The sequence below is a fragment of the Sphingopyxis sp. genome (assembly GCF_965227415.1).
Classification (GTDB): Bacteria; Pseudomonadota; Alphaproteobacteria; order Sphingomonadales; family Sphingomonadaceae; genus Sphingopyxis.
Genome location: NZ_OZ245749.1, coordinates 510,653 through 567,943 on the forward strand (window position 1 = coordinate 510,653; position 57,291 = coordinate 567,943).

Consider the following 57,291-nt stretch of genomic DNA (forward strand, 5'->3'; position numbering starts at 1 on the left):
GAAGAGGCTCTCGGCGGGGCGCTCGAGGGCCTCGACATCGAAACGCTGCTCAGTCACCTGGCGTCGGCTGACGAGGACAGCGAACAGAATGCGCGCCAGCTCGCGGCTTTTCGTTCGCTGCGTGATCGGATCCCGGCGCGCCGCTACAGCCTCGCCAACAGCGCGGGGATTTGCCTCGGCGCCGATTACGCCTTCGACCTGACGCGCCCCGGCCTCGCGCTTTATGGCGGGGTGCCGAATGACGTAGCGCGCGGCGCGATCCGGCAGGTTGGCTTTCCCGAAGCCCGCGTGTTGCAGGTGCGCGGCGTACCGGCGGGCGAGACGGTCGGCTATGGCGCGACCTGGACGGCGCCGCGGGACAGCCGCATCGCGGTCGCCAACATGGGCTATGCCGATGGCTATCTGCGCTGCCAAGCCGGATCGGGCGGCGCTTCCTGGCAAGCGCGCGCGCTTCCTCTCGTCGGCCGCGTGTCGATGGACCTGACGGCGTTCGACGCGAGCGAAGCTGACGGGTTGGCCGAGGGCGACTGGATTGCGCTCGATTATGATTTGCCGAACGTCGCGGCGCGCAGCGGGCTGTCGCAATATGAACTGCTGACCGGACTAGGTGCGCGGTTCGAGCGCGTCTGGAGCTAACAGGCGTCAGCGCTTGGCAAGCGCGCCTTATCCGGTTGCCGGCCCACGGAAAAGCGCCGCCACTTCCTGCCGTTCCTGCTCGCTGAGCTCGGGACGCCAGATGTCGAAGATCAGCACGATGCGATCTTCGGCACTCTCGTTCCAGGCCTCATGCTCAATCGAATCGTCGAAGATGATCAGCTTTCCGACTTCCCACTCGCGCACATCGTTGCCGACCCGGAAACGACAGCCCGGCGGCACGATCAGCGGCAAGTGGCAGGTCAGCCGCGCATTGTGCATGCCCGTGTGGGGATTGATGCGCGCGCCAGCGCGCAGCAAAGAGAACATCGCCGTGGGCGAATTGACGATCCACGGCAGCGGTGCGGCCTGAACCGCGTCCCAGGTTGCCGGACAGCGCGCGATGATCTCGTCCGACAGACGGCCGTTCTCGCACAGGAAAAGCGCGCTCCAGTCCTTGCTGTCGAGCAGCGGATTCTTGTCGAGCCGGGGACGATTGACTTCACTTTGGATATAGGGCCGAAAATCGCCGGTCCCCGCCGTATCCAGCAGATCCTGAATTTCCTGGCGGATGGCGTGTGTGGCCGCTTCGACAGACGACACCCAGTCGAACGCGCCGGTATCGAAGAACTGGATTTGCGGAAGCTCCGGGAAATAATAGCCGGTCGGTTCCTGCACATAGATGCGCTTTGACCAGTTCAGGATGTCGAGCGACTGCTGAAAACGCGCGCTGCGGCTTTCGGGGGGAAACCCGGCCGAGGCGAGAGCGACTTCGCGCAAATCTTGAACACGGACCCGAAAGGCCGCGACCCAGGCGTCGACGCGCCGCACCTCGGCGATCAGGTCATCGGGCAGAGTCTGCCCCCCGGCTACCCTCAGCGCAATTTCATAGGCGGCCAGCGCAGCGCGCTCGTCGGTTGCCGCTTCGCGACAATCGCCCTTCAGGATCAGGCCGCGAACGGCGTGCGGTTCGATCGCGAGCAGCCGGTCGGCGGCCGCCTCGGTCGCGATCATGTCGCGCATGGCGTCGCATGCGACCGCGAGCAGCATCCATATCTGCGCATTGGCGCGGCCCGACCGGGTGACGCGCTCGAAGCGTTCGCGCGCTTCGGCGGGTTTGCCCCGTCCAAGCGCTTCAACGCCCTCACGGGCCAGGCGTTCGGCTTCCTGATCGCTGAGTTGCACTTCGATTGTTTCCATCGGCTTTCGAGGCTTGTCAAAAAGAAAGGGGCCGGAGCATGGCTCCGACCCCCGTCTTAGGTCGTTCCGTCGATCTTCGATCAGAAGCGGGCGCGGGCGCCAGCGTAGAAGTTACGACCACGGAAGGAGTAGATTGCGCTACCCGCACCGGTGGCGGTCGTCGCGCCGGCCGGAACGCCCTTGTTGAGGACGTTGTCGACACCGACGTAGAACTTGACGCCACCTGCCTTGTTGTCGACGTCGAAGTCGAGACGCAGATCGTGGTACATCACCGAGTTATACTTGATGTTCGGGAAGCCGTCGATATCGGTCGGGTTCTGGCCGTTCAGCGGGAACAGCGTTGCATAGGCGGCGTAATACATCGGTCCGATGTAACGCATACGGTAACCGAAGGTCACCGGGCCCACGCCGAAGTCGAAGTCCCAACGGAACTCGTCCTTCGGATCGCCCAACTGGCCCAGGATGCGCGTTTCGAACGTCGGGTTCGTCGGATCCTGGAAGTTGCTGATCTCGAAATTGTGCGTGTAGATCAGGTTGGTGTTGAACGCGACACCACCGAGATCCCGACGATATGCAAAGTTCACGTCGACACCGCGGCGGGTACGTGCCGCGAAGTTCAGCGGAGCGTTGATCAGCGAGTTGCCGAGAACCTGACCCGGAACTTCGCCGAGCGGGCCAAGGCCCGGACCCCGCCAACGCGTGAACTGACCGCAGAACACGTTATTGAGCGTCGGCGAGTCATAGCACTGGTTCACGATCGTCTGCGGCGAGACGGTCCCGATGATGCCCTTCACCTTGATGTCGTAATAGTCGACCGACAGGTTGAGGCCCGGAACGAAGCGAGGCTGGAGAACGACACCATAGGTGTAGCTGTCCGACGTTTCGACGGTCAGGTTCGGGTTCGACCCGCTGACGATCGGCAACGACTGCGCGATGTTCTGCAGATTGGGCAGCAACGCCGCGCCGATGTCCGCCGTACAGTTGGCGCCGCGCACGGGATTGCTCGCGATTGCGACGACGTTACAGGGGTCGGTGAAGTTGTTGAAGAAGTTCGGCACCAGCGGGAAGCCGGTTTCCGACACGTTCGGTGCACGCACCGCGCGGCTGTAGTTGGCGCGGAAGCGGACGTCCTCGACCGGCGCGTAATCGATGCCGGCGTTGTACGAATAGACCGTGCCGACATTGCCCTGATATTTGGCAACGCGACCGGCGCCGCTGACCGTCAGCTCGCTGGCGAAGGGCATGTCCTTCAGCAGCGGGATCTGGATTTCCGCATAGGCTTCCTTCACCTTGAACGGATCGGGCTCGAACGACGGGATCGACACACCGTTGGTGAAGCCGTTGGTGACGAACGGATCCTGTTCGTAGGAAGCCTTTTCCTCACGATATTCGGCGCCAACCGCGAAGCGAACCGGGCCGCCCGGCAGGTTGAAGAAGCCGCTCGTGTCGCCCGAGACAAAGCCCGATGCCACGAACTGCGACAGGCTCGACTTGGCGGTGAAGGTGCGCGCGAAATAGGCGACCGATGCCGAATTGTCAGGCGAACCGAACGGGTTGTAGGGGACGCAAGCCGCGATATCGGCGGCCAGACGCGCGGTGTTGCCGTTGGCGGGCGTCGGCGTGAAGCCCGAGAGGGCGACAGCCGAAGCCGGATCGAACTGCGAACGGCACTGGATAGCGCCCGTAACCGGGTTACGGCCGGCATCCATGGCGAGCGCGAAGCGCTGGCGATCGATGAAGCCATCGGTCGTCACGTCTTCCTTGAACTTGCCATAGTTGAGCGACAGCTCGTAGTTCCAATCCTCGTTGAACGATCCGCGGACGCCGCCGACGACGCGCCACGTGTCACGCTGGAACTTCTCGTCGCGCAGGCCGACGTCGAGCAGGTTGCGCGAAGCGACGAAGCGATAGCTGCCGTTCGCGATGTTCGCGATGTCGGTCGCGCTCAAGTTGCCGGCTGCGGGGCAGACGACGGTAAGCGACGTGTTACAACCCGAAGCCAGGATCAGGTTCGACAGCGTCGTGCGATCGGCGGCGTTGAGGAACGGGTTGTCGATACGCGGACGCTCGCGGAAGTCGGTCGTGCCGCCGGTGCCCTGGTTGAACGACGGGCCGGCGTTGTTGCCGAGCGCGTTCACGCGGTTCCACTTGCCTTCAAAGAAGACTTCGGCCGCTTCGCTGAACTCATAGCGCGACAGCAGGTTGAAGTTGTAGCGCTCGGTGAACGGCAGAACCGAAACGGTCTTGCCTTCGCGGCCCGTCTGGCCGTTGCCGCCGATGACCGAGCTGTTGATGCCGGTACCGAAACGCGCACCGGTCTGCTGGATCAGGCGGCCAGCGTCGGTGAAGATATAGGTACAGCTGAACGCCGGACCAGCCGAATTCGGGCCGCCGTTGTTCGCGGTCGTCGCGTTGCCGCAAAGGCCGGCATTGGCAACGTTGCGCTGGTTGATCGGCACCAGGCTGTTGAAATGGATCGTCGAGCTGCTGATCCCGGTGAAGAAGTTGCGATCGGGAACGCCGTCGCTGCCATTCGCTCCGGCGGGAAGGCCGCCGTCGGCGTCGACAACCAGGAAGTTGTCGTTGCGGCGGAAAGCCGGAACGTCCGAAGCGAACACGCGCTCGGTGCGGGCATATTCGCCATGCACCGTGATGTTGCCGCGGCCTTCGGAGAAATTCTTGCCGTACATGCCCGAGACATACTGGTTGCCGCCAAAGCCCTTTTCGGCGACGCCGGCCTGAACGCGCAGCTGCAGGCCGTCATAGTCGCGGCGAAGCACGAAGTTGACGACGCCGGCGATCGCGTCCGAACCGTAAATGGCCGAGTTGCCGCCGGTGACGATATCGACGCGTTCGATCAGGTCGTTCGGGATCGTGTTGACGTCGACCGAAACGGCGTTGTTCAGAATGTCGGCCGGAACGTGACGACGGCCGTTGACGAGAACCAGCGTGCGCTGCGTGCCGAGACCGCGAAGATCGAGCAGGTTGAGGCCGGCGATGCCGATGCCCAGGCCCGGGTTCTGCTGTGCGAAGGTGCTGCGGAGCTGCGGAAGGTCGTTCAGCGTGTCACCGATATTGGTCTGACCCTGCTGGAAAAAGCTCTCGCCCGTGATCGAAGTGATCGGCACCGTCGATTCAAGGTTCGGGCGACGAATGCGCGAACCGGTAACGACGATCGATCCTTCCGATGCTTCCTCGGCGGTATCGTCGCCGGCAACGGTGTCGGTTTGCGCGAACGCCGGCATGGCGCTGAACAACGCAAGAGTCAGGGCAGAGCCCCGCACTAGCAGGCTAGTCTTCTTCATGATGATATTCCCCGTTTGTCGCGTCCAAGACATTGAAAGCGATTGGGCACTAGAAAGACGGAAAATTCAGGCGGCACAAGCCCCACATGGCGAATTTCTTACAAGCAGGGGTCAAGGATGTGGCGCTGTGTCATTTTCGCAACAGATGCGCCGAAACGCGTCGCGCATCCCCTCGAACGATGATTGCTTGTCGGAGACATGATGGGATTCGTTGCGGCGAAATAGGAACCAAATGATGCTCGATGGTGGTTGCCATTGTAACGAAATTGCTTCGCGGGCCGCGGCGGCCCTCGCGCCGCGCAAGCGCTGACCGCGAAAATGATGTTTGCATTCAAGGGCGCGGCGCCACGGCGTCGTTCGATCCCGACCGGAATTTTCGTTCGCGCGATGGGCTTCGGCCGCGAATCGGGCACCGTGCGGCCGTCGGTCGGGACGCATGTTGCGATGCATCATAATTTGGTGCTAATGCCATGGCTCGCCCAGTATGGAGGTCGTGGCAGGCTCGCCTTCGCCATCGGGATAGAGGAGCTCGGGTCAGCATGGCCAAGTCAAAGACGGCAGCGGACGGCGACGTCGTCACCATCAAGAAATACGCCAACCGGCGGCTCTATGACACCGAACGCAGCTGCTATATCACGCTTGACGATCTGGGCATGATGGTGCGCGACGGGCGCGATTTTCGCGTCGTCGATGCGAAAAGCGGCGAGGACATCACGCACAACGTCCTGACGCAGATCATCATGGATACCGAGACCAAGGGCGAGACGCTGTTGCCGGTCAATTTCCTGCGCCACCTGATCGGTATGTATGGCGACAAGATGCAGTCGATGGTGCCACAGTATCTGGAAGCATCGATGACCGCCTTCCGCAAGAACCAGCACGACGTTCGCGCCGCGCTCGAGGGTGCGCTCGGATCGAACCCGCTTGCCGAAATGACGCGGCGGAACCTCGAGATGTTCCAGCAGGCGGCAGGCGCCTTCATTCCAGGCGCCGGCAACACCAAGGCCAAGGATAGCGAAATCGCCGCGCTCAAGGCCGAAATCGCCGACCTCAAGGCCGAGCTCGCCAAAAAGTAACGACGGGCCGCTCTTCCGCCCCCCAGGACAGAAATACCGAACCGATGATCAAGCATGCGCTCAGCGTAACCCGTCAGGCCGATTTCGCGGCCTGGTATCAGGACGTCATTGCCGAGGCCGACCTTGCCGAGGAATCGGGCGTCCGCGGCTGCATGGTGATCAAGCCGTGGGGCTATGGCATCTGGGAACGGATCCAGACGGTGATGGACGCCGCGATCAAGGATGCTGGCGTTCAGAATTGCTATTTCCCGCTGTTCATTCCCTTGAGCTTCTTTGAGAAGGAAGCCGATCATGTCGATGGTTTCGCAAAGGAAATGGCGGTCGTCACGCACCACCGCCTGATCGCGGACGGCAATGGCAAGCTCGTTCCCGATCCCGAAGCAAAGCTGGAGGAACCGCTGATCGTCCGTCCGACGTCGGAGACTGTCATCGGCGCCGCGATGAGCCGGTGGGTACAGAGCTGGCGCGACCTGCCGCTCAAGGTCAATCAATGGGCCAATGTCGTGCGCTGGGAGATGCGCACGCGCATGTTCCTGCGCACCAGCGAGTTTCTGTGGCAGGAAGGCCATACCGCGCACGCCGACAAGCAGGACGCGATGGCCGAAACGCTGCGCGCGCTCGAAATGTACCGCGCTTTTGCCGAGGATGTGCTGGCGATGCCGGTCATCGCAGGCGAAAAGCCCGAGAATGAGCGCTTTCCCGGTGCCGTCGCGACCTATTCGATCGAGGCGATGATGCAGGATGGCAAGGCGCTGCAAGCCGGAACGTCGCACTATCTCGGCACCGGCTTCGCTGAAGCGGCTGGCATTCGCTATCAGGACAAGGATGGCGGTCACAGCCTGTGTCACACGACAAGCTGGGGCACCTCGACCCGCATGATCGGCGGGGTCATCATGACGCATGGCGACGACGACGGGCTGCGTTGCCCGCCGCGTATCGCGCCGCACCAGATCGTCATCGTGCCGATGCTGCGCGACAATGAAGAGGATCAAGCGATCCTCGATTATTGCGCGGAACTTCAGGCCGCGTTGAAGGCGCTCGACGCTTTCCGCGAACCGCTGCGCGTCCATCTCGACGCCGGTGCCAACAAGGCCCAGACCAAGCGCTGGGGCTGGGTCAAGAAGGGCGCACCCGTCATCCTCGAAATCGGCCCGCGCGACGTCGCAGGCGGCAATGTCGCGGTGATCCGCCGCGACCGCTTGTACAAGGACGACGGCAAGCTCAACACGGCGTTCGTTGCCAGGAGCGATTTCGTCGCCGGAGCGGTCGCGACGCTGGAAGACATCCAGTCGAGCCTTCATGCCGAGGCGAAGGGCCGGCTCCACGCGAACATCCGCCGCGATGTGGCGGACCTCAAGGCGCATTTCGCCGGTGACGACAAATTCGTCGGCTGGGTCGAAGTGCAATGGTCGCGCCCGACCGGCGTGGCGCTCGACACGATCGTCGAGCAGCTCAAGGGGCTCAAACTGACGATGCGCAACACCCCGATCGATGCGGCGCCCGCCGACGGCGCCTGCTTCTTCACGGGCGAGCCTGCGGTCGAACGCGTGCTAATCGGACGGACCTATTGATTTTGTTCACGCGCAGACGCGAAGACGCGAAGAGGCCGCGCCGACCGCGAAGCGGCATTTCCTCTCTGTCGCTGCGCGATTCCTCTCTGTCGCTGCGCGATGCCGCACCGCGTGACGGGAGAGGGGGCCTCTCGGCCCGGAACGTCTTCTTCGCGCCTTCGCGTCTTCGCGCGAACCATTGGAACGGCCTGAGATGAAAAAGCCCAAGCCGCAACCCGGCCTGCCCACGTTCGATCAAATCCTGCGCTTTATCGAAGAGAGCAACGAAGCGGTCGGCAAGCGCGAGATTGCGAAACATTTTGCGTTGCATGGCAATGACAAGATCGCGCTCAAAGCCTTGCTCAAGGACATGACCGACGAGGGGCTGGTCGATCTTGCGCCCGGCCGGGCGTTCCACAAGCATGGCGGCTTGCCGCGCGTGACCGTGCTGCGCGTGACCTCGATCGACGGCAGCACAGTCTGGGCGGTGCCCGAGCATTGGGAAGCCGCGGGTCCGGCGCCGCGCCTTCGCGTGATGGAACAGGGCCGCAAAGGCGCATTCGGTGTCGGCGACCGCATTCTCGCGCGAACTGAGGAACGCGGCGGCGGCCATGTCGCGCATCCGATGAAGAAATTGCAGGCGGGCGGCGAGACGGTCATCGGCGTGCTGGTCGACGATATGGGCCCTGGCGGCAAACCGACGCTGTGGCTGCGCCCCGCCGACAAGCGCGCGCGCTATGACTTCGCCGTCGCCGACAAGGGCGACGCGAAGGTCGGCGACCTCGTGCGCGCCGAACTGACCGGCCGCGGTCCTGCGATCAGGGCGAAAGTCGTCGAGCGCTTGGGCGATCCGTTCGCGCCGCGTGCTTTGAGCATGATCGCCATCGCGCGCCACGAAATTCCGCACGTCTTCAGCGCCGAAACGCTGGCCGAAGCCGACATCGCGGCGAAGCTGCCGCTGACGCCCGAGGGTCGCGAGGATCTGCGCGATCTGCCGATCGTCGCGATCGACCCGATCGACGCGCGCGATCATGACGATGCGGTCTGGGCGGCGCCGGACGAGGATGCCGCCAACAAGGGCGGCTGGCGCGCGATCGTGGCGATCGCCGACGTCAGTTACTATGTCCGGCCCGACGGCGCGATCGACCGTGAGGCGCGGCGGCGCGGCAACAGCGTCTATTTCCCCGACCAGGTCGTGCCGATGCTGCCCGAAACGCTGTCGGCGGGCGTCTGCTCGCTGAAAGCGGGGCAGGACAGGGCGGCGATGGCGTGCCACCTCGTCATCGACAAGCATGGCAAGGTGACGTCATGGCGTTTCACGCGAGCGCTCGTTCGGCTGCGCGCCAACATCGCCTATGAGCATGCGCAGGCGGCCTTCGATGCCGATACGCCGCGCGACGAGTGGGATGCCGATGTCCTCGCGTCGCTCAGGAATCTGTGGGGCTGCTGGGCGCTGCTCGCCAAGGCGCGCGCCGCGCGCGCGCCGCTCGACCTCGACCTGCCCGAACGGCAGGTGATCCTCGACGAGAAGGGCGCCATTGCGGAGATCCGCGTCCGCGACCGGCTCGATTCGATGCGGCTGATCGAGGATTATATGATCGCGGCGAACGTCGCGGCGGCGAAAGCGCTTGAGGCGAAGAAGTCGCCGGTGATGTACCGCATCCACGAGCCGCCGAGCCGCGAAAAGCTGGTCAGCCTGAAAGACTATCTCGAAACCTTCGAGCGGGCCTTTGCGCTTGGGCAAGTGATCACGCCCGCGGTGTTCAACCGCCTGATCGACGGCTTTTCCGAAGACGACCGATTGCCCGAAATCATGCAGGCGATCCTGCGCAGCCAGACGCAGGCCTATTATGGTCCCGCGAACGCGGGCCATTTCGGCCTCGCGCTCGGCAGCTATGCGCATTTCACGTCGCCGATCCGCCGCTACGCCGATTTGATCGTCCACCGCGCGCTCGTCGACAGCTACAAGCTCGAAGTGCCCGGCAAGCCGAAGGGATTGCCCGAACGCACCGGGCTCGGCGAAGCCGACGCCAAGGGACTGTCGCGGATCGGCGAAGCGATCAGCGCGCTCGAACGGCGCGCGATGGAGGCCGAGCGCGAGACGGTCGATCGCTATGTCGCGGCCTATCTTGCGACCAAGACCGGCGAACTCGTGCTGGCGCGCATCACGGGCGTTCAGCCCTTCGGTTTCTTCGTGACCGTCGACGGGCTTGGCGGCGACGGGCTGGTGCCGGTGTCGACATTGGGCCGCGAACGCTTTTTCTATGACGAGGCGGCGCGCACGCTCGACAGCGAACATGGCCGGGTGAGCTATGGCATCGGCCAGAAGCTGGAGCTGCGGCTGATGGATGCCAACCCGATCAGCGGTGCGCTGCGCTTCGAATTGCCCGATGCGCCCGAAGGTGGCTTTCGCGGCCGCCCGCCGCGCCGCGACGGCATCAAGGACAAGGCCGGGAAGCACGCTGTCGGCAAGCGCGGCCGGCCAGCGAACATCAAGCATAAGGGGCGGCGGCGGTAAACTTTCGTCGCCATTGCGAGGAACCGAAGGCGACGCGGCAATCTCCAGCTATCGATCTTTCGCAAGGTCGATAGCTGGAGATTGCTTCGCTTTGCTGGCAATGACGCGGTTTATTGGCTCCCCGCAAGCCCCCGCAGCAACGCCGCACTTGCCGCATCGGCCGGAAAAAACGCTTCGATCGCAAGCTCCGACAGGGTGATGTCGACCGGCGTCCCAAAGATCGTCACCGTCGACACGAAGCTGATCCGACCGGCGATCGTGTCGAGCACCAGCGGCACCGCGATGCTGTTGACGGGCCCGCCGTCATTGTCGTTGGCCTCGACTGCATAGCCCGCCAATTCTTCGCGCAACGCAACCAGGCCGGCGTCGGCGCTCGCCTCGATCTGCAAATCGAGCCGGTGCAGGATATGCGCCCGCCACATCGCATAATTGACGATTTGCGGCGCAAGCCCGTCGGGATGCAGCGCGATCCGCAGCACATTGACGGGCGGCGTCAGCAACGCGGGCGATACCTGTTCGATCAGGATGGCGATCGCATCGTTCGCGGCGACCATGTTCCAGTGCCGGTCGACCGCGAGCGCCGGATAGGGCTCGTGTCCCTTCAGCACATGCTCGACGATCGCGCGCATCCCGTCCATTTCGGCGCTGTCGAGCGCGCGTTCCTGATAGTCGGGCGCATAGCCCGCCGCGAGAAGCAGCGCGTTGCGTGCGCGGTGCGGCACGTCGAGGCAATCGGCGAGCCGCTGAAGCATCGCGGCGCTCGGCCTCGACCGCCCGGTCTCGATAAAGCTCAGATGCCGCGTCGAAATCTCGGTGTCGAGCGCCAGGTCCATCTGGCTCATCCGGCGCCGCGTGCGCCATTCGCGGAGTTGTTCGCCGAGCGGTGCGACTTGCATGATATTCTCCTTCGCCCAAGGGCTAGCCGCCGGGCGTTCCGATTTCCATTACCTCCCGCGTAATCGACTGACGGCATTCGGGCGGCCAGACGGGACGGGTTCGAAAGGAGAACCGCCATGTCCCGTTTCAATCTCAAGAATATTCTCATCGTCGATGCCGTCACCTGCGTCGGCCTGTTCCTTCTCGGAGTATTCGCCACCGCGGCGGTCGCGTCGATTCTCGGTCTCCCCTCCGAAGTCGTGACCGTCGCCGGCTGGATCGGCCTGCCCAGTGCCTTGCTGATGCTGTTCACCGCGATGCAAAAGCCGCCGAGCCGGACGCTCGCGAACCTGATCGCAGTCGGCAATCTGGGCTGGGTCGCCGCGAGCTTCGCGGTGCTGGCGATGTTCGCCGGCCAAATGACGTGGGCCGGCATTGTCGTCGTCGCGGCGCAGGCTGTCGTCGTCCTCGACCTTGCGTTCCTCGAAGCCAGAGGCGCCGCGGCGCTTCCCCGCGCAGTGACGATCTAACTCAGCGCGGGCTAACTCAGCGCGTCGAGTCGGGCGATATCGATCCCGCCCGGCACCAGCATCACCGGGCAGGGCAGCGTTCCGGCATCCTGTCCGGTGAAATGCGCGACGAGCGGTCCCGGCGCGCCGGTTGCGGCGGTCGCGAGTACGAGCGCCGCCACTTCGTCATTCTCGCCGATGGCCTCGCGCACGACCTCGGCGGGTTTGCCCGACTTGATGATCGTCTGCGCGGTAATATTGGCTTCCTGCTGCACCGCGTCGGCGGCCGCTGACACCAGTTGCTCGGCATGTTCGCGGGCTTCGGCTTCGATCGTCGCCTGCACGCCGCCGAACGCGACGAAATCCTGCGGCGGGATGATCGCGAGCACTGCGACCCCGCCGCCGGTCCGCGCCGCACGCCGCGCCGCAAAGCGGATCGCGAGATTCGCCTCGGGGCTGTCGTCGATCACCACCAGATACGTCCGCATCGCCCGACCCCTCGCTATGCTTTTTGTGAGGCGAGAGTGCGTCACATTCGTATGAAAGGCAAGTTTGCCCCGATGGACGTCGGCGAATGATGGCCTTATGACGAGGGAACAAACCGTAGCGGCAGGCCCCGCCTGCAAGACTCACGAGGGACAAGACCGACCATGCCGATCGAACTCAAAATGCCCGCCCTTTCGCCGACCATGGAGGAAGGGACTCTCGCCAAATGGCTGGTCAAGGAAGGCGACGCCGTCAAATCGGGCGATCTGCTCGCCGAGATCGAGACCGACAAGGCGACGATGGAATATGAGGCGATCGACGACGGCGTGATCAGCCAGATCGTCGTTCCCGAAGGCACCGACAATGTGAAGGTCGGGACCGTCATTGCCGTCATCGCGGGCGAGGGCGAGGATGCCGGGAGCGCAAAGGCGGCCCCGGCGCCGACGCCTGCTCCCGCACCGGCCCCTGCCGCGAAGGAAGAAGCGGCGCCCGCTGCTGCACCGGCGCCGACACCCGCTCCCGCCGCCGCCCCGGCGCCGTCGGCCTCGGGCGACCGCGTCAAAGCCAGTCCGCTCGCCAAGCGCATCGCGGCCGAAAAGGGCATCGATCTTTCGACCATCAAGGGCACGGGCCCGGGTGGCCGCATCGTCAAGGACGACCTCGACGGCGCTCCGGCAGGCGCGGCGGCGCCCGTCGCATCAACCGCACCCGCTGCCCCCGCGCCTGCCGCCGCGGCGGCCGCTCCTGCCGCGGCTCCGGCGTCTGCAGCTGCCAGCTCGATCCCCGATTTCGGCATCCCGCACGACGACGAAAAGCTGTCGGGCATGCGCAAGACGATTGCGCGCCGCCTGACCCAGTCGATGCAGGAATCGCCGCACATCTACCTCACCGTCGACATCCGCCTCGACGCGCTGCTCAAGCTGCGCGGCGAGCTCAATGCCAGCCTCGAAGGCCGCGGCGTGAAGCTCAGCGTCAACGACATGCTGATCAAGGCGCTCGCTGTCGCGCTCGAACGCGTGCCCGCGTGCAATGTCAGCTTCGGCGGCGACGTGATGCGCCAGTACAAGCGCGCCGACATCTCGGTCGCGGTCAGCATCCCGGGCGGCCTGATCACCCCGATCATCACCGACGCCGGTGGCAAGTCGATGTCGAAAATCTCGACCGAAATGGCCGAACTCGCTGCGAAGGCGAAAGAAGGCAAGCTTCAGCCCGCCGAATATCAGGGCGGCACTGCCAGCATCTCGAACATGGGCATGATGGGGATCAAGCAGTTCACCGCAGTCATCAACCCGCCGCAGGGCATGATCATGGCGATCGGCGCCGGCGAGAAGCGGCCCTATGTGGTCGACGACGCGCTGGCGATCGCAACCGTCATGTCGGCGACCGGCAGCTTCGATCACCGCGCGATCGACGGTGCCGACGGCGCGCTGCTGATGAAGACCTTCAAGGATCTGGTGGAGAACCCGCTGGGGCTGGTGGCTTGATGAACCCCTCTCCCTTCAAGGGAGAGGGAGGGGCCCGCGCGCGAAAGCGCGTGGGAGGGTGAGGGTGTGACGGCAGGCTATTCGAAGCAGACGCTGGAACGCGCCAAGACTCTGCGCCGTTCGCTTACCGATCAGGAAAAGAAGCTGTGGGGCGCCCTGCGTGATCGGCGGTTGGGAGGGTTCAAATTTCGCAAACAACAGCCGATCGGGCCGTTTATTGCCGATTTTGTCTGCCAGGACCAGCGCCTGATCGTCGAGGCGGACGGATCTCAGCATGCTGAATCGCAAACGGACGCTGCGCGGGACGCTTTCCTCAAAGACAAGGGCTATCGCGTCCTCCGCGTCTGGAACAATGAAGTGATTGGAAATTTGTCTGGCGTGTTGACGGCAATCCTTGCCGCGCTGTCGGACCCTCACCCTCCCATTGCTACGCAATGGGCCCCTCCCTCTCCCTTAAAGGGAGAGGGGATTGAAAATGGAGCGAATCTTGGCTGACACCAACTACGACCTCATCGTCCTCGGCTCGGGCCCCGGCGGCTATGTCGCGGCGATCCGCGCGGCGCAGCTGGGGCTCAAGACCGCGATTGTCGAGCGAGAGAATCTGGGCGGCATCTGCCTCAACTGGGGCTGCATCCCGACCAAGGCGCTGCTGCGTTCGGCCGAAATCTATCATTATATGCAGCATGCGGGCGACTATGGCCTGATCGCGCAGCAGATCAGCGCGGACATCGACGCCGTGGTGAAGCGGTCGCGCGGCGTCGCAAAGCAGCTGAGTCAGGGCGTCGCCTTCCTGATGAAGAAGCACAAGATCACTGTCCATATGGGCGAGGGCAAGCTGACCGCTCCGGGCACGCTCGACGTGAAGGGCGAGAAAGGGACCGAGACCCTGACCGCCAGGAATATCATCGTCGCGACCGGCGCCCGCGCGCGCGACCTGCCGTTCGCGCCCGCCGACGGCAAACGCATCTGGACCTATCGCCACGCGCTCGTCCCGCCCGAAATGCCAAAGAAGCTGCTCGTCATCGGATCGGGCGCGATCGGGATCGAATTCGCGAGCTTCTACAGCGACATGGGCGCCGAGGTGACCGTCGTCGAAATGCTCGATCGCGTCGTTCCGGTGGAAGATGCCGACGTGTCGGCTTTCCTCGAAAAGGCGCTCAAGAAACAGGGCATGACGATCTTCACCGGCGCGGGTGTCGAGGAACTGAAGGCGACCGCAAGCGGCGTCACCGCGAAGATCAAGACCAGGGACGGCAAGGTTGAAAGCGCCGAATTCAGCCATGCGATCGTCGCGATCGGCATCGTCCCGAATACCGAGAATATCGGGCTCGAAGCGCTCGGCGTAAAGACGACCAAGGGCCATATCGACACCGATGCGCTGTGCCGCACCAACGTGCCCGGCCTGTGGGCGATCGGCGATGTCACCGCGCCGCCGTGGCTCGCACACAAGGCGATGCATGAATCGGTGATTTCGGTCGAAGCGATCGCGGGCAATCACCCGCACGCGATGGACCCGCGCAACATCCCCGGCTGCACCTATTGCCGCCCGCAGATCGCCAGCGTCGGGTTGACCGAAGCGAAGGCGAAGGAGCTCGGCTACGAGGTCAAGGCCGGCACCTTCCCATTCATCGGCAACGGCAAGGCGATCGCGCTCGGCGAGGCCGAGGGTTTCACCAAGACCGTGTTCGACGCAAAGACCGGCGAACTTCTCGGCGCGCACATGATCGGCGCCGAGGTTACCGAACTGATCCAGGGCTATACGATCGGCAAGACCGCCGAACTGGTCGAGGATGATTTCATCGGCACCGTCTTCCCGCATCCGACGCTCAGCGAAACGATGCACGAAGGCGTCCTCGCGGCGTTCGGGCGCGCGCTGCATATCTGATCCAGAACTTTCGTCATTCGCGCTTTCGCGCGAATGACGAAAGGGGGGACTGTGAAAGCGCAATCCAACCGATACCTCTTCGCTGCCGCCGCGCTGGTCGTCGCGGTCATCCTGCTCGGCCTGATCGCCGGCGCCGGATGGCTCGTCAGCGCCGATCTCTGCATCTCGAACGCGCTGTCGTTTCAAGTCGGACGGAGCGATCCCGCCTTCATCTCGTTCATGCAGGGAGCAAGCTGGATCGGCGGAGGAACGCCGCGCTGGATCATTGTCATCCTGCTCTCGGCGGTCGTGTGGCGCTGGTGCGGACAGCGGTGCGCGATTGCGCTTGCCGGCGCGTCGCTGCTCTCGAATCTCGCTTCGAACCTGCTGAAATTCGCGTTCGACCGCGCGCGGCCCGACGTCATCGAACATCTCGACCATGTGAACAGCGCGTCCTATCCCAGCGGCCATGCGACAAGCGCTGCCGCGGTCTATCTGCTGCTCGCCTGGTTCGCGCCGCCGCGCTGGCGTTCGCTCGCCTGGGCGCTCGCCACGGGGATGATTCTCCTCAACGGCTTTTCGCGTATCATGCTGGGTGTTCATTGGGCGAGCGACGTCGTCGGCGGCACGATGCTCGGCGCCGCCTTTGCACTGCTGGGGGCGTGCTGGGCATCGCGCGCGACCTCAAGATTATCGTAAACTTTCCGCGCTAGGCGTTTCGCATCGGCAGCGGAGGATCTGCGATGCGTTTGATTGGCGGTGCATTCAGCTGGGCCTTTGCGCTCGTTCCCACGGTCTATATCGGTGGGCTGATCTGGTATTTCATGGGCGTCGGCGGTAACAGTGCCGCGGGCATTGCCGATATCGGGCTTGGCCCGACGGTCATGGGCCTGGCCGTTGTCGGGCTGGTCCTGACGCTTCCCGTGATCATCAAACTGCTGCGCCTGATCAGCAGGACGGACAAGGTTCCCGGCGCGCGCGCCGAAGAGGCCGGCGATCTGTCGGCGGAGACGCAAGGCTTCGACGCCGATGCGGCGTTTGCCAACTATATGCGCAACCGCGACGCCGCACCGCCGCCCCCCATTGCCGCCGATGTGGTCGATGACAATCTGCGCCCCTTCACGCCGCGTCCCGGCGGGTTCGGACGCAAGGCCGTCTGACCTTTCGATCTGACCTCTCGACAGGCGCGCCGACGCGGCTAGTGTCGCGCCTATGGCTCAAGGCACGCACGACTTCGTCCCCGATCCGCGCAACGACGCGATCCTGATCAACGTCAACGGCGCGCTCGTACCGCGCGCGCAAGCGAGCGTGTCGGTGTTCGACAGCGGCTTCATGCTCGGCGACGGAGTATGGGAAGGGATTCGCGTCCACAAGGGGCGGATGGCGTTCCTCGATCAGCATCTCGACCGGCTGTTCGAGGGCGCGAAAGCCATTGCGATGGATATCGGCATCCCTCGAGAGGCGCTGATCCAGCGGCTCCATGACACAATTGCGGGCAACCGGATGGACGCGTGCCATATCCGCCTGATGGTGACGCGCGGTATCCGTTCGACGCCGTATCAGGACCCGCGCGTCGTGATCTCGCCGGCGACGATCGTGATCATCGCGGAGCATAAGGATCCTCTGCCATCGACGGTCGAAAAGGGTTTGTCGCTCTTCACCGTTCATGTTCGCCGCGGGGATCCCGCAGTGCAGGACCCCAAACTCAATTCGCACTCGAAGCTCAACTGCATCACGGCGTGCATCCAGGCGGCGCAGGCGGGCGCTGACGAAGCCCTGATGCTCGACCCGCACGGCTTTGTCGCGACATGCAATTCGACCCATTTCTTCATCGTACGCAAAGGCGAGGTTTGGACGTCGAGCGGCGATTATTGCCTGGGCGGGATTACCCGCGGCAATGTGATCCGCATCTGCCGCGACAACGGCATTCCGGTCCATGAGAAGAATTTCTCGCTCACCGACGTCTATGGCGCCGACGAGGCGTTCGTGACGGGCACTTTTGCAGGCGTCGTCCCGGCGCATACGATCGACGGGCGTGTGCTGACCGGGGGCCGGGGGCCAATGGTCGAGCGCTTGCAGGGATTGTACAAGCAATTGATCGAAAGCGATATTTCAGGGCGCGATCGCCCATGAAGGACTGCCTCCGCATTGCGATGTGGTCGGGTCCGCGTAACCTTTCGACCGCGATGATGCGCAGTTTCGGCAGCCGCGCCGACACCCATGTCATCGACGAACCTTTCTATGGCGCGTACCTTCAGGAAACCGGCGATCCGCAGCCGATGATGGACGACGTGATCGCGTCGATGGACTGCGACTGGCACGGCGTCGCGCGCAGCATGACCGGACCCAGCCCCGCGGCAAAGCCGATCTGGTACCAGAAACATATGGCGCACCATATGGTCGGCCCCATTGCGCATGACGACCTGCCGGGGCTGCGCCATGCTTTCCTGATCCGCGACCCGGCGCGCGTTGTCGCAAGCTACGCCGCAAAGCGCGTGATGGTGCGCCCCGACCATCTCGGCACCGACAAGCAGGTCGAGTTTTTCGACCGCGAAGCCGACCGGCTCGGTCACGCGCCGCCCGTGATCGACAGCGCCGACATCTTGCGCGATCCGGCTCCGATGCTGCGGAAATTATGTGCTGCGCTGGGCATTGATTGGGATCCGGCAATGCTGCGTTGGGAACCCGGCATTCACGCCACCGATGGCGTATGGGCGTCGCACTGGTATGACGCTGTCGTGTCGAGCACCGGCTTTGGCGTAGCCGACAAGCCGGTGCCCGCACTTTCTGCCGAGGGGCAGGCCGTGGCCGACGCGTGCCGGCCCGGCTACGACTATCTGGCTGGATTCAAACTGGCGATATGATCCCGAAACCTGCGTCGGTTCCGCGAAAGCGGGAGTGACGAACAGCGCGCGTTGCGGGCAACCGCATTTTCCGCTGTCCTAATTTCCCAGCCTTTGCCATCACGATGAAGGACACCGGAAACAGGGCGGATCAAACATGCAATCACGAGTAAAGTTCGGCAGTTTTCTGCGAGGAATCGCATGGGGCGCAACGGCTCTTTTTGCGGCGTCGGCCGCGTCCGCACAGGCGCCGGAAGCGACGGGACAGACTGTCATTACCGCCGCGCGCTACATCGACGTGCTGACCGGCAAGACGGTCGATTATCCCGCGATCTTCGTCGGCGCCGATGGCCGCATTACCGGCATCGCCGATGCGCGCACGGTGCGTTGGGGATCGAACGTCAAGCACATCGACCTTGGCGACAAGACGCTGCTGCCCGGCCTGATCGACATGCACGTCCATTTGACGTCGCTGGCCGAGGTCGGCGGCTATCAGGGGCTGCGCTATACCGACAGTTTCTGGACCGTCGTCGGCGTGGCCAACGCCAGGAAAACACTCGATGCGGGCTTCACCACCGTTCGCAACGTCGGTTCTGCCGACTTCGAGGACGTCGGCCTCAAACAGGCGATTGAGGGCGGATATATAGCCGGCCCGCGGATCATTCCCGCCGGCTGGGCGATCGGCGCAACGGGTGGCCATTGCGATGGCGGCGGATTGCCGCCGTCGATGGATCGCAAGGAACCCTCGGTTGTCGATAGCCCCGAAGAGGGCCGGGCGAAGGTCCGCTGGCTGCACAAATATGGTGCGCGAGTCATCAAGATCTGCGCGACCGGCGGCGTATTCTCGCTTGGCGACAGCGTCGGCGCGCAGCAGTTGACGCTCGAGGAAATGAAGGCGATTGCCGACGAGGCGCATATGCTGGGCATCAAGGTCGCAGCGCACGCGCACGGCGATGACGGCATCAAGACAGCGATCCTCGCCGGAATCGACACGATCGAACATTGCAGCCTTGCAAGCGACGAAACGATCAAGCTGGCCGTCGCGCACAAGACGTGGTTCGACATGGATATCTATAACGACGACTATATCCTCGCCACCGGCACGGCGAACGGAACCGAACAGGAAAGCCTCGACAAGGAAAAGGCAATCGGCCTTGCGCAGCGGCAGACCTTTCAGCGTGCGGTGAAGGGCGGCGTGCGGATGATCTTCGGCAGCGATGCTGGCGTCTATCCGCATGGAGACAATGGTCGGCAGTTCGCCAAGATGGTCGAATGGGGGATGACCCCGCTGCAGGCGATCCGCGCCGCGACGATGAACGGCGCCGAAGCTCTGGGCATGACCAGCGATGTCGGGGCGATCGCGGTTGGCCGTTACGCTGATATCATCGCGGTCGACGGCGACCCGCTGGCCGACGTGCGCCAGCTCGAAAGCGTCGATGCCGTCGTGAAGGGCGGCGTGCTGGTGAAGGGCAACTAAGCGTCCTTGCGAAGGGCCAAAGGCGAAGAAGCAATCTCATGCGAGCAGCCTTGTCTTGCCGATCGCACGGGATTGCTTCGCTTCGTTCGCGATGACGAAGAAGGCTAAATCACCAACCGGTCGATCATCGCCTCATGCATTTCGGGTGTCAGGTTCAGCACCGCCTCGGCATAGGTCGCGATGTCGCCATGATCGCGCCGCACCGTTGCGAGCGCGGCGTCGAGATAGGCGGGATTGACCGACATCAGCGCGCGGATCGCGTCATCGTGGATCTCCGCGCCGTGGCGCGCGCGGATATGCGCGGCGCCCTGCTCGATCCGCTCGTCGATCCTTCCGGCGGTGTTGGTGAGGAGATAGTCCTGCATCAAATCGTCTTCGTGGACGCCAAGCAACCGGTGAACGATCGCGACGGCAAATCCCGTCCGGTCCTTGCCCGCGACGCAATGGACCAGGCTCGGCGCATCATATTCGGCGAGCGCAGCGACATAGAGCCTCAGCGTTGCAACGAGCGCTGGGCGGTACGGCATGCCGGCGTAGGTATCGATCATCCGTTCGCGCGCGGTCTCGGCATCGATCGCGCCGCCCGCCGCCTGCAAATGCGGTGCGAGGCCGGCCGTGACGCCGCCCGCGAACAGCACGCGGGCCGAGAAATTGTCCGACCGCCGGCACGGGTGTATCTCGCGCTCGTCGTCGCCGCGCAGGTCGATCACCGTCTCGATCCGCAGCTGGTCGAGTGCCTCCAGATCCTCGTCGCTCGCCGTCTGGTGGTGAGCGGAGCGCCAGAGCGTCCGGTCGCGCAATCTTCCGCCGCCCTCGACCGCATAGCCGCCATAGTCGCGGAAATTGTGGATGCCCGACAGGGGCAGGACGCGCTCGGCGAGCATGATCAGTCTCCTGTAAACACCGGGTTCCGCTTTTCGACAAAAGCGTCGATCGCTTCCCGGTTGTCGGCGGTTTCGTGAACGATCGCCTGATAGGCGGCGCTGAGTTCGAGGATGTCGCTCATCCGGCTATGCTGTGCTTCGCGGAGCAGCCGCTTCGTGAGGCGCAGCGCGCGGGGCGGGTTGCAGACGATCCGCTCGGCAATGGCGACGGCGCGATCGAGAAGCTGGTCGTCCGGCACGACGTCGGTCACGAGCCCATAGTCCTTGGCGGTCGCCGCGTCGAAGCGGTCACCCGTCAGGAACAGCTCGGCAGCGCGCGGATAGCCGAGCACTTTCTGGAGCAACCACGCCCCGCCGTCGCCGGGAACAATGCCGACCTTGATGAAGCTGCACGCAAACTTCGCGCTCTCGGCGGCGATCCGGATGTCGCAGGTGCAGGCAAGGTCGCAGCCGAGTCCGATCGCATGGCCATTGACCGCGGCGATCATCGGCACTTCGCAGTCCATCAATGCACGGATCACCGCCTGCACGCCCTTGCGATAATTCGCGCGGGTCGAATCGGGCTGGTCGAGCACGCCGATGCCCTGCCGGTCCTTCATGCCTTTCAGGTTTCCGCCCGCGCTGAACGCCTTGCCGCTGCCGGTCAGGATGATCGCACTGACGCCGCGGTCGTCACCGAGCGCGCGCAGCGTCTCGATGATGTCCTGGCAATCCTCGTGTGTGCCGATCGCATTCATGCTCTCGGGCTTGATCATCGTCAGGATCGCGATCTTGCCACGCCGCTCGACACTCAGAAATTCGCCCATCATATTCTCCATTATCGGCGACCGCAGGCTACGCCTCGCAGTCGCCGCGTGCAAGTTCAGCGCACCGCTCCGCCGCTACGCAGCGCCGTGATTTTGTCGGTGTCGTAACCGAGGCCGGCGAGCACTGCGTCGCCGTCGCCGCCGACGGCAGGCGCAGGGCGGGGCCGGTCATTGACCGTCGCCGAATAGCGCGGCGCGGGGGCCGGATGCGGGACGCCCGCGACGGTCACGAAGGTCTCGCGCTCGACATTGTGCGGATGGTGCGGGGCCTCGGTCAGCGACAGCACCGGCGCGAAGCAGACGTCGGTCATCTCCATCAATGCGCACCATTCGTCGCGGGTCTTCGTCGCGAACAGCGCAGCGAGCCGGGCCTTTTTGGCGGGCCAATTCTCCTGATCGTCCTGCACGTCGAAATCGGGATCGGCATCCAGGCCGGTCTTGGCGCGAAGCAGCGCATAGAATTGCGGCTCGATCGACCCGATCGAGATGAATTTGCCGTCGCTGCAGGTGTAGGTGTCGTAATAGGGGGCGCCGCCGTCGAGGCGATTGACGCCGGCTTCGTCCTTGATCATCCCGGCGCCGTGGAACCACCAGCTCATCCCCGCGAGCAGCGCTGACCCGTCAGTCATCGCGCAGTCGATCACCTGACCCTCACCGGTCTTGCAGGCATGGAGCAGGGCGCTCGACATGCCGAACGCCAGCATCATCCCGCCACCGCCAAAATCGCCGACATAATTGACCGGCGGTACCGGCTTTTCGCCGGCCCGCCCGATGCCATGCAGGACGCCCGACAAGGAGATGTAGTTGATGTCGTGGCCCGCGGCCTGGGCATAGGGTCCGAACTGTCCCCAGCCGGTCATGCGACCATAGACGAGCTTCGGATTGTCGCCGAGCAGCACCTCGGGGCCGAGGCCCAGACGCTCCATGACTCCGGGACGATAGCCTTCGATAATCCCGTCGGCGCTTTTGCAAAGATCGCGCGCAATCTGCACCGCGTCCGGGTTTTTCATGTCGAGCGAGATGGACGTCCGATTGCGCGACAGCGGATCGCGCGGATCCATGAAACCGCCCGGGCGATCGATCCGGACCACCTCGGCGCCATGGTCGGCCAGCATCATCCCGCAGAAGGGGCCCGGGCCGATGCCTGCGAATTCGATAATCCTGATGCCTTGCAGTGGTCCAGCCATGTCTCTCGTCTCCCTTGCGGCCCTCGGGGCCTTCTCCAAATGTTGCACTAATGTGCCAAGCAACTTCAAAATGTCGCGAAACTGTCAGGCTTTTGCAGCCCGCATGTCACGCCACACCGGTATCGGGCCGACATGGAAGCACCGTCCATCGCCCTCGATCGCCGCGGTTTTGCCAAGGGCCTCATGGCTACTGCCTTTGCCGGGCTCGCGCTCCACAGCCGCCATGTCGCCGCCGCGATGCTCGCCGAAGAGCAGGGGTTCGGATTGCCGATCCCCGATCCTGCGGGCATCCTCGACCTGCCGCCCGGCTTTTCCTACAAGATTATTTCGCAATTCGGACAGGTGATGAGCGACGGGCGCCGGGTGCCCAACAGCGCCGACGGCATGGGTTGCACGATCTTGCCCGACGGGCGGCTGTGCCTGATGCGCAACCATGAGCTCGGCGCCGACGAATTGACGCAGGGCGCCTGTCCGATCGGCGCCAACGGCGATGCCGCAGCGTTCGACTGTGTCCGCGGCGGAAGCGGCGAGGCGCTGCCGGGCGGCGTGTCGGCGCTGATTCTCGATCCGGCGAGCCTCGCGATCGACGAGCAATATCTCGCTCTCGTCGGGACGATCCGCAACTGCGCCGGCGGTATGACGCCGTGGGGCAGCTGGCTGAGCTGCGAGGAAGATGTCTCGCGCGGCGGCGGAAAGATCGGACAGGATCATGGCTGGGTGTTCGAAATGCCCGTCGCGCCCGGCAGGCTTGTCACCGCCGAGCCGATCAAGGCGATGGGCCGCTTCAACCACGAAGCGGCGGTTTGCGACCCGAAGAGCGGCGCGATCTACATGACCGAGGACCGGCAGGACAGCCTCTTCTATCGCTTCCTTCCCGCCGAAGCGGGGCAGCTTCACAAGGGCGGGCGGTTGCAGGCGCTGTCCGTTCTCGATCGCGACGTGACCGACACGCGCAACTGGTCGGGCCCGACCTTTGCGAGCGGCGGCTGGAACGATGTCCGATGGGTCGACCTCGACGATGTCGAGAGCCCCAGGGACGATCTGCGCAAGCGCGGCGCGCGCGACGGCGCGACGATCTTTGCCCGCGGTGAAGGCATCCACGGCGGCGACGGCGAAATATACTTCACCTGCACCTCGGGCGGTCCGGCGCGGCGCGGACAGATCATGCGCTATCGTCCGTCGCCTGCCGAAGGAACGGCCGACGAAGCGACACGGCCGGGGCAGCTCCAGCTGTTTCTCGAATCGACCGACCCCGACCACTTCAGTTTCGGCGACAACCTGTGCGTTGCCCCGGGTGGTGACCTGATCGTCTGCGAGGACAGGCGCGGCAACAAGCCCGACAATTATCTCCGCGGCGTCACCCCGGAAGGGAAAGTCTATCCCTTCGCCCGGGTGACCGCCGCGACCAAATGCTCGGGCGTGTGTTTCGCGCCCGACGGCAAGACGATGTTCCTCAATCTTTACAGCCCGGCACGGACGATCGCCGTGCGCGGGCCGTTCTGAATGCGGCACATCAGATCCGTTCGATGATGATCGCCGGCGCCATGCCACCCGCGGCGCACATCGTGACGAGGCCATAGCGCCCGCCCGACCGTTCGAGCTCGTCCAGCGCCGTCCCGATCAGGATCGAACCCGTCGCGCCGATCGGATGGCCCAGCGCCATCGAACCGCCGTTGATGTTCACCTTCTCGCGATCGAGCTCGAGATCGCGGATGAACTTTTCGGCGACGACCGAGAAGGCCTCGTTGATTTCCCAGACGTCGATGTCGTCGGTCGTGAGACCGGCCTTTTCGAGCACTTTCTTCGCCGCCGGGACCGGGGCATTGAGCATCAGCGTCGGATCGTCGCCGATGTTGGCATAGGCGACGATGCGGGCGCGGGGCTTCAGCCCGTGCTTGTCGACATAATCCTTCGACGCCAGCAGCACCGCCGCGGCGCCGTCGACGACACCCGACGAATTGCCGGCATGGTGGAAATGCTGGATTTCGAGGTCGGGGTAGCGACGGTTGATCTGCTTGCGGAACGTGACCCCGCCGCCCAGGTCGAAGTCGGCGAGCGCGGCAAAGCTCGGCTTCAGCGACGCCAGACCTTCGGCAGTCGTTTCGGGCCGCGGGAATTCTTCGCGGTCAAGCGCGACGCTGCCGTCGGGATTGTGCACGGGAACGACCGACTTTGCGAAACGGCCTTCCTTGATGGCGCGGTCGGCGCGCTGCTGGCTGACCAGCGCGAGCGCGTCGAGATCCTCGCGGCTGATCCCTTCCATCGTTGCAATCGCGTCGCCGCAGACACCCTGATTCGATTGCGGGTGCAGCGCGTCGAGCGCTTCATGGCCCGATCCCATCATCCGTGGAGGAAGGCCGGCGTTGGCCTGCTCGGCGGCAAAAGCGGAAGTATAGCTCATCATTTCTGTGCCGCCGGCGATCACGCAGTCTTCCATCCCGCTCATCACGGTTGCGGCGGCGAAGTTCACCGCGCTGATGCCGCCGCCGCAGAAGCGGTCGAGCGTCGTCCCGCTCGCCTTGGTGTCATAGCCCGCCGATAGCGCTGCCATGCGGCCGAGGTCGCCGCCCTGCTTGCCATTCTGGCTTGAGGTCGACCAGACAATGTCGTCCACCGTCGCGGTGTCGAGGTTGTTGCGGTCGCGGATCGCCGCGAGCACGGTCGCGGCGAGGTGCTGGGGGTGGAGGTGCGACAGCGCGCCCTTGCCGGGCTTGCCAATCCCGCGCGGGGTGCGGACGGCGTCGATGATATAGGCTTCGGACATCGGAAATTCCTTTCGGTCGGGGAGGCGGGTTAACGCGGCGCCATGCGGATGGCGCCGTCGAGGCGAACCGCCTGGCCGTTGAAATAGGTATTGCGGACCATTTCCATTGCAAGGCTGGCATATTCCTCGGCCTTGCCGAGGCGTTTGGGGAAGGGCACCGAGGCTTCCAGGCTTTCCTTCACCTTCGGGTTCATATTGCCGAGAAGCGGCGTGCCGAAAACGCCCGGCATGATCGAATTGACGCGGATGCCGAGGTCCATCAGGTCGCGCGCCATCGGCAACACCAGGCCGTTCACGCCGGCCTTCGCCGAACCGTAGATGACTTGGCCGATCTGCGCATCCTGCGCCGCCACCGATGCGGTAAAGATGATCGCGCCGCGTTCTCCGTCTTCCATTTCGAGAAGCGTGGCCATGCCTTCGGCCGCGATCGATCCGATGCGATAGCTTGCGGTCAATATGCCCGCGACGCCATAGGCATAATCCTCGGTCGACGTGCGGCGGAATTTGCCCGTTTCCTTGTCGTAGGCGAGCGTCTTGCCGCGGCGCGAGGTCATCGCGCAATGGACGCAGATGCGTTCTTGGCCATGCGCGGCGCGCGCCTTGGCATAGCCGTCGAGAACCGACTGTTCATCGGTGATGTCGACGTGGACGAACAGTCCGCCGATCGCCGCAGCGACCTCCTCGCCGAGCGCATCATTGATGTCGAAAATCGTGACCTTCACGCCCGCTGCGGCAAGCGCTTCGGCGGTGGCGCGGCCAAGGCCGGAAGCTCCGCCGGTCACGACCGCGGCTGTGCTGGAATCGAACTTCATGGGGAGGCTCCTCAGATTTGGGGATAGTGGGAGGGAGGGATTATTTCGCGGCGATGATCTTGCGGCTGCGATGCGGCCATCAGCGGAGTCCGGCTTTCCAGTCGCGGCGAATTTTCTTCGCGAGGCTCCATTTGTGCACCTCGGTTGGTCCGTCATAAATGCGAAAGGCGCGAACTTCGCGGAACACCTGTTCGACGATCGTCTTGTCGGTCACTCCGGTGCCGCCCATCACCTGGACGCAGCGATCGGCGATGCGCATCAGCGCTTCCGACACCGCGACCTTGGCCATCGAGCTTTCGCCCGTCCCGAGCGATCCGGTGTCGAGAACGGCGGCGCACCAGTCGATCATCAGTTCGGCCTGCTTCAGGTCGATCATATTTTCGGCCAGCATGAATCCGACGCCTTCATGATCGATCAGCGGCTTGCCGAACGCCTCGCGGCGGTTGGCGTAGTCGGTCGCAATTTCATGCGCGCGGATGCACGCGCCAAGCCAGCGCATGCAATGCGACAGACGGGCAGGCGACAGGCGCACCTGCGCGTAGCGAAAGCCTTCGCCCGCTTCGCCCAGCATCTGGTCGGCGGGAATGCGAAGATTGTCGATCGTCAGCGTCGCATGCCCGCCGGGCATCGAGCTGTCGATCGTGTTTGGCACGTCGTCGATGCGGATTGCGGCGTCGGGCAGGTCGACAAGGAACATGCACGCCCCCTGCTCGGCCTTAGCCATGATGATTCCGACGCGGGCGCCCTGCGCGCCCGTGATGAACGTCTTGCGGCCATTGACCACCCAATGATTGCCATCAAGGTGGCAGGTCGTCTTCATCATCGACGGATCGGAGCCTGCGCCGCCTTCATCGGCTGGCTCGGTCATGAAAAAGGCCGATCGGACACGCCCCTCGACCATCGGCTTCAGGAAGCGCTCCTTGAGGTCGGCGCTCCCCTCTTTGCCGAGCAGATACATATTGCCTTCATCGGGCGCCATCGTGTTGCAGGCGAGCGGGCCGAGCGGCGACAAGCCGCTGTTGATGAGGACGATCGCGGTCTCGCGCTGGTTGAGATGGTCGCCGTCTTTCAGAATGTGCGGCGTCAGGACGCCGGCTGCGCGCGCATGCTCGCGCATTTCCATGACGAGCTCGTCGGTCGGCGCGCCATGATGGTCGCGGCGCGGGTCCTTTTCATAAGGAACGACCGTTTCGCGGACGAAGGTTTCGACCCGTTCCGCAATGGCGATGGCGCGATCCGAAATCGTCATCGTGGAGCCGCCGTCATCATTATCCGAGAATCCTCATTCCTGTGTTTGCTGCTTGCCAATCAACCGGACGTTGACGTAAGCGTCAAGTTAAATCGCCGTTGCAAGGCGGCGGTGCCGTAAGGGCAGCGGGCAAGAGGAAGGGAAATCATGGCTTTCAAGACGCGCATCACGGAAATGCTGGGTATCGAGCATCCGATCGTTCAGGGCGGCATGCAGAGCGTCGGCTATGCCGAACTGGCGAGCGCGGTATCGAACGCCGGGGGGCTCGGTATTATCACGGCGCTGACGCAACCGACGCCCGACGCGCTGCGCGACGAGATCGAGCGATGCCGGTCTATGACCGACAAGCCGTTCGGCGTGAACATGACCGTTTTTCCGACGATCAACGCCCCCGATTACAAGGCCTATGCGCAAGCGATCATCGACGGCGGCGTGAAGATCGTCGAGACGGCTGGAACCCAAGCTGTTCGCGAAATCTGGGAGATGCTGAAGCCGCATGGCGTCGTCATCCTGCATAAATGCACCGCGGTCCGCCATGCGCTGTCGGCCGAGAAGGCCGGCTGCGATATTATTTCGATCGACGGTTTTGAATGCGCGGGCCATCCCGGCGAAGACGATATTCCCGGGCTGATCCTGATCCCGGCCGCGGCCGACAAGGTGAAGATCCCGATGCTCGCGTCGGGTGGTTTCGGCGACGGGCGCGGCCTCGTCGCGGCGCTGACGCTCGGTGCCGAAGGGGTCAACATGGGCACGCGTTTCTGTGCGACGGTCGAGGCGCCGATCCATGACAATGTGAAACAGGCCTATATCGACAACGACGAACGTGGCAGTTTCCTGATCTTCCGGAGTTTCAAGAATACCGCGCGCGTCGGCCGCAGCCCTGTCAGCGAGGAAGTGGCGCGCCGCCTGTCGAACCCCGACGCGCAATTCAGCGACGTGCAGGAACTCGTCTCGGGTGCTGCGGGGCGCGAACTGCTCCAGACGGGCGACCTCAGCAAAGGCGTGTTCTGGGCCGGGATGGTGCAGGGGTTGATCCACGATATCCCGACCTGCCGCGAGCTGATCGACCGGATCATCGGTGACGCCGAATCGATCATCGACCAGCGGCTCGCCGGCTTCCGCAACTGATCGCGGGTGTTGGCGCCACAATGCCGAGGAATTGGTGTCGTTGATCCGATCTCGAACGACCCATCGACAACCCCATCCCGCGCTGTACGCCAAGAAACAAAGGCGCCTTCGTCCAACGGCTTGGCCGTCAGAGGGCGGGCAAGAAACCGAAGCTATATGGAAATGATATAGAAGGGCTCCGCAATATTATTTTTCATATAGGCGTTCCATTCGCACCTTCTGACTGGATCAGGTCGCATCATCGGACGTAGCGCCACCGATGCGGCCCAAGAATTCAAACATGAAGGGGGCGACCACATGAGAAAATTCACTGCCAGGAACCGAGCATTTCTTCTGTTGAGCGCAATGACCGCGCTGACGATGCCCGAGCTTGCGTTCGCGCAGGATGCCGGCACGAGTGACGGCCGCCTCGAGGAAATCGTGGTCACAGCCCGCAAGCGCGAGGAAAATCTGCAGTCGGCGCCGCTGTCCGTGGCCGCCTTCAGCGGCGATGCTCTGGAAAAATCCGGCATCGACGAATTCTCCGAGATTGCGAGCCGGGTTCCCGGCTTCACGCTCAACCCTGACAATATCTCCGAGCCCAATATCTTCCTGCGCGGGATCGGCACCGACATTGAAAGCGCGGCGTCTAATCCGGCGATCGGTTTCTTCCTCAATGATGTCTACCTTTCGCGTGCGCAGGGAACGGCGATCGAACTCTTCGACCTTGAACGCGTCGAGATCGTGCGCGGGCCGCAGGGAACGCTCTATGGCAAGAACGTCGTCGGCGGCGCGATCAACTTCATCACGCGCAAGCCGACCGACGAATTCCGGGCCGGCGCCGAGGCGGGTATCGGGAACTACGGCAGCTTCGACGTGAAGGCGAATGTGGCAGGCGGGCTCGGTGAAGGCCTGTCGGGGAGCATTGCGGCCAGCGCACGTCATCATGACGGTTATGCCTATAACAGCTTCACCGGAAACGATGTCGAAGACCTCGATTCCTACGGCGTGATGGCGCAGCTGCGCTATCAGCCCGATGACAAGCTCGATCTTTTGTTGACGGGCGACCTGACGCGCCGCCGCGGCGGCGGCAAATGGGTCGATATCCAGATCCCCTCGAGCCACAACGTACCGTTCGTGAATCCCGACCGGCGCCGCGGCCCGAACAACATCGACGGCAAGCAGGATGCCGACCTGGGCGGTGTGCACCTCAGCGCGAATTATGACACGGGATCGGGCACGATCACCTCGGTCACGGCGTACCGCGAAGCGAAGTTCGCCGCGCTCAACAACGACGCGGGAAGCTTCATCGATTTCACCAAGATGATCTATGGCCCCGACGGCCGGATCGACTTCGGGGCGATCGACCACTCGCTCTTCAACGACGATTATTACATCAACGACAAGGACGAGACGGCGAAGAGCTTTTCGCAGGATTTCCGCTTCCGCTCCGACTTCGATGGTCCGTTCAACCTGCTCGCCGGACTCTTCTACCAACACGAGAGCGTCGATCGCACCGAGACCGCCGACTATATCTTCGTCGAATTCTACGCGCAGGGCAAAGAGATCGCCGAGACGCGGCTGAAGAGCGACACCTGGGCGGCCTTTGCCGAGGGCACGTTCGACTTCACCGACACGCTCGGCGTGACCGCGGGCATTCGCTACACCAAGGACAGCAAGCGCTTCTCGGTCTACCGCGAGACGGTCGGCGACTTCCTCGGCGCCGAGTTCGAGGACGAAAACGGCAATTTCACGCGTGCTTTCACTGCGTCCGACAAGCAGAGCTGGGACGCGTGGACGCCGAGCATCAACCTCCACTGGCAGCCTGCGAAAGACATCTATGTCTATGGCCTCGTCTCGAAGGGCTATAAGTCGGGTGGCTGGAACGGCGAGAATGCAACGAACCCCGGCGAGGCGCGCGTTGCCTATGATCCGGAATATGCGATGAATTATGAAGTCGGCGCGAAGACGACGTGGCTCGACAATCGGCTCCGCTTCAACCTCACTGGCTTCTGGACCGAGTATAAGGATCTTCAGACGCAGCAGTTCGTGATCTTCGATCCCAATCTTCCTGCCGACAATGTCATCTCGAACGCCGGCAAGGCGCGCGTGAAAGGGATCGAGCTTGAAACCGCGCTGGTTCCCTTCGACGGCCTGACGCTGTTCGGCAATTATACCTATATGGACGCCAAGATCACCGGTGACCTGATCAGCACCGAGCTTCAATACGACCCGAGCTGTTTCTGTTCGGTTCCGGTGCCGACCAACCTCAAGGGCAATGTGCTCCGCCGTTCGCCGAAGAACAGCTTCAGCATTGGGGGCGACCTGACGCTGCCGGTGAGCAGCCGGATCAACGCCTTCGTGCGCGCCGACTATAACTGGACCGACGATTTCTTCTTTGACAACGAGAACAGCGCCCGCACGCGCCAGAAGTCGGTCGGCGTGCTCAACGGCTCGGTCGGAATCGCGACCGACGACGACAAATGGGAACTGCGCATCTGGGCAAAGAACCTCACCAACGAACTTTATGAATCGGGAAAGAGCGACGTCATCGGTTCGGTGCTCGTCTCTTATAATCCGCCGCGCACCTATGGCGCGACCCTGCGCTGGAAATATTGACGCCAAGGGGGCACGCGGCGATGCGGATCGGACTGGTCGGTTTCGGCTTTATCGGAGCCGGCCTCTACCGGCGCATCGTCGCGGACGGCGGGCCAGGCGAAATTGCCTTTGTCCACAACCGCTCGCCCGACAAGCTCGGGGAGGTGCCGAGGGCGCTGGTCTGCGAGAGGCTCGACGACGCGCACGCCTTCGCGCCGGACCTCATCGTCGAGGTCGCGGGCCCCGAGACGAGTCGGCTTCATGGCGAAGCCTTCCTGAAATTTGCCGATTATATGCCGCTGTCGCTGACCGCGCTTGCAGATGCCGCTCTTTACGAGCGGCTCACGCGCGCCGCGGCACGGTCGGGACATTCGCTTCTTGTCGCGCACGGCGCGCTTGTGGGACTCGACAGTCTCGCCGAGTGGGGCGAGATGTGGGACGAGGTCATCATCAGCTTTCGAAAGCCGCCAGCAAGCCTTGGTCTTCCAAACGGCACAATCGAGCACGAGCCGATTTTCGACGGCAGCGTGCGCGAGATCGCGGCGCGCTATCCGCATAATGTGAACGCGATGGTCGCCTGCGCGCTGGCGACGGTGGGCCTCGACAACTGCCGCGCGCGGCTCTTCGCCGACGCTGGTATCGATCATCTCGAGCTCTCGGTCGAGGCGCGCGGGCGCGATGGATCGAGCCTTTCGATTTGTCGCCGACAGCCCGCACGCGGCGTCTCGGGAAGCGAGATGGCCGCGGCAGTCATGAGCTCGGTTCGCCGAGCGGTCGGCGCAGCGGGCGCGGTCGCGTTCGTATGACCACCGATCGCGCCCAGCCTGTCGCCGTTCAGCAAGTTATCGACGAGCTTCCTTTCGGCGCCTTCCATGCGCGCGTTCTCGCGATGGTCGCGGGCGTCATTCTGCTCGACGGGTTCGACATCCAATTGGCGGCCTTTTCGGCGCCCGCGATTCTGGCCGACTGGAAGATCGGCTCGGCCGCGCTCGCGCCCGTCATGGCAGCGTCGCTCGTCGGCATGATGGTGGGAACGAGTATCGGCGGCCGGATCGGTGACCGTTATGGCCGCCGCGCGGCGCTCATCGGCGCGGCCTTGTGGTTCGGCGTCACCGCGATCCTCACGGCGTTCAGCCGTGATATCCCGAGCTTTGCAATTCTCCGCTTCGTCACGGGGCTCGGGTTGGGTGCGGCGGTTCCGAACGCCACGGCGCTCGTCGCCGAATGGATGCCGGCGCGCGCGCGAAGCTATGCGCTGACGGTGATATCGGTCGGCGTGCCGTGCGGGGGAATCGTCGGGGCGGCGCTCGCGGCCTGGCTGATCCCGGCTTACGGCTGGCCCACCGCCTTCATCGTCGGTGGGCTCCTCCCGATGCTGCTCGCTCTCGTCATGCTCCTCGGCTTGCCCGAATCGCCGATCCTGCTCGCGCGGCGCGGCGATTCCGATACCCGGATCGCCGCGCTCGTTGCGCGCGCCGGTGGCGCCGACGAAGGTCCGTTTGTGCCACCGCCCGCCGTCTCGACGAGCGGAGGCGTATTCTCGCCCGAACTCAGGCGCTCGACGCTCGGCATGAGCCTGGCCTTCTTCGCAGCCTTGATGGCGGTCTATGCGCTTCTGAGCTGGGTCCCCGTCATCCTTGCGGGCGCAGGCTTTCCGATGGCGGATGCGATCCGGGGCTCGCTGATTCTCAACCTGTCGGGCGTGCTTACCTCGTTCGCACTCACCTGGGCGATGCTGCGCGTCGGATCGCGAAGAGCCATCCTCGGCACGATCGGCGGCGGCCTTGCCGCGCTCGCGCTGCTCGCGGCGTTGCTCCATGCGCCCGGCGCCTCGAAAGGCGCGATCCTTGTGGGTGTCGCCCTCGCTGGTGCCGGGGTGCTGTCGCTGCAGGTGCTCCTCCTCACGCTCTCGGCGCATGTCTTTCCGGTCGAGTGCCGCTCGGCCGGGATCGGCTATTCGATCAGTTTCGGGCGGATCGGCGCGATAGCGAGCGCCTTTGGCGCGGGGCTGCTGCTCGCCGCGCCCGACGGTCTCTGGCTCTTCTTTGGCCTCGTCGCTGCGGCGCTCGTGCTTCTTGCCGCGGGTGTCGCGATGATCGACCGCCATCTGCCGCCACGGTCCGATCAGACCGCGGCGGCGTAACCGTCTTCACGGGCGCGGTGGCCAAGGCTTCTCGGGCGCCTTGAAAGAGGGCTTGCCGATCAGCGGCGAGGAGAGCGCGTAGAAGCCGTGGTTCGTGAACGCCCAGAGGATGTTGCGGTCATATTCGGCGAAGATGCCGTAGGTCAGATTGCCCTGCGACTGTCCTCCGGTTTCGGCCTCGGTCGGAAAGCGCGGGACATAATAGCCCGCGATCACGGGCTTGGTCGGATCCTTGACGTCGAAGATCTGCACCCCGCCATTGTAGAAGGCATAAGCGACGATGCCGTCGCGGTAGCGGCCGGGCTGCGTCAGATATCCCGAGCGCTTTGGCCCGAAGCTGCCACGGCGCTGGCAAAAGTCGGTGAAGGCGGCATCAGCCGGCGGCGTCGGCCGCGGGAATTTGCCTGCGATCTTGAGATCGGCGGGGTTCCGCGCATCGACGACCAATATGTCCTTGTAGGGCTCGTAGCACTCATCATTCATCGGATAGCCGTTGGTGAAGATGTAGCCCGTCCGCTCATATTGGCTGAGATCGACATTATCGAACTCGGTGCCGGCGAATTTCGGAACCTGGTTCACATGGCCGATGATCCGGATGTTCGCCGGGTCGCTGATGTCGAGTGAGTATAGACCGAGCCCCGCCATCGCCCCGAAGGCGATCTTGCCGCCCTCGTCGGGCGCCTTGGTCATGAAGGGCGGCATGCGCGACCCGAACCACGAAGTGCGGTTGCCGGCGCGCGGGTTCATCAGATAGGCGGCTTCATGCTCTGCGTCGCCGAGGATCTGGCCCGGCGCTGCAAATTGGCTGACGAAAACGGGGTTTGCAGGGTCGCTCATGTCCCACGCCTGATAGCCCGGCGTGTAGATATAGTCGGCGAACTCGGTCAGCATGAATCGGTCGTCAGGCGCTGTGGCAAGGAACATATATTTGCCCCCCGTCCACGCCGGAATATCAAGCGCGCCCGAGCCCTGCTGCCGGCCCATCGGCGCGTCGGGGTGACGATAATCGGTGGTGCGCTCGGCGACGAGTTTCCACTGGGCGGGAAGCGGGCCGTCCATCACATACACGCGAAAGCCCTTGAGGCCTTTCCAGTGCTTCAGCGTCTCGACACCCCCCGGCTCGCGATATTTCTCGTCCATGATGCCATAGCGCGGCACTTCGAACGACTGAACCATCACATATTTGCCGATACCCTTGTGCCACGAGATATTTGCGGCGCCGAAGCCTTCGCCCTTGCCGTAGGGATTGACGATGTCGGGCTTGCCGTATGCGCCGATCCGCTGACCGCGCCGGTAAACAAGCTTTGGCTTGCGGGGATCGGTGATGTCAAAGACACCCATGCCCGAGCGGTAATAGGTGTACATATAGCGCCGCCCGCCGAAGTCGGCGATCGATTGCCAGGTGTGACCGGTCGACGGAATGAAGTTGGTGAAGCTGAGGACCTCGACATTCTTCTTGTAGCTTTTCTGATCCCAATATTCGAGCTGACCCGGAAAGTTCGGGGCCTTGCGCACGAGCGGCGTCGCCTTGGGATGAACGAAGCGGCCGGTCGCGCCGTCCATGCCATAGTCGCGCCCGGGCACCGGTGCCTCGGGCTTCCGGTTATAGGTGAGGTTCCACCAGGCGCGGATCTCGGGATCGGGAATGTCGGTCTCGCTGGCGGAGAGCGGCGGCACAGGCATCATCTCGCTCTCGGCCGGCTGCTGGGCAAGCGAAGAACTCGCCGTCCCGGCAAGGAGGAGCGCAAAAATGCTACCGGCGCAACCGCGCGTCAAAAAGCTTCGCCGCATATCTACCTCCCGATCATATGAACCGACATTGTTGTCGGCTCGCGCGGGCGGCCAATCCAATATTGGATGGCTGGATCGCTATAACCGTTCCGGGATAGCCAAGCTTTTCAGAATGCCAAAATGGCGCCAGGCTTTCTATAGCCAAATGCGAATATAAGGGAGAACATAATCTATTATCTCGCTATAGAAACCGGACTAGGTATCGGCCGTGCAAATCAAGACGCCGATACGGAACCATCCCGCAAGAGGACAAGGTACGTCCGGCTGTTGGGGAGGTAAGATATGCGAATGAAACGATTCCCACGCGCCGCGCTTTTTGTGACGGCCGCCGCTCTCGCGCTGCCCACGACGGCCCAGGCCCAGTCGGCCCAATCGGCGCCCGCGTCGGCGGACAGCGACGGTTATGGCGACGAGATCGTCGTCACGGCGCGCAAGCGCGAGGAAAGCCTGCAGGACGTGCCGCTCTCGGTCCAGGCGTTCAGTAGCGCTTCGCTCGAGCGTGCGGGCATCAAGGACTTCTCCGAAATCGCTTACCGCGTCCCTGGCTTGAAGCTCAGCGCCGAGCGCGCGGTCGATACCGAGCTGTTTATCCGCGGGATCGGCTCCGACATCCAGGGCGCTGGCGCCGATGCCGCCGTCGGCATCTTCCTCGATGGTGCCTATATGTCGCGCGGGACGGGATCGCTTCTCGACCTTTATGATCTCGAGCGCGTCGAGGTGCTGAAAGGCCCGCAGGCGCTGCGCTTCGGGAAAAGCGTCGTCGGCGGTCTCATCAACTATGTGACGAAGAAGCCCGGCGATCATTTCGAGGGCCGCTTCGAGGCAAGCTATGGCAATTACAACAAGCTCGATGTCGGCGCCTCGGTGCGCGGGCCGGTCTCCGACACGCTCGGGCTTGGGCTCACCGTCTCTTCGCGCAAGCACGACGGCTATGCGGTCAACACCCGCGGCGGCGACGAGGAGGACCAGAATGTCCAGTCGGTGCGCGGCCAGCTTCGCTGGCAACCCGATGCGACGCTCGATATCAATCTGGCCGCCGACTATACGCGCCACCGCGACGGCGCGCGCTGGGTCGACATCATTGTTCCCGGCGACAGCGAGGAAGTGACCTACAACAGCTTCTTCGCGCCGCCGATCGCGAGCCTGCCGGGCTTTGTGCTCCCGAATCGCAACGCGCCGTTCCAGAGCGCCGAGCACCGCCGCGGCGCCCATAATTTCACCGGCTTCCAGAACTCCGATATGTACGGCGTAAGCGGCTCGGTCGAATGGCAGCCGAGCGATGCCGTCAGCATCGTCTCGCAGACCGCGTGGCGCGACAGCTCGCTCGCCGCGCGCGAGGACGGGTCGGGGATGTTCTTCAACTTCGCGATCGATCCCGCAACCAATGCGCCCGACATCACGCCGGCGATGGTCGCGGGTCTTGGCACCTATCTGGCGACAGTCCCCGACAGCTATTTCGACAGCGGCAAGGCCGAGGATGTCCGCCAGTTCAGCCAGGAGTTTCGCCTTCGCTGGAACAATGGCGGCGCGCTGCAACTCGAAGGCGGCCTCTTCTACATGCGCGAGAAGATCCGCCGCGCCGAGGATGTGAACTTCCTCTTCCCCGATTTCCAGGCGATCACCGAATTTGCCTTTGCGATGGCGTTCGGCGGGACCCCTGCTTCGCCTTTCCCGGGGAGCAACCACACGGTCACGACGTCGAAGAATGACAATGTCGGTGTGTTCGGTGAGCTGAGCTACAGCCTGACCGATCAGCTGACGCTCGAGGCGGGCCTCCGCTACGCCTATGACCGCAAGGATTATTCGAACAATCGTTCGGGCGTCTCGTTCGAAGGCGCGCCCGTCGGTTTCACCGTCACCGACCGGCAAAGCTGGGACGCCTGGCTTCCGAGCGTCACGCTCCGCTTCGAGCCGAGCGACAATGCGACCTTCTATGCGCGTTATGCAAAGGGCTACAAGCCCGGCGGCTGGACGGGCGAAGATGCCAACACGCCCGCCGAGGCGCTCGTGTCCTTCGATCCCGAGACCGCCGACAGCTTCGAGCTTGGCGCGAAGCTCGCGCTCGCTGACCGCCGGCTCTTCATCAATGCGGCGGCTTATTATACGCTTTACGACAATCTCCAGACCAACCAGTTCCTCTCGCCCGGACCCGGCCTGCCGCCCGACAATTTCGTCTTCAACGCAGCGAACGGCACGCGTGCCTATGGGCTCGAGCTCGATGTCCAGGCGCGGCTCACCGACAGTTTCAGCATTTCGGGCAATTATGCCTATTCGCGCTGCAACTTCACCGGCGAGCTCATCATCGACGACGACGGCACCGATCTCGACGGCAACACCTGCCGCCGTACACCGAGGCATGCCTTCGCGTTGGCCGCCAATCTGGATCAGCCGATCAGCGACGGCCTCGTGCTCGTCGCGGGCAGCGACTTCCAGTACACCGGCGCCAATTTCTTCGACAATCCGAACACGCCGATCCTGAAGTTCGACTCCGAGATTCTGCTGAACGCGCGCATCGGCGTGCGTGACGCCGACGACAAGTGGGAGATCTCGGCCTGGGCAAAGAATCTCACCAACGAACTCAACTATACGAGCAAGCTTGAGCTGTTCGGCACGATCTATGGCACCTATATTCCGCCCCGCACCTATGGCGTGACGGCGCGGTTCCGCTTTTGAGAAAGGGAGAGCCATGAAAGGCGCGGGGAAATATTGGGCGGGAAGCGCCGCGATGGTGGCAGCGCTGCTCGCGCCCGCCGTGCCTGCCGCGGCGGACTGGCCGAGCGGCGGGCACGAAGAAAAGCCGATCGCGATCACCGACCCGTGGCTTGCGGCCTGGCAGGCCGCGACTCCCGAAAATCCCCCCGCCGACCCGGTTCCGGGCGTGGACTATGGCATGGACGCAGCGACGGGGACGTTCCGCCATCCCCGATCGACGCGGCTTTCGACCGACGTGCCGGGCTTTCCGGGGCAGCTCGATCACTGGGACCAGAAAAGCTACGCGCGCAATGTCGAGGTTCTCGCCTTCTACCCGGCCGTGACCTCGCCGTGGCATGCCTGGGCGAACGTGGTCGACTTTGACGGCAAGCGTTATCTCTACACGCACGACCGCGATTATCTTCGTATTCTGGATGTGACCGACCCGACCCACGCGAAGATCGTGTGGTCGAAAGGCGGCATCTGGGGCGCCGACGGATCAAGCGAGGACTGGGACGCGGGCGCAGTCACCGACTATTTTGGCGGCGTCACCATCCAGTGGAACCGGAAGCTCAAGCGCAACGTCCTTATCGCTTCCTATGAAATCGGCCGGTTCGGGCTTCTCGAGGACAAGCGGCGCGAGCCCGACAAGGTCGCAGCGCAGCGCCACTATAATTCCTTGAAGGGCTTCAAGGTCTTCGTGATGAACGGGCCGACACCCGACAAATGGGACCTCATCGCGACGCGCACGACCGACTACAAACATCCCGATGCTCCGATCGGCGAGCAGCAGGGCTCGGGCGCGCTCGATGCGGTGACCTGGTGGGGCGGCAAATATATGCTGCTCTCGGCGGCGCCCGACGACAGCTATGGCCTCACCGAATATCCCGACTATCTCTATTCGCCGGGATATCAGGTGTGGGACATGGATGATCCGGCCAATCCGAAATTCGTCTCGCAGGTCACCGTGCCGGGCCAGGTCATCGGCGACAAGGACAGCGAAGCTGCTTACCGCGCCAATCCGCGCGCCGGCAACCGGACGAGCTGGATGGGATCGCGCAATCCAATCGTGCTGACGAAGCCCGTGGAAGACGGCGGCAAGATCGGCTTCGGCGGCATGGGCGGGCTCGGCTTCTATACATTCGACCTGTCCGACCCTGCGCATGTGAAGACGCTTGGACATCTCAGCGTGCCGCCAAGCTATGCCGGGACCGAGTTCGACAATGTCGACGTCAGCCAATATGATCGCACCGGCTTCGTCTTCTCGAACGGCTATCCGATGAACGAGAGCTGCTTCGAGCCGTACAAGGACATTTTCTCGATCGACGTGCGCGATCCTGCACATCCCAGGGTCGCCGCGAAATTCCCGCGGCCGGTGCCGCCGGCTGGCGCAGGCTTCACCGATTTCTGTCAACGCCGCGGCAGCTTCGGGCCGAAGCGTTCGGGCGGGCTGGGTCAGCCCGAACGCGGGCGGCAGGGCCTCGCGATCTATGCCTTCTACAATGCGGGCATCCAGATCTTTGATGTGAAAGACCCGGCAAAGCCAACGATCGCCGGCTATTTCGTGCCGCGTTTTCCGACCGAAAAGGAACTGCCGGACTATACGTTCGGCAACTCGACCTTCGCGGTCTACACCGAATATGACCGCAACATCATCTGGGCCTTCTCGGTGAACGGGGTCTACGCGCTGTCGAGCCCGCTTCTTGGAAAACCCCGCCTCTCGGCGCCGAAAAAGATCTGGCCCGACCGCCGCTAGGCGTGCCCATTGGAAGTTCCGCGGGCGCCGCCCGGCCCCGAGTATTTTTCGTACCTAATTTGAAGGATTTAACATGCGCGCATCAGCATTGGCGCTGGCGGGAGCTCTGCTCCTTGCCGGATGCTCGAACTCGCCCGAAGCCAAAGCCCCGGAGGCCGGCAACGACTCCGCCGCGGCCGCAGAAGGCGACAACATCCTGCACATCAGCTGGGGCGGGATCGCCGAGGCTGACACGGGAGAAGCGAAGCGGCATTGGTCGACCTGGACGATCAACCTCGTCGACGGCGGCGCGGCCTATGGCTGGCTTTCGGACAAGAGTGTGACGCTCCCGCATGCGCTCGGTTTCGAGCTTGCGGGGAACGGCAAGATCGGCGCCGTCGCTCTCGACAACCGGTTCGAGCCGGTGGTGCGCGAAGATGGCTCGATGTCGCAGACCGCCGAGGGCTCGCCGGTTCGGCGCTTCGCCATTCTCGGTTCGGTTAAGGGGCCTGAGGGTCCATTCGAAACGCTTGTGGAAGGCGAAGCCAAGGCCGATGCCCGCACCGTGGTGAAACTCCCGAAAGAGGCATCCGCGCGTTGGCTTCGGCTCCGCATCGACAGCAACTGGAAGGGCAGTGGACCGACGCGCCTTTCGGATCTGGCCATTCTCGGCACGCTCGATCAGCGTGGCGGAGCCGAGGCGGCCGACGTGAGCGGCGTCTATTCGCACGAATATGGCCCGATACTTCTCCGCCAGGCGGGAAGCGAGATTTTCGGCTGCTATAATGACGGGCTCGGCACGCTGCGCGGCACAAAGTTCGGCCGCATCATGCGGCTTGCCTGGTTCTCGAAAACCGAGGGAAGCATCGGCGCTGCGACACTGGTCGCAGCCAATGGCAAGCTCTATGGCTTCTGGTATCGCCCCGAAGACCGGATGGGGAGCCCGTGGAACGCGATGAAGGAAAGCGGCCTTGACGCGGCCGACCTCGCCAAGTGCCGCACTGCGCTCTATCCGCCGAGCTGATTCAAAGGACGCGCCATGACACTCATCTTTCCGCTCGAAGCCGTGACCGCCGAAATTGCAGGGAGCGACGCGCGCTTTCCGGTGCGGCGCATCTTCTGCGTCGGGCGGAACTATGCCGAGCATGCGCGCGAAATGGGCGGAGCGCCCGAGCGCGAGCCGCCTTTCTTTTTCACCAAGCCCGCTGACGCGATCGTCGGCGGCCTGGCCGACATCGCGATGCCGGCGCGCACCGCCAATCTCCACCACGAGATCGAGCTGGTTGTGGCGCTCGGCACCGGCGGCTGCGATCTGTCGGAGGACGCCGCGATCGAGGCGATCTTCGGATATGCGGTAGGCAATGATCTGACGCGCCGCGATCTCCAGGCGGAAGCCAAGGCCGCAGCGCGGCCGTGGGACATGGCGAAGGGGTTCGACCAGAGCGCGGTCCTCTCGCCCATCCGGCGCGTCGCCGATATAGGCCACCCGTTCACGGCACGCATCTGGCTTTCGGTGAACGGCACGGCGCGGCAGGACGGCGACATCTCCGACATGATCTGGCCCGTGCCAGCGATTATCGCCGAGCTGTCGACCTATGTCGAACTCAAGGCAGGCGACCTCATCTATACCGGAACGCCTGCGGGCGTCGGCCAGGTCGTGGCAGGCGACCTCGTCGAAGGCGGGATCGATGGCGTCGGGAGTATCGCCAACCGCTTCATCTGAAGCGCGCTTATATAACGTAACAAGCATATCTTGCCCGCCATTTTCTATTATTTGTTTATGGCGGGCGCGCCTACGCCGGTTGCAAGACACGCTCTTGCAGGAAGGTTCGCGCATGAAATCGACCAATGTTGCCCGCAATGTCATTGCGGGCCTCCGCGATATCGGTGTGCGGTACGTCTTCGGCGTCCCGAGCGGCGGCTGGGTCGACTATATGGAAGCGATCCGCACCACTGACGGCATCGACTTCGTGCTCGCGAGCCATGAAGGCGGCGCCGGCTTCATGGCCGATATCTGCGGCCGCCTGACAGGCGTTCCCGGGGTCTGCTTCGGAACCTTCGGCCCCGGCGCCACCAATCTTGCGACCGGCGTCGGCGGCGCCACGCTCGACCGATCGCCGATGATCGCGCTCACCGACGAGATGCCGGAGGCGCTTCGCGGTCGCACCGTCCAGATGGCGATCGACCACCAGGCGCTCTTCGCACCGCTCACCAAGGCGACGATGCGGATCGAGGCTGACACCGCGCTAGAAACACTCGCCGAAGCCGCGCATATCGCATTGTCGGGGCGCCCTGGCGCCGTCCATGTCGGCCTGCCGCAGGGCATGAGCGCTGTCGCCGTCGAGCCCGCCGAAATCGGCGCGGTCGCCGCCGCCGTGGTGCCCGAACCTGCCAAGGCCGATATCGCAGCGCTCGTCACTGCCTTTACGTCGGCGAAGAAACCTGTGCTCGCCGTCGGCCTCGGCGCAGTCCATGCCCGCGAGGAAGCGCGCATCGTGGCGCTCGCCGAGCGCTTCGGCTTGCCCGTGCTTCTGACGCCGATGGCGAAGGGCATGATCGCGGAAGATCATCCCAATTACGCCGGCGTGCTCTTTCACGCGCTTTCGGACATGGTCGGGATCACGCACGCCGAGGCCGATCTGGTCGTCGCGGTCGGTTATGATCCGGTCGAGTTCAATTACGAGGGCTGGATGAAGGACGGCCTCGCGCTGGCTAGCATCGACCTCGCGCCTGCCGATATCGATCTCGCCAAGCACCCGCTCGCCGCCGACGTCGTCGGCGCGCTCGCGCCTGCACTCGACGCGCTGCTAGCGCTCCCCGCCGAACCAAAGGCCTGGGACCTCGCCGCGCTTGGCGCGCGGAAGAACGCAATGTTCGAAAGGCTTGCAGGGCAGGGCGGCCGCTTCGGCCCGCGCGCTGCGCTCGATGTCCTTCGCGATGTCCTCCCCGACGACGGGATTATGACGTGTGACGTCGGCGCACACACGCATCTGATCGGCCAGCATTGGCGCACGCCGCGGCCCGGTACGCAGATCATGACCAATGGCTGGTCGGCAATGGGCTTCGGGCTTCCCGCCGCTATCGCAGCGAAGCTCTGCCGTCCCGATACTCCGGTCTGCTGCGTGCTTGGCGACGGCGGCTTCCTGATGACGGCAGGCGAGCTTGCAACCGCAGTGCGCGAGGAGCTGCCGCTCGTCATCGTGATCTTCACCGACAATGATCTCGCGCTTATCCGCATCAAGCAGGAAAAGAAGTCGAACCCGATTTACGGCACGCCCGTCCGCTCCGAAGGGACGATCGGCGGTCCCTCGCTGTTCGGCGTGCCCGTGACCGTCGCGCGCGACCCGCAGGAATTTCGCACCGCGCTCGAGGCGGGCTTCGCGGCAGGTGGCCCCGTGATCGTCGAAGCGGTCCTCGACAGCCGCGAATATGACGAACTCGTCCTTCGCAAGGACAAGCCATGATGCACGAGGCGCTCGATCCTGGCCGGTCCCTCCTGATCGGCGGGCGCTGGGAATCTGCCGATGAAACCATGCCCGTCGTCGATCCCTGGTCGGGCGAGACGCTCGGCGCGGTCGCCTGTGCCAACGTCATCCATGTCGAGCGTGCGGTCGCGGCGGCGACGCGAGGCGCCGAGGCGATGCGCGCTCTGTCGACCGGCGCGCGCGCGCGCATCCTTCATGCTGCCGCGGCTGCACTCGAAGCCAACGCCGAGCGCTTTGCCTTCGCGATCACCGCCGAGACAGGAAAGCCGGTCCGCACCGCGACGCGCGAAGTCGCGCGCGCAGTGAACACGCTACGCCTTTCGGGCGAGGAAGCGACGCGACTTGCCGGCGAGACGATCGCGTTCGACAGCTTTCCCGGCGGCGAGACGCGTTCGGGCCATTATGTCCAAGAGCCTGTCGGCGTCATTGCCGCGATCACGCCTTTCAACGATCCGCTGAACCTCGTCTGCCACAAGCTTGGCCCTGCCTTTGCTGCTGGGAACGCAGTGATCCTGAAGCCTGCCGAGCAGGCGCCGCTGGTCGCGGTCATGCTTGCGCGCCTGCTTCTTGCAGCGGGGCTTCCCGAAGAGGCGCTTTCGCTCCTTACCGGGCGCGGGAGCGATTTTGGCGATGCGCTCACGAGTCACGCCGATGTTGCGATGGTGAGTTTCACCGGCGGCGCGCGCGTCGGCGAAGCGATCTGCCGGTCGGCGGGGATCAAGCGGCTCTCGATGGAACTTGGCGGCAATGGCCCGGTGATCGTGATGGACGATGCCGATATCGAACGCGCGGCGCGCGCCTCGGCCGCGGGCGCGTTCGGCGCTGCCGGGCAGAATTGCATCGGGGTGCAGCGTATCTATGTCCACGAGAAGATTCATGACCGCTTTGCGCAAGCGCTGGTCGCTGCGACCGCCACGCTGCGCGTCGGCGATCCGAGAGATGCCGCAACCGACGTCGGCCCGATGATCGGCGCCGCGGAAGCCGAGCGCATCATCGCCTGGACGCTCGAGGCCGTTGCCGGTGGAGCGAGCCTGCTGTCGGGCGGCGAACGTGCGGGCACGCTGGTGCGGCCGACGCTGCTCTCGAATGTCGCGGCCGATGCGCGCGTGGCTTGTCACGAGGCCTTCGGCCCGGTCGCAAGTCTCTTTCGCTTTGCCGATCTCGACGAAGCCATCGACGCCGCGAACCGTGCCGACTACGCGATTCACGCAGCGATCTTCACCGAGTCGCTTCGCCATGCGCGCCATGCCGCAAGGCGGCTTCGCGCGGCGGGAGTGATGGTCAATGATTCGACCGACTACCGGCTCGATGCCATGCCCTTCGGCGGCGCGGGGCGCGGGAATATGGGACGCGAAGGGGTGCGCTTTGCTGCGCGCGATATGTCGCAGACGAAGGTAATATGCTTCCATGACGCTTGATGCCGAACCGATGACCGCCCCCGCGAGCCGCGCCGACTGCGAAGCGCTCGACCGCGCCGACCCGCTTGCGCCTTTGCGCGACCGCTTCGAGATCGCCGACGGCCTCATCTATCTCGACGGCAATTCGCTCGGCGCGATGCCGAAGGATGCAAGTGCACGAGCGCACGATGTCGTGACGCGCGAATGGGGCCGGGACCTTATCAAGAGCTGGAACAGCGCCGGCTGGTTCGACCTCCCCGTCCGCCTGGGCGACAAGCTGGCGCCGCTGATCGGCGCGGACGCAGGCGAAGTCATCGTCTGCGATTCGACGAGCCAGAATCTCTTCAAGGTCCTCTCTGCCGCGGTCGCGATGCGCGCAGAACGGAGTGAGCTGATCCTCGAAGGCAGCAATTTTCCGACGAACAATTATATCGCCGAAGGCGTCGCGGCAGCGACCGGCGGGCGCGTTTCGGTGCGCCTCTGCGAAAAGGACGAGATCGCGGGTGCGATCAGCGACAAGACGGTCGCCGTCGCCATCACGCACGTCCATTACAAGACCGGGCATATCCACGACATGGCCGCGATCAGTGCACGCGCGCACGAAGCGGGCGCGCTCGCGATCTGGGACCTTTGCCACAGCGCCGGCGCCATGCCCGTCGATCTCAACGCCTGCAATGCCGACTTCGCCGTCGGCTGCACGTATAAATATCTGAACGGCGGCCCCGGATCGCCCGCCTTCCTCTTTGCCGCCGCGCGCCACCAGGGGCAGACGCTCCAGCCGGTCACTGGCTGGTGGGGACATGCAGCGCCCTTCGACTTTGAACCCGGCTATCGCCCGCAAGCCGACATCCGCCAGTTCCTCATCGGCACGCAGCCGATCCTCTCGATGGCGCTCGTCGAAACCGGGCTCGACATCCATCTGGCGGCCGACATCGGCGCAATCCGCGCAAAATCGATGGCGCTCACCGACCTCTTCATTCGCCTCGTCGAGGAACGCTGCGCGGGTCACGGCTTCGCGCTCGCCTCGCCGCGTGAAGCAGCCGCGCGCGGAAGCCAGGTCTCCTTTGCGCATGCCGACGGCTATCCGATCATGCGCGCGCTGATCGCGGCGGGCGTGATCGGCGATTTCCGAGCGCCCGACACGGTTCGTTTCGGTTTCACGCCACTATACGTCCGCTATGTCGATATATGGGACGCGGTCGATCGGCTCGCCTTGATCATGGATGGCGATATCTGGCGACAGGAAGAATATCACGCGCGCGATGCCGTGACATGAGCGACGGCCCAAGGGGAGCGATGATGGACGAGCAGGCGTATCTGGACCGCGAGGCGGGACTCGAACGTGGGCTTACCAAGGCGCAGATCACCATGATCGGTCTCGGCGGGGCGATCGGTACCGGCCTGTTCATGGGGTCGGGGATCGCGATCGGCTACGCAGGTCCCGGCGTTCTCATCAGCTATCTGATCGCGGCACTGATCGCCGTCATCATGGTCTTCAGCCTCTCGGAAATGGCGGTCGTTCATCCGACCGCGGGATCGTTCGGCACATATGCCGAAATCTATCTCGGGCCGCTGATGGGTTTCGTCGTCCGCTATACTTACTGGATTCAGCAGGTGCTTCTGATCGGGAGCGAAGCGGTCGCGGTCGGCATCTATATGGGTTGGTGGTTTCCGGACACGCCCGTCTGGATGTGGGCGATCGGGAGCGCTGCGACCGTCGTCTTCGTCAACACGCGCGCCGTCCATAATTTCGGATCGGTCGAATATTGGCTGACCGTCATCAAGGTTTCCGCGATCGTCGCTTTCATCATCGTCGGCCTCAGCCGCATTTTCGGTGTCGTCGGCGATCCGATCGGGCTTCACAATGTGACCGGACTTGCTGGCGGTTTTCTGCCCAACGGCTTCTCGGGCGTGTGGTTCGCGGTGTTGATGGCGCTCTTTTCCTTCATGGGCCTCGAGTTCGTCGTCGGCACGGCCAGCGAGGCGAAGGATCCCAGGACCGCGATCCCGGCGGCGCTGCGGACGATGGCGGGGCGGCTCGTCCTCTTCTACATCCTCGCGCTCTTCATCATCGTCGCGTTCCTGCCCTGGACCGAGTCCGGCGCGAAAGTCGTCACCGAAAGCCCCTTCGTGAAGATGTTCGCCGGTGCCGGCATTCCTTATGCGGCCGGCATCATGAACTTCGTCGTCGCCTCTGCGGCGCTCTCGGCGATGAATACGAGCATCTATCTGGGATCGCGCATGCTCTTCTCGCTCGCGCGCGGGGGCTATGCACCGAAAAGCCTGGGCGAGCTCAATGACCAGCATGTCCCGATGCGCGCGACGATCGTGACCGGTGTCGGCATTCTCGCCGCCGCATCGCTCTCGGTGCTGACGCCGATGGCGTATAATTATCTGTTCGGAATCGTGCTCTTCGGCGGGCTCCTCGTGTGGGGCAGTATTCTCGTCAGCCACATCCGCTTCCGCCGCAAGCATCGGGGCTCCGACCTCCCGGTCCAGATGCCCTTCTTCCCCTATGCGCAGATTCTCGGGCTCGTCCTCCTGGGAGCGATCACGGTCACGATGGCGATCGACGCCGACTGGCAGGTCGCCGTGCTCGCCGGCGGACCCTGGCTCATCGCGATTATCGCCGCCTATTTCGTCTGGCGGCGCGTAGCGGGATCGGCGAGCGCGTCCTGATCCTGCCCGAGTTCCTGGCGAATTTCGGCCGCGACCTCCTGGATCACGCTCATGAAATAGGCGGCGGCCGCCGACAGCTCGACATTCGCGTGCGTCGTCGCCCCGATCCGTGAATTTGCGCCTTCGAGCGTGACGGGGAGGGGGATGAGCCCGGCCTGGCTGAGGCCCACCTGGTGCGGCATCGCGGCGAGCATGTCGGTGCTCTTGAGAAGCGCATGATTGGTAAGGATCGACACCGATTCGATCACGTCGCGCGGCGGTTCGAGATCCTCGTGGCGAAAGGCCTGGTCGATCTGGCGGCGAAGCGACGTCTGCGTCGGCGGCATCACCCATGCCTGGTCGACAAGGTCCGCGAGCGAGAGCGAAGCGCGCGTCGTCAGCGGATGGTTCTCGCGGACCATGATCGAAACCGTGTCCTGATAAAGCACTTCCTGGCGGAGGCCGTCGCGCTCGCGATATTCGGGAAGGCGGCCAAGCACGACGTCGATGTCGCCGGTGCGCAGCCCTGGCATCAGCCGGTCGATCGTTCCTTCGGCGACGGTGACTGCAATGCCCGGGCGACGTTCGCGGAGGCGCGCCAGCGCGCGCGGAAGAAGCGATGTCGATGCCGCAAGCAACGTGCCGACATGGACGCGCCCCGAAAGACCTTCTTCGAGCGACTGCAGTTCCTCGCCCGCATGGCGGAGCTGCGCGAGAATGAGCTTGGCATGCTTGATCATCACATGACCGAAATCGGTCGGGGTTACGCCGCGCGACGAGCGCTCGAAGAGCTGGACGCCGAGTGAGTCCTCGAGCTCCTTCACGCTCTTCGTCGCGGCGGGCTGTGCGATGTTCAGCACCTGCGAGCCCTTCAGCACCGTGCCTTCGTCGGCGATCGCGGTGAGGAGGCGCAGCTGGCGAAGCTTCAACCGGCTGAGCAGGAAATTTTCGTGAAATTTGGCCATCATATCTCTCCCGCCGCTTGCAGATGCGTTATAGCCTTTTTGTAATAGCAGGTGCAAGTCTCTGGATTATTGTTGATAGCTACCTCCCGTTACTCACCCTCATGGACCGCGTCCAATTGCAAGGCCGCGGCATCATCGATGGGACAGGGGTGCGGCGATAATCATGAGTGACGATGGCGCAACACAAGCAGCTGTGATCGACATGCACAGCCATTTCTTCCCGGCGATGAGTGCGGCCTACCGGACGTATGCCGAGGCGGAAGGCCTCCCCTGGCTTCGCGACGACGGCGCCGGCGCCGGCTTCATCATGCAGGGCACGAAAGAGTTCCGCCCGGTCGACGATATCCTATGGGACCCAGCGCGGCGCGTCGAAGCGCTCGACGAGCAGGGAATCGATCTCCAGGTCATCTGCGCAACGCCGATCATGTTCGGCTACAGCAGGCCGCCAGCGAAGGCGCTGGAATGTGCTCAGCGCTTCAACGATGCCGCGCTCGAATTCTGCGGTCATGCGCCGCACCGAATGAAGCCGCTCGCGCAGGTGCCGCTTCAGGACATCGATCTCTCCTGCGCCGAGGCGAGCCGCGCGATGGCCGCGGGGCATCTCGGCGTCCAGATCGGCAATCACATGGGGAACCGCAACCTCGACGATGAAGGCATCATGACCTTTCTCACGCACTGTGCGGAGATCGGCGCCGCGGTCCTCGTCCACCCCTGGGACATGATGGCGCGCGAGCGCATGCCGAAATATATGCTCCCCTGGCTGGTGGCGATGCCCGCCGAGACGCAGCTCTCGATCCTCTCGCTGATCCTCTCGGGTGCGTTCGACCGCCTGCCGAGGAGCCTTCGCATCTGTTTCGGCCATGGCGGCGGCAGCTTTGCCTTCTTGCTTGGGCGCGTCGAGAATGCCTGGAAATACCGCGATATCGTTCGCGTCGATTGCCCCAATCCGCCCTCGACCTATGTCGATCGTTTCTTCGTCGATTCCGCGGTCTTTGACAAAGGCGCGCTCAGCCTTCTCATCGACGTGATGGGCGAGGACCGCGTTCTCCTCGGCTCCGACCATCCCTTTCCGCTCGGCGAGCAGGACATCGGTGCGCTCGTGCGCGAGCATGACGGGCTGACGCCGGGGCAGAAGGCGAAGATCTTCAGCGGCAATTCGCGGACCTTCCTCAACCTTTGATTGTTCGTGCCCGACGCCGACCGTTGGTGACGTTTGTCGCAGGACGGCCGACTTATGACGTCGGCGCATTATGCTTCATCTATGCCGCTCCCGTAGAAGCCCTCCTGCGCGGTCCGACTAACATGGAAAGAAAGGCCGCCGGAGCGAATGCTCCGGCGGCCTTTTGAGGTTCGAGACGGGAGCCTCGTTGATCACGCTGCGGGCGGGACGCCCTGGAAGCTTTCGGTGCCGGCCCAGCCGCGCTCGGACACATCGACCATCACATTCTCGGGGCCTGTCATCTTATACTCGGCGTTGTCCTTCGCCGGGTTCTTGCCGAGGCCTTGCGCAAGATTGACGTCATGGCGCGGCGCATAACCCGAATTCTCGAACCGCTCGACGACCGCATTGATGTCGTCGCACTGAAAGCCGATGTGATGGAGCCCGGTATAGCCCTCGGGAAACTCCATGCCGGCGGCGGGGCGGTTCTTGAAGCACAGCAGCGCGATATTGATGTGACCGTCGGTCACATAATAGCCGCGCGCGTTGCGGCTATCGATCTTGCCCGCGACCTCCCAGCCGAGGACCTCGGTGAAGAAGCCGACCGAATTGTCGGGGTCGGCCGATGCGATGGCAACGTGGCGCAAGCGGGTGGTCATGGGTTCGCCTTTCATGTTCCGATACGAATGGGGCTGACGAGATCCTGAAGCACCGCAAAGATGCTCTGCGCGGTGATCCGCCCCGTGCCGGGGTTCTCGTCGGTGGGAATATTCTCGATCGCGAGTTCGAAGCGCGCGCTGTCGGAATCGACGAGGATCCGGTGCGTGTTGCGCGTGAGCGCAGGGTCCGCCCAGATCTCGAGCCGCGTGAACTTGGGACCGATTCCGGCAAGGCCGAGCGAAGCTGCGACATTGACGTTCGCCGGAAAGGCGATCGCGCCGTCCAGCGCGCTGCCCTCGAAGATTTTCAAGGGCTCGGTAATCTCCGTCAGGTCGATGCGATTCTTGACGACATGATCGGCCTTGATGAGCGACTTCACGGGCTTGCGCGTCACCATCGTTACGGAATGGATCGTGCCGACCGCCGCGGCGCGTACCGCGTCAAGCCCGAGGAGTGCGCCCGTCGCAAGGATGATACGCCCGCCATGGGCGCGCGCAATGTCGACCGCTTCGCCCCATTGCATGAGCGCGGCGCCATTGACCGTCACCAACGTCTTGCCCGCTTCAAGCGTCCGCGTCGCGATTTCCTTGAACGCCGCGGTCGGCGCGCTGTCGACGATGATATCGGAGAGAGCGACGAGCTCGGCGGTATCGACGACCGGTACGGGGCGGCGAAGCGTGGCGACAGCAGCCTCGGCGCGAGCCGCATCGCCCGCCGAGACGGCCGCGAGCGAAAGCTCCAGCTCGCTTGCCTCGATATGCCGCGCAACCACGCGGCCGATAGTGCCGAATCCGGCGATGCCAATCTGTGTCATGACCGCCGCGCTACGGCGTCTGCGATATAAGCGATAATAAGGATTGGCTGGCCTGCTATCTCGATAATCATATAGGGCGCGCTTTGGGCACAGCTATATGGTTTTGATTATAGATGAGGCCTGTTTGTATCTTTGACCTCATATGCGGCGGGCGCGCAAAAGCAGGGCTGATCCAAGGGGGAGGCCATGCAGGACGTGCTCAACACCGATTATCTGACGCTTGCCGCGATGATGCTGGTCACCGGCGCGGTCGGCGGCGTAATCGCGGGCATGCTCGGCGTTGGCGGCGGTATCGTGATCGTGCCGGTCCTCGACCTCGTTCTCTCTGCGCTTGGCGTCGATTCCGATATCCGCATGCATGTCGCGGTTGCGACTTCGCTCGCGACGATCGTACCCACCGCCATCTCCTCCTCGCGCGCGCACGATGCAAAGGGTGCCGTCGACCATGACCAGCTGAAACGCTGGGGCGCCGCGATCTTCCTCGGCGCGATAGCCGGCGTTCTCCTGGCCTCGCGCGTTTCGGGCGACACGCTCTCGGCGGTTTTCGGCATCGTCGCGCTCATCGTGGCGATCAAGATGCTGCTTCCGCTCGAGAACCGCCATATCGCCGACGCCGTCCCCGGCGGTGCGGTCGGCCAGCTCATCCCGTTCGCGATCGGTGGCGTCTCCAGCATGATGGGGATCGGCGGCGGCACGCTGAGCGTTCCCGTGATGACGCTCTTCAACGTCCCGATCCACCGCTCGGTCGGCACCGCTGCGCTCTTCGGACTCCTGATCAGCGCGCCGGCGACGGTCGCGTTTGCGATCACCGGGTGGAACGTCGATGGTCTGCCGCCCGGCAGCCTCGGCTATGTGAACCTCATCGGCCTCGCGATCATCGCGCCCGTCTCCTACCTCACGGCCCCCTATGGCGCGCGCATCGCGCACGCCCTCTCGAAGCGGATGCTGAGCATCCTCTTCGGCGTGTTCCTCGCCATCGTTGCGGCGCGGATGCTGCTGAAAGCCTTCGGGTGACATGCCGCGCTCTCCAGCCACGCCGCGCGCTGCTGACTGCGATCGCCGCACCGCGCTCGCTGCGCTCGCCGCCGCGGCGCTGGGCTGGCCCGCGTCCGGCTTTGCCCGTTCCTTCCGAAAGAAAGACCATCGTATGACCTGGTTCGCTCTTGCTACTCGCGCCACGCCAGAAGGCCCGCGCCCGACGATTCAGGTCGGTGATGCCTTTCACGACCTCGGCGATGCTGCCCAGGCGCATGGCGCCTCTGGCCTCGCGGCCGACGTGTCGGCGATCATCCGCCACTGGGATGCGCGCAGGGACGGGCTCTTCGCGCTCGCGCGCTCGCTTTCGGTCGCTGGCGGCACGGTGAGCGCGCCGCAGCTTCTGGCGCCGTTCGAGCCGCGCCGCATCTTTGCTGCGGCCTCGAACTTCATCGAACATGCCGAGGAAATGCAGACAAAGCTTGCAGCCAAGGCCGAGAGTGAGCCTTATATCTTCCTCAAGACGATCGAGAGCATCGTCGGACCGGGCGACACCGTCGTCGTGCCCAGCCAGGTGTCGCGCCCCGACTGGGAAGTCGAGCTTGGCGTCGTTCTCGGCAGAAGCGGCAAGAATATTGCTGCCGCCGACGCGCACGACCTCATCGCGGGCTACACGATCGTCAACGACGTCTCGGCGCGCGACCGTACGCGGCGGAGCGACTTTCCCTTCTCGCACGACTGGTTCCGCGGCAAGAGCTACGACAGCTTCACGCCGCTGGGTCCCGTCTTTGTGCCGCGCGACTGCCTCGGCGACCCGCACGACATTCGCCTTGGGCTCAAGGTCAACGGCGAGACGATGCAGGACGGCAACACGTCGGAGATGATCTTCAATATTTATGAGCAAATCGCCTACCTCTCGGCCGTGCTCGAGCTTCGCGCGGGCGACCTGATCGCCTCGGGCACGCCTGCCGGGGTCGGAATGGGGCGCGGGATATTCCTGAAAGACAGCGACGTGATGAGCGCGTGGGTCGAGGGGATTGGCGAACTGCAAAATCCCGTCGCAGCGCCGCACCTGCCGCGAGACGCCTGACGATGACGCCCTTCAGGAAGAGCTCGCTCATTGTCCCGCTGATCGTCGTCGCAGCGATCGCAGCGCTGACCTTGTGGAGCGCGGCGGGTGGAAATTCGCCGCGCACCGCCAATGCGGCTGCCGAGAACCGCACCGTCCGATTTAACATGGCGTGGCTCCCGCAAGGCAGCATGGCGGGGATTTTCGTCGCAATCGACAAGGGCTATTTCGCGGCTGCCGGCATGAACGTCGAGCCCGTGCGCGGCTTTGGCGGAATGCGCACCGCGAACGAGCTCGACCAGGGCATGTTCGAATTCGCCTACATCGATCCGCTGTCGGTCGCGCTCAACCGCTCGAAGGGCGGGAAGGTACGAATGATCGGCGGGATCAACATGCGCCTTCCCGCCGGCGCCTGCTTCGTCGAGGAGCGCCACCGGATCGAGAAGCCCGCCGATCTTGTGGGCCTCCGCTTCGGGGCAGGGCAGAGCTCGATGATTCAGGCGCTGCTTCCAGCCTGGCTGAAAGACAATGGCGTCGATCCTGCGCGGGTCGAACAGATCCAGCTCGATCCCGCGATCGTCGTCTCTTCGCTCGTCGAGGGCCGGATCGACGCGGCCGAATGCTGGCTCGGCAATTCGCTCGCGCTCTTCGACAAGGCTGCGAAAGCGAAGGGCGTTACTATTGGCCGTATCGCCTATGCCGACTTTGGCCTCGACGTCTATGGCAGCGGTTTCGCCGCGCGCGACGATCTCATCGAAAAGGATCCCGAGGCTGTCCGTGCCTTCCTGAAGGCCGCGTATCGCGGATATGCCGACGCCGCGCGTGATCCAAAGGCCGCGCTCGCCATCATCCGCAAACATTATCCGCTTCTCGATGAAGCCGTGACCGAGCGTCAGATTCGCGAGACCGCCGCGCTGATGGCAGCCGAGGGCGGATCGTACCGCCTCACGCCCGAGAAGGTCGAACGCACCGTCACCTATCTCCAGGCGAGCGGCCAGCTTCAGGGGTTCGACCAGACCTCGGGACTCTTCACCAATGCCTTCGTACCGATGGGGAAAAAGCCATGACCGATCCCGCTTCCTATCGCCCGCGCCCGACCCGGCTCGGCCATCTCGTCCTGAAGGTCCGCGACATCGACCGGAGCCTTGCCTTCTACACCGAGGTCGTTGGCCTCGAAGTCTCCGACTGGATCGATCATATGATGGTGTTCCTTCGCGCGGGGCAGGACCATCATGATCTGGCGCTTCTCCAGTTGCCGCCGGGGCATGGCGCGACGCCCGAGGGTCATTACCCGGCGGTCGAGCATTTCTCCTATCGCCTCGAAACGCTCGCCGAGATGGAAGATGTCGCTGCAATGCTCGAGGCGCGCGGGATCGTGATCGACCGCGGAATCGGGAAACACGGCCCGGGCGCAAACAGCTTCCTCGTCTTTCGTGACCCCGACGGCAACAATGTCGAATTCTACACCGACATGACGCAGATCGATGACGCCCATCCTTACGAACCTTCGATCTGGGACGGCAAGGACCTGGAAACTTTCGACCGCTGGCATCTCGAGCGCTTCCGCGTGGCTCCGCCCGCGCGCATTCAGGCGCTGCTCGATAAAGGAAACGGCGCATGACCGCCGCGACGCGCCGCGACGTCGCGATCAGCGCGGCCTTCTTTCTCGCGCTCGGCCTCGCCTGGGAATTCGCCGTGCGCGGGGCGGAGATCGCCTCCTATCTCCTCCCGCCGCCCAGCGCGATCCTGATCGAGCTGTGGAATTCGCGCGGCGTGATTCTAGCCGAGACCCTCGTCACCTTGACCGAAGTCTTCTGGGGCTTTGCGATCGCTCTCGCGCTCGGTGTGCCTATAGCAGCGCTGATCTATTTTTCGCAGACTGCGAAGCGCACCGTCTATCCGCTCTTCGTTGCGCTCCAGAGCATTCCCAAGATCGGGCTCGCGCCGCTGATCGTCGTATGGTGTGGCTACGGCCTTGCCTCGAAGCTGATCATGGCGTTCCTCTTCGCTTTCTTCCCGATCATCATCGCGACGCTCGGCGGCCTCGCGAGCACGCCCGCGCATCTGGAGGAACATTTTCGCGCGCTGCGCGCGACGCCAATGCAGACGTTCTGGCGCCTTCGCGTGCCCGCTGCGCTTCCGAACATTCTCGATGGCTGCAAGGTCGCGATGCCGCTTGCGGTGATCGGCGCGGTCGTCGGCGAGTTCGTCGGCTCGAACGACGGGCTCGGAAACCTCATCCTGACCGCGTCGGGGTCGGGCCATACGACGCTGACGTTCGCAGCACTGATTGCCGTCACGCTGCTCTCGCTGCTTCTGTTCTACGGCGTCGCCTATTGGGACCGTTTCATCTGGTGGAGGGCGGCATGAGCGCAGTGATTTCGATTGCCGGCGCGGCGAAACGCTTTGCCGGGCTCCAGGTCCTGCAGGACGTGACCGCCGACATCGGCGTCGCGGAATTCGTCTCGGTCCTCGGCCCGTCCGGCTGCGGCAAGAGCACGCTCCTTCGCCTGATCGCAGGGCTCGTGCCTTTCGAGGAAGGCCGGATCCGCTTTGCGGGTGCAGACGTGACGGCACCGTCGCCGGAGATGGGCTTTGTATTCCAGACTTCGAACCTTCTTCCCTGGCGAAATGTCCGCGACAATCTGCTGCTCGGCGTCGACCTTGATCCGAAGGCGAAGCGTCCGGACGGGGCCGCGCTGGCGGCGCTTGTCGAGACGCTCGGTCTTACCGGATTCGAGGAAAGCTATCCTGCCCAGCTTTCGGGCGGGATGCGGCACCGCGTCGCGATCGGCCAGGCGCTGGCGCGCGGTCCGCAAGTCCTCCTGATGGACGAACCATTCGGCGCCCTTGATGCACTGACGCGCGACCGGCTGAACGTCGAACTGCTGCGCATCTGGCAGCGCGACCGCAAGACCGTGCTTCTCGTGACCCACAGCATTTCAGAAGCCGTGCTGCTTTCCGACCGCGTCCTCGTGATGTCCGAGCGGCCGGGCACGATCATCGAGGACGTCCGCATCGACCTGCCGCGCCCGCGCGACCCGAGCACCACGCGCGAGGATCCGGCGTTCGGCGATTATGTCGTGCGCCTTAGCAAGCTCATGGGAGTATCATGATGGAAAGTGGCTCTCTGACGCTTGCCGGCGCCGACATCTATTGGCAGGCGCATGGCGAAGGACCCGCGGTCGTGCTCGCTCATGGCATCGGGGGCAATCACGCGATCTGGTACCGCCAGCTCGGCGCGCTCGCTCGCGCGAACCGCGTCATCCTGTTCGATCACCGCGGCTTTGGCCTCTCGCGCGATCATGACGGGCGCGGACGCGATGCGTTTGTCGAAGACCTCACCGCGCTGCTCGATCATCTCGGCGAAAAGAAGGTCGCGCTCGTCGGTCAGTCGATGGGCGCTGGCACCTGCATCGGCTTTGCGCATCGCGCGCCCGAACGCGTCGCAGCGCTCGCAATCTGCGACAGCCTGCACGGGATTATCGAGAGCGCGCCCGTGAAAGCGATCATGGATGATGCCCGCGCGAAGACCGCCACGCTGGGCCAGATCGAGCGGGTGCTCGGTACCCATGCGGCGAGCGAGCTTGCCGCTCTCTATACGCAGATCGCAAGCTTCAACCACGCTGATCGCCATAGCCTTGCCGGACGCTTCGTCGCGAAAGCGGCGGCTGACCTCGGCGGCAAAGGCTTTCCCATTCTCTTCCTTTGCGGAAGCGAGGATCGGCTCTTTCCGATCGAGGCGGTTCGCCTCGTCCAGGCTGAGGTCGCGGGCTCCTTCCTCGTCGAGGTCGGCGAGGCGGGTCATTCGGCCTTTCTCGAAAAGCCCGAGCAAGTGAACGACACGATCCTCTCGCTCCTCCAGATCGCAGACCATGTCGGGAAAGCCGGCGCCGCGCACAGCAACATTGCGGGCTATGTCCCGGTCGGAGACACCGCATGACGATGAGCCACTATCCCTTCGCCGAGCGACCGATCCTCAACTATGTCGGCGGCAAGTTCACCGAAGGCGCCGACTGGTTCGACAATGTGAACCCCGTGAACGGCAAGGTCGCGGGCAAAGTATCCGCTGCAAGCGAGCGCCTGGTCGCGGACGCCGTCGCCGCCGCGCAGCTTGCTCTCAAAGGCCCTTGGGGCCGGATGTCGCAGGCCGAGCGGTGCAAGCTTCTCGTCCGCGTCGCCGAAGGGATCGAGGCGCGCTTCGACGAATTCGCCGCGGCCGAGATCGCCGACACGGGCAAGTCGCTCCACCAGGCGCGCACGATCGACATCCCGCGCGGCGCCGCCAATTTCCGTGTCTTTGCAGCGCTTGCCGAAGCGCGCGCGATGCCGAGTTTCAGGACCGACCTGCCCGATGGTCGAAGCGCCATCAACTATGCGATCGCGCGCCCGCTAGGCGTTGTCGCGATCGTTTCGCCGTGGAATCTCCCGTTGCTCCTGATGACCTGGAAGGTTGCGCCCGCGCTCGCTTGCGGCAATGTCGTCGTCGTGAAGCCAAGCGAGGAAACGCCTTCAAGTGCG

General features: G+C 64.0%; 49 protein-coding genes (2 of these 49 only partly in view). 35 read left to right on the forward strand and 14 right to left on the reverse strand.

Translation table 11 applies throughout. The features are described 5' to 3' along the window. Window positions 1-636, forward strand: the 3' portion of a protein-coding gene (gene alr, locus ACO055_RS02420; protein ID WP_422061023.1) for an alanine racemase. Its footprint begins 408 nt before the window's first position; 636 of the gene's 1,044 nt are visible here — the last part of the coding sequence; the start codon falls outside the window, past its left edge; its stop codon occupies window positions 634-636. Window positions 637-663: 27 nt separating this feature from the next. Here the strand turns inward: alr and ACO055_RS02425 are convergent, their stop codons facing one another. Then, the gene (locus ACO055_RS02425; protein ID WP_422061024.1) at window positions 664-1,833 is read right to left on the reverse strand and encodes an aspartyl/asparaginyl beta-hydroxylase domain-containing protein; all 1,170 of its coding nucleotides are present in this window, start codon (window positions 1,831-1,833) and stop codon (window positions 664-666) included. Window positions 1,834-1,913: 80 nt separating this feature from the next. Then, on the reverse strand, window positions 1,914-5,138 hold the full coding sequence (locus ACO055_RS02430; protein ID WP_422061025.1) for a TonB-dependent receptor domain-containing protein: 3,225 nt from the start codon (window positions 5,136-5,138) through the stop codon (window positions 1,914-1,916). Between the two features lie 539 nt (window positions 5,139-5,677). Here ACO055_RS02430 and phaR point away from each other — a divergent pair. From phaR to ACO055_RS02445, 3 genes are all read left to right on the forward strand, one after another. Beyond that, window positions 5,678-6,214 carry a polyhydroxyalkanoate synthesis repressor PhaR gene (phaR, locus tag ACO055_RS02435; RefSeq protein WP_422061026.1) on the forward strand — a complete coding sequence of 179 codons (537 nt, stop codon included), beginning with the start codon at window positions 5,678-5,680 and terminating at the stop codon, window positions 6,212-6,214. Window positions 6,215-6,258: 44 nt separating this feature from the next. Then, on the forward strand, window positions 6,259-7,785 hold the full coding sequence (proS, locus tag ACO055_RS02440) for a proline--tRNA ligase (protein ID WP_422061027.1): 1,527 nt from the start codon (window positions 6,259-6,261) through the stop codon (window positions 7,783-7,785). A 193-nt stretch (window positions 7,786-7,978) separates the two neighbouring features. Next, entirely contained in the window at window positions 7,979-10,282 is a 2,304-nt protein-coding gene (locus tag ACO055_RS02445) for a ribonuclease R family protein (RefSeq protein ID WP_422061028.1), read from the forward strand. A 110-nt stretch (window positions 10,283-10,392) separates the two neighbouring features. Here ACO055_RS02445 and ACO055_RS02450 read toward each other — a convergent pair whose 3' ends face one another. After that, window positions 10,393-11,178: a helix-turn-helix domain-containing protein gene (locus ACO055_RS02450; protein WP_422061029.1), complete on the reverse strand. Its 786-nt coding sequence runs from the start codon at window positions 11,176-11,178 to the stop codon at window positions 10,393-10,395. Between the two features lie 117 nt (window positions 11,179-11,295). On the opposite strand from ACO055_RS02450, the gene ACO055_RS02455 reads away from it, so the two are divergent. Continuing rightward, the gene (locus tag ACO055_RS02455) at window positions 11,296-11,688 is read left to right on the forward strand and encodes a hypothetical protein (protein ID WP_422061030.1); all 393 of its coding nucleotides are present in this window, start codon (window positions 11,296-11,298) and stop codon (window positions 11,686-11,688) included. Between the two features lie 11 nt (window positions 11,689-11,699). On the opposite strand, the gene ACO055_RS02460 is transcribed toward ACO055_RS02455, so the two are convergent. After that, window positions 11,700-12,155 (reverse strand): universal stress protein, encoded by a 456-nt coding sequence (locus tag ACO055_RS02460; RefSeq protein WP_422061031.1) that lies wholly within the window; start codon window positions 12,153-12,155, stop codon window positions 11,700-11,702. A gap of 162 nt (window positions 12,156-12,317) precedes the next feature. Between ACO055_RS02460 and ACO055_RS02465 the strand changes: the two genes are divergently transcribed. From ACO055_RS02465 to ACO055_RS02500, 8 genes are all read left to right on the forward strand, one after another. Next, a complete protein-coding gene (locus ACO055_RS02465; RefSeq protein ID WP_422061032.1) occupies window positions 12,318-13,637 on the forward strand; it encodes a pyruvate dehydrogenase complex dihydrolipoamide acetyltransferase in 1,320 nt (439 codons plus the stop codon). 66 nt (window positions 13,638-13,703) lie between these two features. Then, window positions 13,704-14,132 carry an endonuclease domain-containing protein gene (locus tag ACO055_RS02470; RefSeq protein ID WP_422061033.1) on the forward strand — a complete coding sequence of 143 codons (429 nt, stop codon included), beginning with the start codon at window positions 13,704-13,706 and terminating at the stop codon, window positions 14,130-14,132. After that, on the forward strand, window positions 14,125-15,522 hold the full coding sequence (gene lpdA, locus ACO055_RS02475; RefSeq protein WP_422061034.1) for a dihydrolipoyl dehydrogenase: 1,398 nt from the start codon (window positions 14,125-14,127) through the stop codon (window positions 15,520-15,522). Before ACO055_RS02470 ends, lpdA begins: the two co-directional genes overlap by 8 nt. Before the next feature lie 51 nt (window positions 15,523-15,573). Next, window positions 15,574-16,200: a phosphatase PAP2 family protein gene (locus ACO055_RS02480; protein WP_422061035.1), complete on the forward strand. Its 627-nt coding sequence runs from the start codon at window positions 15,574-15,576 to the stop codon at window positions 16,198-16,200. A 44-nt stretch (window positions 16,201-16,244) separates the two neighbouring features. After that, window positions 16,245-16,661, forward strand: a complete 417-nt coding sequence (locus tag ACO055_RS02485; protein ID WP_422061036.1) for a hypothetical protein — start codon at window positions 16,245-16,247, stop codon at window positions 16,659-16,661. Between the two features lie 52 nt (window positions 16,662-16,713). Continuing rightward, entirely contained in the window at window positions 16,714-17,634 is a 921-nt protein-coding gene (locus ACO055_RS02490; RefSeq protein WP_422061037.1) for an aminotransferase class IV, read from the forward strand. Next, entirely contained in the window at window positions 17,631-18,365 is a 735-nt protein-coding gene (locus tag ACO055_RS02495; protein WP_422061038.1) for an HAD family hydrolase, read from the forward strand. Before ACO055_RS02490 ends, ACO055_RS02495 begins: the two co-directional genes overlap by 4 nt. 136 nt (window positions 18,366-18,501) lie before the next feature. After that, the gene (locus tag ACO055_RS02500; protein WP_422061039.1) at window positions 18,502-19,821 is read left to right on the forward strand and encodes an amidohydrolase family protein; all 1,320 of its coding nucleotides are present in this window, start codon (window positions 18,502-18,504) and stop codon (window positions 19,819-19,821) included. A gap of 104 nt (window positions 19,822-19,925) precedes the next feature. Here the strand turns inward: ACO055_RS02500 and ACO055_RS02505 are convergent, their stop codons facing one another. From ACO055_RS02505 to ACO055_RS02515, 3 genes are read right to left on the reverse strand one after another with little or no spacing between them, the layout of a single operon-like run. Further along, a complete protein-coding gene (locus tag ACO055_RS02505; RefSeq protein ID WP_422061040.1) occupies window positions 19,926-20,705 on the reverse strand; it encodes a tyrosine-protein phosphatase in 780 nt (259 codons plus the stop codon). 2 nt (window positions 20,706-20,707) lie between these two features. After that, a complete protein-coding gene (locus ACO055_RS02510) occupies window positions 20,708-21,511 on the reverse strand; it encodes a crotonase/enoyl-CoA hydratase family protein (protein WP_422061041.1) in 804 nt (267 codons plus the stop codon). Window positions 21,512-21,567: 56 nt separating this feature from the next. After that, entirely contained in the window at window positions 21,568-22,698 is a 1,131-nt protein-coding gene (locus ACO055_RS02515; protein WP_422061042.1) for a CaiB/BaiF CoA transferase family protein, read from the reverse strand. 183 nt (window positions 22,699-22,881) lie between these two features. Between ACO055_RS02515 and ACO055_RS02520 the strand changes: the two genes are divergently transcribed. Next, window positions 22,882-24,201, forward strand: a complete 1,320-nt coding sequence (locus tag ACO055_RS02520) for an alkaline phosphatase PhoX (protein ID WP_422061043.1) — start codon at window positions 22,882-22,884, stop codon at window positions 24,199-24,201. 10 nt (window positions 24,202-24,211) lie between these two features. On the opposite strand, the gene ACO055_RS02525 is transcribed toward ACO055_RS02520, so the two are convergent. The 3 genes from ACO055_RS02525 to ACO055_RS02535 form a co-directional block, all read right to left on the reverse strand. After that, window positions 24,212-25,462, reverse strand: a complete 1,251-nt coding sequence (locus ACO055_RS02525; protein ID WP_422061044.1) for an acetyl-CoA C-acetyltransferase — start codon at window positions 25,460-25,462, stop codon at window positions 24,212-24,214. A 29-nt stretch (window positions 25,463-25,491) separates the two neighbouring features. Further along, window positions 25,492-26,274 (reverse strand): SDR family NAD(P)-dependent oxidoreductase, encoded by a 783-nt coding sequence (locus ACO055_RS02530; RefSeq protein WP_422061045.1) that lies wholly within the window; start codon window positions 26,272-26,274, stop codon window positions 25,492-25,494. A 79-nt stretch (window positions 26,275-26,353) separates the two neighbouring features. Further along, window positions 26,354-27,523: an acyl-CoA dehydrogenase family protein gene (locus ACO055_RS02535; RefSeq protein WP_422061046.1), complete on the reverse strand. Its 1,170-nt coding sequence runs from the start codon at window positions 27,521-27,523 to the stop codon at window positions 26,354-26,356. Between the two features lie 147 nt (window positions 27,524-27,670). Here ACO055_RS02535 and ACO055_RS02540 point away from each other — a divergent pair, with 147 nt between their 5' ends. From ACO055_RS02540 to ACO055_RS02555, 4 genes are all read left to right on the forward strand, one after another. After that, window positions 27,671-28,651: an NAD(P)H-dependent flavin oxidoreductase gene (locus ACO055_RS02540; RefSeq protein ID WP_422061047.1), complete on the forward strand. Its 981-nt coding sequence runs from the start codon at window positions 27,671-27,673 to the stop codon at window positions 28,649-28,651. Between the two features lie 345 nt (window positions 28,652-28,996). Continuing rightward, window positions 28,997-31,249: a TonB-dependent receptor gene (locus ACO055_RS02545; RefSeq protein WP_422061048.1), complete on the forward strand. Its 2,253-nt coding sequence runs from the start codon at window positions 28,997-28,999 to the stop codon at window positions 31,247-31,249. Between the two features lie 20 nt (window positions 31,250-31,269). Further along, entirely contained in the window at window positions 31,270-32,034 is a 765-nt protein-coding gene (locus ACO055_RS02550; protein WP_422061049.1) for an aspartate dehydrogenase domain-containing protein, read from the forward strand. Further along, entirely contained in the window at window positions 32,031-33,371 is a 1,341-nt protein-coding gene (locus tag ACO055_RS02555; RefSeq protein WP_422061050.1) for an MFS transporter, read from the forward strand. Before ACO055_RS02550 ends, ACO055_RS02555 begins: the two co-directional genes overlap by 4 nt. A 6-nt stretch (window positions 33,372-33,377) precedes the next feature. On the opposite strand, the gene ACO055_RS02560 is transcribed toward ACO055_RS02555, so the two are convergent. Continuing rightward, on the reverse strand, window positions 33,378-35,162 hold the full coding sequence (locus tag ACO055_RS02560; RefSeq protein ID WP_422061051.1) for a hypothetical protein: 1,785 nt from the start codon (window positions 35,160-35,162) through the stop codon (window positions 33,378-33,380). A 288-nt stretch (window positions 35,163-35,450) separates the two neighbouring features. Between ACO055_RS02560 and ACO055_RS02565 the strand changes: the two genes are divergently transcribed. From ACO055_RS02565 to ACO055_RS02600, 8 genes are all read left to right on the forward strand, one after another. Next, window positions 35,451-37,835: a TonB-dependent receptor gene (locus tag ACO055_RS02565; RefSeq protein ID WP_422061052.1), complete on the forward strand. Its 2,385-nt coding sequence runs from the start codon at window positions 35,451-35,453 to the stop codon at window positions 37,833-37,835. A gap of 13 nt (window positions 37,836-37,848) precedes the next feature. Further along, window positions 37,849-39,609: a hypothetical protein gene (locus ACO055_RS02570; protein WP_422061053.1), complete on the forward strand. Its 1,761-nt coding sequence runs from the start codon at window positions 37,849-37,851 to the stop codon at window positions 39,607-39,609. A gap of 73 nt (window positions 39,610-39,682) precedes the next feature. Beyond that, window positions 39,683-40,612 (forward strand): hypothetical protein, encoded by a 930-nt coding sequence (locus ACO055_RS02575; protein WP_422061054.1) that lies wholly within the window; start codon window positions 39,683-39,685, stop codon window positions 40,610-40,612. A 15-nt stretch (window positions 40,613-40,627) separates the two neighbouring features. Beyond that, window positions 40,628-41,311 carry a fumarylacetoacetate hydrolase family protein gene (locus ACO055_RS02580; RefSeq protein ID WP_422061055.1) on the forward strand — a complete coding sequence of 228 codons (684 nt, stop codon included), beginning with the start codon at window positions 40,628-40,630 and terminating at the stop codon, window positions 41,309-41,311. A 112-nt stretch (window positions 41,312-41,423) separates the two neighbouring features. Continuing rightward, window positions 41,424-43,052, forward strand: coding sequence for a thiamine pyrophosphate-binding protein (locus ACO055_RS02585; protein WP_422061056.1), 1,629 nt, complete (start codon window positions 41,424-41,426; stop codon window positions 43,050-43,052). Further along, a complete protein-coding gene (locus ACO055_RS02590; RefSeq protein ID WP_422061057.1) occupies window positions 43,049-44,491 on the forward strand; it encodes an aldehyde dehydrogenase family protein in 1,443 nt (480 codons plus the stop codon). Before ACO055_RS02585 ends, ACO055_RS02590 begins: the two co-directional genes overlap by 4 nt. Then, on the forward strand, window positions 44,481-45,746 hold the full coding sequence (gene kynU, locus ACO055_RS02595; protein ID WP_422061058.1) for a kynureninase: 1,266 nt from the start codon (window positions 44,481-44,483) through the stop codon (window positions 45,744-45,746). The genes ACO055_RS02590 and kynU overlap by 11 nt, the downstream gene beginning before the upstream one ends. After that, window positions 45,743-47,149, forward strand: coding sequence for an amino acid permease (locus tag ACO055_RS02600; RefSeq protein ID WP_422061059.1), 1,407 nt, complete (start codon window positions 45,743-45,745; stop codon window positions 47,147-47,149). The genes kynU and ACO055_RS02600 overlap by 4 nt, the downstream gene beginning before the upstream one ends. Here ACO055_RS02600 and ACO055_RS02605 read toward each other — a convergent pair. After that, on the reverse strand, window positions 47,104-48,093 hold the full coding sequence (locus tag ACO055_RS02605) for a LysR family transcriptional regulator (RefSeq protein WP_422061060.1): 990 nt from the start codon (window positions 48,091-48,093) through the stop codon (window positions 47,104-47,106). The two genes, ACO055_RS02600 and ACO055_RS02605, sit on opposite strands and share 46 nt — an antisense overlap. 163 nt (window positions 48,094-48,256) lie before the next feature. Between ACO055_RS02605 and ACO055_RS02610 the strand changes: the two genes are divergently transcribed. Beyond that, window positions 48,257-49,273, forward strand: a complete 1,017-nt coding sequence (locus ACO055_RS02610) for an amidohydrolase family protein (protein ID WP_422061061.1) — start codon at window positions 48,257-48,259, stop codon at window positions 49,271-49,273. 191 nt (window positions 49,274-49,464) lie between these two features. Here ACO055_RS02610 and ACO055_RS02615 read toward each other — a convergent pair whose 3' ends face one another. Both ACO055_RS02615 and ACO055_RS02620 read right to left on the reverse strand, forming a co-directional pair. After that, on the reverse strand, window positions 49,465-49,911 hold the full coding sequence (locus ACO055_RS02615) for a VOC family protein (RefSeq protein WP_422061062.1): 447 nt from the start codon (window positions 49,909-49,911) through the stop codon (window positions 49,465-49,467). 11 nt (window positions 49,912-49,922) lie between these two features. Then, entirely contained in the window at window positions 49,923-50,726 is an 804-nt protein-coding gene (locus ACO055_RS02620) for an aspartate dehydrogenase (RefSeq protein WP_422061063.1), read from the reverse strand. Window positions 50,727-50,912: 186 nt separating this feature from the next. On the opposite strand from ACO055_RS02620, the gene ACO055_RS02625 reads away from it, so the two are divergent. The 8 genes in view from ACO055_RS02625 to ACO055_RS02660 are tightly spaced (at most 2 nt apart) and all read left to right on the forward strand, a layout consistent with a single transcriptional unit that may run on beyond the window. Beyond that, on the forward strand, window positions 50,913-51,740 hold the full coding sequence (locus ACO055_RS02625) for a sulfite exporter TauE/SafE family protein (RefSeq protein WP_422061064.1): 828 nt from the start codon (window positions 50,913-50,915) through the stop codon (window positions 51,738-51,740). A gap of 1 nt (window position 51,741) precedes the next feature. Beyond that, on the forward strand, window positions 51,742-52,791 hold the full coding sequence (locus ACO055_RS02630; RefSeq protein ID WP_422061065.1) for a fumarylacetoacetate hydrolase family protein: 1,050 nt from the start codon (window positions 51,742-51,744) through the stop codon (window positions 52,789-52,791). Window positions 52,792-52,793: 2 nt separating this feature from the next. After that, window positions 52,794-53,837: an ABC transporter substrate-binding protein gene (locus ACO055_RS02635; protein ID WP_422061066.1), complete on the forward strand. Its 1,044-nt coding sequence runs from the start codon at window positions 52,794-52,796 to the stop codon at window positions 53,835-53,837. Beyond that, a complete protein-coding gene (locus ACO055_RS02640; protein ID WP_422061067.1) occupies window positions 53,834-54,391 on the forward strand; it encodes a VOC family protein in 558 nt (185 codons plus the stop codon). Before ACO055_RS02635 ends, ACO055_RS02640 begins: the two co-directional genes overlap by 4 nt. Next, window positions 54,388-55,140 (forward strand): ABC transporter permease, encoded by a 753-nt coding sequence (locus ACO055_RS02645; protein WP_422061068.1) that lies wholly within the window; start codon window positions 54,388-54,390, stop codon window positions 55,138-55,140. The genes ACO055_RS02640 and ACO055_RS02645 overlap by 4 nt, the downstream gene beginning before the upstream one ends. Next, window positions 55,137-55,886 carry an ABC transporter ATP-binding protein gene (locus tag ACO055_RS02650; protein WP_422061069.1) on the forward strand — a complete coding sequence of 250 codons (750 nt, stop codon included), beginning with the start codon at window positions 55,137-55,139 and terminating at the stop codon, window positions 55,884-55,886. The genes ACO055_RS02645 and ACO055_RS02650 overlap by 4 nt, the downstream gene beginning before the upstream one ends. Continuing rightward, on the forward strand, window positions 55,886-56,713 hold the full coding sequence (locus ACO055_RS02655) for an alpha/beta fold hydrolase (protein ID WP_422061070.1): 828 nt from the start codon (window positions 55,886-55,888) through the stop codon (window positions 56,711-56,713). The genes ACO055_RS02650 and ACO055_RS02655 overlap by 1 nt, the downstream gene beginning before the upstream one ends. A 2-nt stretch (window positions 56,714-56,715) precedes the next feature. Beyond that, window positions 56,716-57,291 carry the 5' portion of a 2-hydroxymuconic semialdehyde dehydrogenase gene (locus ACO055_RS02660; RefSeq protein WP_422062398.1) on the forward strand. The gene runs 897 nt beyond the window's last position, so the window shows 576 of its 1,473 coding nt (coding positions 1-576); its start codon is at window positions 56,716-56,718; its stop codon lies off the right edge, out of view.

What these genes read in the sequence shown, in the direction of transcription:
- ACO055_RS02485 (WP_422061036.1), top strand. Translation starts at nt 16,245, where the DNA reads ATGCGTTTGATTGGCGGTGCATTCAGCTGGGCCTTTGCGCTCGTTCCC.
- ACO055_RS02530 (WP_422061045.1), bottom strand. Translation starts at nt 26,274, where the DNA reads ATGAAGTTCGATTCCAGCACAGCCGCGGTCGTGACCGGCGGAGCTTCC.
- ACO055_RS02425 (WP_422061024.1), bottom strand. Translation starts at nt 1,833, where the DNA reads ATGGAAACAATCGAAGTGCAACTCAGCGATCAGGAAGCCGAACGCCTG.
- ACO055_RS02465 (WP_422061032.1), top strand. Translation starts at nt 12,318, where the DNA reads ATGCCGATCGAACTCAAAATGCCCGCCCTTTCGCCGACCATGGAGGAA.
- ACO055_RS02640 (WP_422061067.1), top strand. Translation starts at nt 53,834, where the DNA reads ATGACCGATCCCGCTTCCTATCGCCCGCGCCCGACCCGGCTCGGCCAT.
- ACO055_RS02455 (WP_422061030.1), top strand. Translation starts at nt 11,296, where the DNA reads ATGTCCCGTTTCAATCTCAAGAATATTCTCATCGTCGATGCCGTCACC.
- ACO055_RS02600 (WP_422061059.1), top strand. Translation starts at nt 45,743, where the DNA reads ATGAGCGACGGCCCAAGGGGAGCGATGATGGACGAGCAGGCGTATCTG.
- ACO055_RS02590 (WP_422061057.1), top strand. Translation starts at nt 43,049, where the DNA reads ATGATGCACGAGGCGCTCGATCCTGGCCGGTCCCTCCTGATCGGCGGG.
- kynU (WP_422061058.1), top strand. Translation starts at nt 44,481, where the DNA reads ATGACGCTTGATGCCGAACCGATGACCGCCCCCGCGAGCCGCGCCGAC.
- ACO055_RS02645 (WP_422061068.1), top strand. Translation starts at nt 54,388, where the DNA reads ATGACCGCCGCGACGCGCCGCGACGTCGCGATCAGCGCGGCCTTCTTT.
- ACO055_RS02520 (WP_422061043.1), top strand. Translation starts at nt 22,882, where the DNA reads ATGGCTACTGCCTTTGCCGGGCTCGCGCTCCACAGCCGCCATGTCGCC.
- ACO055_RS02460 (WP_422061031.1), bottom strand. Translation starts at nt 12,155, where the DNA reads ATGCGGACGTATCTGGTGGTGATCGACGACAGCCCCGAGGCGAATCTC.
- ACO055_RS02555 (WP_422061050.1), top strand. Translation starts at nt 32,031, where the DNA reads ATGACCACCGATCGCGCCCAGCCTGTCGCCGTTCAGCAAGTTATCGAC.
- ACO055_RS02610 (WP_422061061.1), top strand. Translation starts at nt 48,257, where the DNA reads ATGAGTGACGATGGCGCAACACAAGCAGCTGTGATCGACATGCACAGC.
- ACO055_RS02540 (WP_422061047.1), top strand. Translation starts at nt 27,671, where the DNA reads ATGGCTTTCAAGACGCGCATCACGGAAATGCTGGGTATCGAGCATCCG.
- ACO055_RS02490 (WP_422061037.1), top strand. Translation starts at nt 16,714, where the DNA reads ATGGCTCAAGGCACGCACGACTTCGTCCCCGATCCGCGCAACGACGCG.
- ACO055_RS02505 (WP_422061040.1), bottom strand. Translation starts at nt 20,705, where the DNA reads ATGCTCGCCGAGCGCGTCCTGCCCCTGTCGGGCATCCACAATTTCCGC.
- ACO055_RS02495 (WP_422061038.1), top strand. Translation starts at nt 17,631, where the DNA reads ATGAAGGACTGCCTCCGCATTGCGATGTGGTCGGGTCCGCGTAACCTT.
- ACO055_RS02430 (WP_422061025.1), bottom strand. Translation starts at nt 5,138, where the DNA reads ATGAAGAAGACTAGCCTGCTAGTGCGGGGCTCTGCCCTGACTCTTGCG.
- ACO055_RS02585 (WP_422061056.1), top strand. Translation starts at nt 41,424, where the DNA reads ATGAAATCGACCAATGTTGCCCGCAATGTCATTGCGGGCCTCCGCGAT.
- ACO055_RS02620 (WP_422061063.1), bottom strand. Translation starts at nt 50,726, where the DNA reads ATGACACAGATTGGCATCGCCGGATTCGGCACTATCGGCCGCGTGGTT.
- ACO055_RS02525 (WP_422061044.1), bottom strand. Translation starts at nt 25,462, where the DNA reads ATGTCCGAAGCCTATATCATCGACGCCGTCCGCACCCCGCGCGGGATT.
- phaR (WP_422061026.1), top strand. Translation starts at nt 5,678, where the DNA reads ATGGCCAAGTCAAAGACGGCAGCGGACGGCGACGTCGTCACCATCAAG.
- ACO055_RS02580 (WP_422061055.1), top strand. Translation starts at nt 40,628, where the DNA reads ATGACACTCATCTTTCCGCTCGAAGCCGTGACCGCCGAAATTGCAGGG.
- ACO055_RS02605 (WP_422061060.1), bottom strand. Translation starts at nt 48,093, where the DNA reads ATGGCCAAATTTCACGAAAATTTCCTGCTCAGCCGGTTGAAGCTTCGC.
- ACO055_RS02560 (WP_422061051.1), bottom strand. Translation starts at nt 35,162, where the DNA reads ATGCGGCGAAGCTTTTTGACGCGCGGTTGCGCCGGTAGCATTTTTGCG.
- ACO055_RS02500 (WP_422061039.1), top strand. Translation starts at nt 18,502, where the DNA reads ATGCAATCACGAGTAAAGTTCGGCAGTTTTCTGCGAGGAATCGCATGG.
- proS (WP_422061027.1), top strand. Translation starts at nt 6,259, where the DNA reads ATGATCAAGCATGCGCTCAGCGTAACCCGTCAGGCCGATTTCGCGGCC.
- ACO055_RS02510 (WP_422061041.1), bottom strand. Translation starts at nt 21,511, where the DNA reads ATGGGCGAATTTCTGAGTGTCGAGCGGCGTGGCAAGATCGCGATCCTG.
- ACO055_RS02450 (WP_422061029.1), bottom strand. Translation starts at nt 11,178, where the DNA reads ATGCAAGTCGCACCGCTCGGCGAACAACTCCGCGAATGGCGCACGCGG.
- ACO055_RS02615 (WP_422061062.1), bottom strand. Translation starts at nt 49,911, where the DNA reads ATGACCACCCGCTTGCGCCACGTTGCCATCGCATCGGCCGACCCCGAC.
- ACO055_RS02515 (WP_422061042.1), bottom strand. Translation starts at nt 22,698, where the DNA reads ATGGCTGGACCACTGCAAGGCATCAGGATTATCGAATTCGCAGGCATC.
- ACO055_RS02545 (WP_422061048.1), top strand. Translation starts at nt 28,997, where the DNA reads ATGACCGCGCTGACGATGCCCGAGCTTGCGTTCGCGCAGGATGCCGGC.
- ACO055_RS02535 (WP_422061046.1), bottom strand. Translation starts at nt 27,523, where the DNA reads ATGACGATTTCGGATCGCGCCATCGCCATTGCGGAACGGGTCGAAACC.
- ACO055_RS02655 (WP_422061070.1), top strand. Translation starts at nt 55,886, where the DNA reads ATGGAAAGTGGCTCTCTGACGCTTGCCGGCGCCGACATCTATTGGCAG.
- ACO055_RS02575 (WP_422061054.1), top strand. Translation starts at nt 39,683, where the DNA reads ATGCGCGCATCAGCATTGGCGCTGGCGGGAGCTCTGCTCCTTGCCGGA.
- ACO055_RS02625 (WP_422061064.1), top strand. Translation starts at nt 50,913, where the DNA reads ATGCAGGACGTGCTCAACACCGATTATCTGACGCTTGCCGCGATGATG.
- ACO055_RS02635 (WP_422061066.1), top strand. Translation starts at nt 52,794, where the DNA reads ATGACGCCCTTCAGGAAGAGCTCGCTCATTGTCCCGCTGATCGTCGTC.
- ACO055_RS02445 (WP_422061028.1), top strand. Translation starts at nt 7,979, where the DNA reads ATGAAAAAGCCCAAGCCGCAACCCGGCCTGCCCACGTTCGATCAAATC.
- ACO055_RS02550 (WP_422061049.1), top strand. Translation starts at nt 31,270, where the DNA reads ATGCGGATCGGACTGGTCGGTTTCGGCTTTATCGGAGCCGGCCTCTAC.
- ACO055_RS02570 (WP_422061053.1), top strand. Translation starts at nt 37,849, where the DNA reads ATGAAAGGCGCGGGGAAATATTGGGCGGGAAGCGCCGCGATGGTGGCA.
- ACO055_RS02565 (WP_422061052.1), top strand. Translation starts at nt 35,451, where the DNA reads ATGAAACGATTCCCACGCGCCGCGCTTTTTGTGACGGCCGCCGCTCTC.
- ACO055_RS02630 (WP_422061065.1), top strand. Translation starts at nt 51,742, where the DNA reads ATGCCGCGCTCTCCAGCCACGCCGCGCGCTGCTGACTGCGATCGCCGC.
- ACO055_RS02650 (WP_422061069.1), top strand. Translation starts at nt 55,137, where the DNA reads ATGAGCGCAGTGATTTCGATTGCCGGCGCGGCGAAACGCTTTGCCGGG.